60 protein-coding genes, 1 tRNA gene, 1 other RNA gene and 1 other annotated feature (2 of these 63 cut by a window edge) are annotated in these 57,671 nt (G+C 35.8%); of the genes, 55 read left to right on the top strand and 7 right to left on the bottom strand.

The genetic code is table 11. The features are described from left to right. From FD688_RS03940 to mprF, 15 genes are all read left to right on the top strand, one after another. On the top strand, positions 1-236 hold the final stretch of the coding sequence (locus FD688_RS03940; protein WP_138741872.1) for a PIN/TRAM domain-containing protein. The gene continues 850 nt to the left of window position 1, outside the view; 236 of the gene's 1,086 nt are visible here — the last part of the coding sequence; its start codon lies off the left edge, out of view; the stop codon is at positions 234-236. 109 nt (positions 237-345) lie between these two features. After that, positions 346-1,836, top strand: coding sequence for a glutamate--tRNA ligase (gltX, locus tag FD688_RS03935; protein WP_138741871.1), 1,491 nt, complete (start codon positions 346-348; stop codon positions 1,834-1,836). Positions 1,837-1,956: 120 nt separating this feature from the next. Beyond that, a complete protein-coding gene (gene cysS / locus FD688_RS03930; protein ID WP_138741870.1) occupies positions 1,957-3,363 on the top strand; it encodes a cysteine--tRNA ligase in 1,407 nt (468 codons plus the stop codon). Continuing rightward, positions 3,364-3,786, top strand: a complete 423-nt coding sequence (locus FD688_RS03925) for a Mini-ribonuclease 3 (protein WP_138741869.1) — start codon at positions 3,364-3,366, stop codon at positions 3,784-3,786. Next, positions 3,776-4,531: a 23S rRNA (guanosine(2251)-2'-O)-methyltransferase RlmB gene (gene rlmB, locus FD688_RS03920; RefSeq protein WP_138741868.1), complete on the top strand. Its 756-nt coding sequence runs from the start codon at positions 3,776-3,778 to the stop codon at positions 4,529-4,531. Before FD688_RS03925 ends, rlmB begins: the two co-directional genes overlap by 11 nt. A 14-nt stretch (positions 4,532-4,545) precedes the next feature. Next, positions 4,546-5,070 carry an NYN domain-containing protein gene (locus tag FD688_RS03915; RefSeq protein ID WP_053791535.1) on the top strand — a complete coding sequence of 175 codons (525 nt, stop codon included), beginning with the start codon at positions 4,546-4,548 and terminating at the stop codon, positions 5,068-5,070. Between the two features lie 116 nt (positions 5,071-5,186). Next, complete coding sequence (locus FD688_RS03910; protein WP_138741867.1) at positions 5,187-5,807, top strand: sigma factor; 621 nt, start codon at positions 5,187-5,189, stop codon at positions 5,805-5,807. Between the two features lie 70 nt (positions 5,808-5,877). After that, positions 5,878-6,027, top strand: coding sequence for a 50S ribosomal protein L33 (gene rpmG, locus FD688_RS03905; RefSeq protein WP_034531899.1), 150 nt, complete (start codon positions 5,878-5,880; stop codon positions 6,025-6,027). 12 nt (positions 6,028-6,039) lie between these two features. Beyond that, a complete protein-coding gene (gene secE / locus FD688_RS03900; protein WP_034531900.1) occupies positions 6,040-6,213 on the top strand; it encodes a preprotein translocase subunit SecE in 174 nt (57 codons plus the stop codon). A gap of 111 nt (positions 6,214-6,324) precedes the next feature. Further along, a complete protein-coding gene (nusG, locus tag FD688_RS03895; protein ID WP_034531901.1) occupies positions 6,325-6,870 on the top strand; it encodes a transcription termination/antitermination protein NusG in 546 nt (181 codons plus the stop codon). A gap of 126 nt (positions 6,871-6,996) precedes the next feature. After that, positions 6,997-7,422, top strand: a complete 426-nt coding sequence (gene rplK / locus FD688_RS03890) for a 50S ribosomal protein L11 (RefSeq protein ID WP_034531902.1) — start codon at positions 6,997-6,999, stop codon at positions 7,420-7,422. A gap of 102 nt (positions 7,423-7,524) precedes the next feature. Beyond that, positions 7,525-8,217 (top strand): 50S ribosomal protein L1, encoded by a 693-nt coding sequence (gene rplA / locus FD688_RS03885; RefSeq protein WP_034531903.1) that lies wholly within the window; start codon positions 7,525-7,527, stop codon positions 8,215-8,217. Between the two features lie 72 nt (positions 8,218-8,289). Then, positions 8,290-8,405, top strand: a sequence feature (ribosomal protein L10 leader region). Positions 8,406-8,429: 24 nt separating this feature from the next. Further along, complete coding sequence (gene rplJ, locus FD688_RS03880) at positions 8,430-8,936, top strand: 50S ribosomal protein L10 (RefSeq protein ID WP_053795195.1); 507 nt, start codon at positions 8,430-8,432, stop codon at positions 8,934-8,936. Positions 8,937-8,981: 45 nt separating this feature from the next. After that, on the top strand, positions 8,982-9,344 hold the full coding sequence (gene rplL, locus FD688_RS03875) for a 50S ribosomal protein L7/L12 (RefSeq protein WP_034534701.1): 363 nt from the start codon (positions 8,982-8,984) through the stop codon (positions 9,342-9,344). Positions 9,345-9,470: 126 nt separating this feature from the next. Beyond that, the gene (gene mprF / locus FD688_RS03870; RefSeq protein ID WP_190242901.1) at positions 9,471-12,068 is read left to right on the top strand and encodes a bifunctional lysylphosphatidylglycerol flippase/synthetase MprF; all 2,598 of its coding nucleotides are present in this window, start codon (positions 9,471-9,473) and stop codon (positions 12,066-12,068) included. Positions 12,069-12,203: 135 nt separating this feature from the next. Here mprF and nrdF read toward each other — a convergent pair whose 3' ends face one another. The 3 genes from nrdF to FD688_RS03855 form a co-directional block, all read right to left on the bottom strand. Continuing rightward, positions 12,204-13,178 (bottom strand): class 1b ribonucleoside-diphosphate reductase subunit beta, encoded by a 975-nt coding sequence (gene nrdF / locus FD688_RS03865; RefSeq protein ID WP_034534700.1) that lies wholly within the window; start codon positions 13,176-13,178, stop codon positions 12,204-12,206. 21 nt (positions 13,179-13,199) lie between these two features. After that, positions 13,200-15,365 carry a class 1b ribonucleoside-diphosphate reductase subunit alpha gene (gene nrdE / locus FD688_RS03860; RefSeq protein ID WP_138741866.1) on the bottom strand — a complete coding sequence of 722 codons (2,166 nt, stop codon included), beginning with the start codon at positions 15,363-15,365 and terminating at the stop codon, positions 13,200-13,202. A gap of 115 nt (positions 15,366-15,480) precedes the next feature. Then, on the bottom strand, positions 15,481-15,708 hold the full coding sequence (locus FD688_RS03855) for a redoxin NrdH (RefSeq protein WP_138741865.1): 228 nt from the start codon (positions 15,706-15,708) through the stop codon (positions 15,481-15,483). 186 nt (positions 15,709-15,894) lie between these two features. Between FD688_RS03855 and FD688_RS03850 the strand changes: the two genes are divergently transcribed. The 16 genes from FD688_RS03850 to tsaD all read left to right on the top strand — a co-directional run bounded on the left by FD688_RS03850 (position 15,895) and on the right by tsaD (position 26,865). Continuing rightward, on the top strand, positions 15,895-16,500 hold the full coding sequence (locus tag FD688_RS03850) for a class I SAM-dependent methyltransferase (protein WP_138741864.1): 606 nt from the start codon (positions 15,895-15,897) through the stop codon (positions 16,498-16,500). Next, positions 16,493-16,990 carry a tRNA adenosine(34) deaminase TadA gene (gene tadA / locus FD688_RS03845; protein WP_054449744.1) on the top strand — a complete coding sequence of 166 codons (498 nt, stop codon included), beginning with the start codon at positions 16,493-16,495 and terminating at the stop codon, positions 16,988-16,990. Before FD688_RS03850 ends, tadA begins: the two co-directional genes overlap by 8 nt. 27 nt (positions 16,991-17,017) lie before the next feature. After that, positions 17,018-17,114: signal recognition particle sRNA small type (gene ffs / locus FD688_RS03840), an RNA gene on the top strand. Between the two features lie 124 nt (positions 17,115-17,238). Then, positions 17,239-19,050 (top strand): DNA polymerase III subunit gamma/tau, encoded by a 1,812-nt coding sequence (gene dnaX, locus FD688_RS03835; protein WP_138741863.1) that lies wholly within the window; start codon positions 17,239-17,241, stop codon positions 19,048-19,050. Positions 19,051-19,065: 15 nt separating this feature from the next. Then, positions 19,066-19,383 (top strand): YbaB/EbfC family nucleoid-associated protein, encoded by a 318-nt coding sequence (locus FD688_RS03830; protein ID WP_034531912.1) that lies wholly within the window; start codon positions 19,066-19,068, stop codon positions 19,381-19,383. 22 nt (positions 19,384-19,405) lie between these two features. Next, positions 19,406-20,005 (top strand): recombination mediator RecR, encoded by a 600-nt coding sequence (recR, locus tag FD688_RS03825; RefSeq protein WP_034531913.1) that lies wholly within the window; start codon positions 19,406-19,408, stop codon positions 20,003-20,005. A gap of 12 nt (positions 20,006-20,017) precedes the next feature. Then, positions 20,018-20,266, top strand: a complete 249-nt coding sequence (locus FD688_RS03820; RefSeq protein ID WP_034531914.1) for a YaaL family protein — start codon at positions 20,018-20,020, stop codon at positions 20,264-20,266. A gap of 108 nt (positions 20,267-20,374) precedes the next feature. Then, positions 20,375-21,019: a dTMP kinase gene (gene tmk, locus FD688_RS03815; protein WP_138741862.1), complete on the top strand. Its 645-nt coding sequence runs from the start codon at positions 20,375-20,377 to the stop codon at positions 21,017-21,019. Positions 21,020-21,033: 14 nt separating this feature from the next. Then, a complete protein-coding gene (locus tag FD688_RS03810) occupies positions 21,034-21,360 on the top strand; it encodes a cyclic-di-AMP receptor (protein WP_138741861.1) in 327 nt (108 codons plus the stop codon). Positions 21,361-21,372: 12 nt separating this feature from the next. Continuing rightward, a complete protein-coding gene (gene holB, locus FD688_RS03805) occupies positions 21,373-22,383 on the top strand; it encodes a DNA polymerase III subunit delta' (protein WP_138741860.1) in 1,011 nt (336 codons plus the stop codon). A gap of 15 nt (positions 22,384-22,398) precedes the next feature. Then, a complete protein-coding gene (locus FD688_RS03800) occupies positions 22,399-22,734 on the top strand; it encodes a DNA replication initiation control protein YabA (RefSeq protein ID WP_138741859.1) in 336 nt (111 codons plus the stop codon). 15 nt (positions 22,735-22,749) lie between these two features. Next, a complete protein-coding gene (gene rsmI, locus FD688_RS03795; protein ID WP_138741858.1) occupies positions 22,750-23,628 on the top strand; it encodes a 16S rRNA (cytidine(1402)-2'-O)-methyltransferase in 879 nt (292 codons plus the stop codon). A 12-nt stretch (positions 23,629-23,640) separates the two neighbouring features. Further along, the gene (locus FD688_RS03790) at positions 23,641-24,399 is read left to right on the top strand and encodes an acyl-[acyl-carrier-protein] thioesterase (protein WP_138741857.1); all 759 of its coding nucleotides are present in this window, start codon (positions 23,641-23,643) and stop codon (positions 24,397-24,399) included. Positions 24,400-24,510: 111 nt separating this feature from the next. Beyond that, positions 24,511-25,239, top strand: coding sequence for a tRNA (adenosine(37)-N6)-threonylcarbamoyltransferase complex dimerization subunit type 1 TsaB (tsaB, locus tag FD688_RS03785; RefSeq protein WP_138741856.1), 729 nt, complete (start codon positions 24,511-24,513; stop codon positions 25,237-25,239). After that, complete coding sequence (gene rimI / locus FD688_RS03780; protein ID WP_138741855.1) at positions 25,220-25,819, top strand: ribosomal protein S18-alanine N-acetyltransferase; 600 nt, start codon at positions 25,220-25,222, stop codon at positions 25,817-25,819. The genes tsaB and rimI overlap by 20 nt, the downstream gene beginning before the upstream one ends. Continuing rightward, positions 25,819-26,865 (top strand): tRNA (adenosine(37)-N6)-threonylcarbamoyltransferase complex transferase subunit TsaD, encoded by a 1,047-nt coding sequence (tsaD, locus tag FD688_RS03775; protein WP_138741854.1) that lies wholly within the window; start codon positions 25,819-25,821, stop codon positions 26,863-26,865. The genes rimI and tsaD overlap by 1 nt, the downstream gene beginning before the upstream one ends. Before the next feature lie 34 nt (positions 26,866-26,899). Here tsaD and FD688_RS03770 read toward each other — a convergent pair whose 3' ends face one another. Further along, complete coding sequence (locus FD688_RS03770; RefSeq protein WP_138741853.1) at positions 26,900-28,846, bottom strand: ABC-F family ATP-binding cassette domain-containing protein; 1,947 nt, start codon at positions 28,844-28,846, stop codon at positions 26,900-26,902. 166 nt (positions 28,847-29,012) lie between these two features. Here FD688_RS03770 and FD688_RS03765 point away from each other — a divergent pair, with 166 nt between their 5' ends. The 4 genes from FD688_RS03765 (at position 29,013) to FD688_RS03750 (ending at position 32,955) form a co-directional block, all read left to right on the top strand. Further along, positions 29,013-29,648: a redox-sensing transcriptional repressor Rex gene (locus FD688_RS03765; RefSeq protein ID WP_034532012.1), complete on the top strand. Its 636-nt coding sequence runs from the start codon at positions 29,013-29,015 to the stop codon at positions 29,646-29,648. A 171-nt stretch (positions 29,649-29,819) separates the two neighbouring features. Then, a complete protein-coding gene (groES, locus tag FD688_RS03760; RefSeq protein ID WP_138741852.1) occupies positions 29,820-30,104 on the top strand; it encodes a co-chaperone GroES in 285 nt (94 codons plus the stop codon). Between the two features lie 33 nt (positions 30,105-30,137). After that, entirely contained in the window at positions 30,138-31,751 is a 1,614-nt protein-coding gene (groL, locus tag FD688_RS03755) for a chaperonin GroEL (protein WP_138741851.1), read from the top strand. Positions 31,752-31,857: 106 nt separating this feature from the next. After that, on the top strand, positions 31,858-32,955 hold the full coding sequence (locus FD688_RS03750; protein ID WP_225426100.1) for a glycosyltransferase family 4 protein: 1,098 nt from the start codon (positions 31,858-31,860) through the stop codon (positions 32,953-32,955). Between the two features lie 18 nt (positions 32,956-32,973). Here FD688_RS03750 and FD688_RS03745 read toward each other — a convergent pair whose 3' ends face one another. Beyond that, positions 32,974-33,624: a YigZ family protein gene (locus FD688_RS03745; RefSeq protein WP_138741850.1), complete on the bottom strand. Its 651-nt coding sequence runs from the start codon at positions 33,622-33,624 to the stop codon at positions 32,974-32,976. A 58-nt stretch (positions 33,625-33,682) separates the two neighbouring features. Here FD688_RS03745 and FD688_RS03740 point away from each other — a divergent pair, with 58 nt between their 5' ends. From FD688_RS03740 to whiA, 16 genes are all read left to right on the top strand, one after another. Beyond that, positions 33,683-35,014 carry a DEAD/DEAH box helicase gene (locus FD688_RS03740; protein ID WP_138741849.1) on the top strand — a complete coding sequence of 444 codons (1,332 nt, stop codon included), beginning with the start codon at positions 33,683-33,685 and terminating at the stop codon, positions 35,012-35,014. A gap of 259 nt (positions 35,015-35,273) precedes the next feature. Beyond that, on the top strand, positions 35,274-35,684 hold the full coding sequence (locus FD688_RS07360; protein WP_190242900.1) for a ComF family protein: 411 nt from the start codon (positions 35,274-35,276) through the stop codon (positions 35,682-35,684). Positions 35,685-35,834: 150 nt separating this feature from the next. Next, entirely contained in the window at positions 35,835-38,198 is a 2,364-nt protein-coding gene (secA, locus tag FD688_RS03730) for a preprotein translocase subunit SecA (protein WP_138741847.1), read from the top strand. A gap of 56 nt (positions 38,199-38,254) precedes the next feature. Further along, positions 38,255-39,371 (top strand): peptide chain release factor 2 gene (prfB, locus tag FD688_RS03725; protein ID WP_138741846.1). Its coding sequence is split into 2 segments (ribosomal slippage): positions 38,255-38,326 and positions 38,328-39,371, totalling 1,116 coding nucleotides; the frame shifts between segments, so codons are not numbered across the junction. A gap of 10 nt (positions 39,372-39,381) precedes the next feature. Then, positions 39,382-40,536, top strand: coding sequence for a PDZ domain-containing protein (locus tag FD688_RS03720; protein ID WP_138741845.1), 1,155 nt, complete (start codon positions 39,382-39,384; stop codon positions 40,534-40,536). 54 nt (positions 40,537-40,590) lie between these two features. Beyond that, positions 40,591-40,863, top strand: a complete 273-nt coding sequence (locus FD688_RS03715) for a PspC domain-containing protein (protein WP_138741844.1) — start codon at positions 40,591-40,593, stop codon at positions 40,861-40,863. An 11-nt stretch (positions 40,864-40,874) separates the two neighbouring features. Next, positions 40,875-41,210 carry a phage holin family protein gene (locus tag FD688_RS03710; protein ID WP_138741843.1) on the top strand — a complete coding sequence of 112 codons (336 nt, stop codon included), beginning with the start codon at positions 40,875-40,877 and terminating at the stop codon, positions 41,208-41,210. Positions 41,211-41,274: 64 nt separating this feature from the next. Next, the gene (gene hprK / locus FD688_RS03705) at positions 41,275-42,213 is read left to right on the top strand and encodes an HPr(Ser) kinase/phosphatase (protein WP_138741842.1); all 939 of its coding nucleotides are present in this window, start codon (positions 41,275-41,277) and stop codon (positions 42,211-42,213) included. A 15-nt stretch (positions 42,214-42,228) separates the two neighbouring features. Then, positions 42,229-43,059, top strand: coding sequence for a prolipoprotein diacylglyceryl transferase (gene lgt / locus FD688_RS03700; RefSeq protein ID WP_412174674.1), 831 nt, complete (start codon positions 42,229-42,231; stop codon positions 43,057-43,059). 21 nt (positions 43,060-43,080) lie between these two features. Next, positions 43,081-44,097 carry an NAD(P)H-dependent glycerol-3-phosphate dehydrogenase gene (locus FD688_RS03695; protein ID WP_138741840.1) on the top strand — a complete coding sequence of 339 codons (1,017 nt, stop codon included), beginning with the start codon at positions 43,081-43,083 and terminating at the stop codon, positions 44,095-44,097. Positions 44,098-44,140: 43 nt separating this feature from the next. After that, positions 44,141-45,016, top strand: coding sequence for a UTP--glucose-1-phosphate uridylyltransferase GalU (gene galU / locus FD688_RS03690; RefSeq protein WP_138741839.1), 876 nt, complete (start codon positions 44,141-44,143; stop codon positions 45,014-45,016). 84 nt (positions 45,017-45,100) lie between these two features. Beyond that, positions 45,101-46,024 carry a thioredoxin-disulfide reductase gene (gene trxB / locus FD688_RS03685; RefSeq protein WP_190242902.1) on the top strand — a complete coding sequence of 308 codons (924 nt, stop codon included), beginning with the start codon at positions 45,101-45,103 and terminating at the stop codon, positions 46,022-46,024. Positions 46,025-46,183: 159 nt separating this feature from the next. Beyond that, complete coding sequence (uvrB, locus tag FD688_RS03680) at positions 46,184-48,190, top strand: excinuclease ABC subunit UvrB (RefSeq protein ID WP_318530873.1); 2,007 nt, start codon at positions 46,184-46,186, stop codon at positions 48,188-48,190. Positions 48,191-48,204: 14 nt separating this feature from the next. Further along, entirely contained in the window at positions 48,205-51,060 is a 2,856-nt protein-coding gene (gene uvrA / locus FD688_RS03675) for an excinuclease ABC subunit UvrA (protein WP_138741836.1), read from the top strand. A 105-nt stretch (positions 51,061-51,165) separates the two neighbouring features. Continuing rightward, on the top strand, positions 51,166-52,152 hold the full coding sequence (locus tag FD688_RS03670) for a gluconeogenesis factor YvcK family protein (protein WP_138741888.1): 987 nt from the start codon (positions 51,166-51,168) through the stop codon (positions 52,150-52,152). A gap of 11 nt (positions 52,153-52,163) precedes the next feature. Next, positions 52,164-53,102 (top strand): DNA-binding protein WhiA, encoded by a 939-nt coding sequence (gene whiA / locus FD688_RS03665; protein WP_138741835.1) that lies wholly within the window; start codon positions 52,164-52,166, stop codon positions 53,100-53,102. A 52-nt stretch (positions 53,103-53,154) separates the two neighbouring features. Here whiA and clpP read toward each other — a convergent pair whose 3' ends face one another. Both clpP and FD688_RS03655 read right to left on the bottom strand, forming a co-directional pair. Next, positions 53,155-53,748, bottom strand: a complete 594-nt coding sequence (clpP, locus tag FD688_RS03660; RefSeq protein WP_034531950.1) for an ATP-dependent Clp endopeptidase proteolytic subunit ClpP — start codon at positions 53,746-53,748, stop codon at positions 53,155-53,157. A gap of 98 nt (positions 53,749-53,846) precedes the next feature. Further along, positions 53,847-53,918, bottom strand: a tRNA-Arg gene (locus FD688_RS03655). A 254-nt stretch (positions 53,919-54,172) separates the two neighbouring features. Between FD688_RS03655 and gap the strand changes: the two genes are divergently transcribed. The 4 genes from gap to eno all read left to right on the top strand — a co-directional run. After that, positions 54,173-55,186 (top strand): type I glyceraldehyde-3-phosphate dehydrogenase, encoded by a 1,014-nt coding sequence (gene gap, locus FD688_RS03650; protein ID WP_054604631.1) that lies wholly within the window; start codon positions 54,173-54,175, stop codon positions 55,184-55,186. 163 nt (positions 55,187-55,349) lie between these two features. Continuing rightward, complete coding sequence (locus tag FD688_RS03645; RefSeq protein ID WP_138741834.1) at positions 55,350-56,564, top strand: phosphoglycerate kinase; 1,215 nt, start codon at positions 55,350-55,352, stop codon at positions 56,562-56,564. 173 nt (positions 56,565-56,737) lie between these two features. Next, positions 56,738-57,499: a triose-phosphate isomerase gene (gene tpiA / locus FD688_RS03640; protein WP_138741833.1), complete on the top strand. Its 762-nt coding sequence runs from the start codon at positions 56,738-56,740 to the stop codon at positions 57,497-57,499. Positions 57,500-57,597: 98 nt separating this feature from the next. Next, positions 57,598-57,671: the beginning of a phosphopyruvate hydratase gene (gene eno / locus FD688_RS03635; protein ID WP_034531957.1), read on the top strand. 1,246 nt of this gene lie beyond the right edge of the window; the window shows 74 of its 1,320 coding nt (coding positions 1-74); its start codon is at positions 57,598-57,600; its stop codon lies beyond the right edge, outside the window.

Here is a 57,671-nt window from a genome sequence, read left to right as displayed (position 1 = left end):
TTAACGAATTGGCTAACTCACTAAAACCAAGATTTGTTCCAGGTGAACATCTTGAAGTTATGATTTTGAAAAAAGGAACTGAACGAAGCCAGGGAGTAGCCTTTCTGGATGACGGAACTATGGTGGTTGTAGAGGATGGTAAGAATCATCTAAATGAACGCCTATCCGTTGAGGTAACCAGTTCTATTCAAACAGATGCAGGTAAAATGATTTTCGCTAGAATTGATGATAAATAAAAGGTTATAGATGCCTTTAGATTTTTACAGAGCACTTTATTTTTATCGATAATAATTGTAAAATTAGTATGTTATTCTAAGAATTTATAAAAAAGAGGAGAAAATATCATTGGCTAATAAGAAAATTCGTGTTAGATATGCACCAAGTCCAACCGGACATTTACACATTGGTAATGCTAGAACAGCAATTTTTAATTACCTATTTGCTAGACATAATAAAGGTAAGTTTATTATCCGTATCGAAGATACTGATACTAAGCGAAACGTAGCTGATGGTGAGAAAAGTCAGTTAGATAACTTAAAATGGCTTGGCTTAGATTGGGACGAAGGTCCAGACAAACCTGGTAAGTTTGGACCATACAGACAATCAGAAAGACGTTCAATTTATGATCCATTAATCCAACAACTATTGGATGAAGACAAAGCTTACTACTCATACAGAACTGAAGAAGAACTAGAAGCTGATCGTGAAGAACAACGTGCAAAGGGCATCATGCCTCATTACGAATATGAATACGCTGGTATGTCAGAAGAAGAAATTAAAAAATCAATGGCTGAATCAGAAGCTAAAGGTTTGAAACCGGTTATTCGTTTCAGAGTACCAAAAAACAAAACTTACGCATGGGATGATGTTGTTAAGGGTCATGTTGAATTTAACTCTGATACTATTGGTGGGGACTTCGTTATCGTAAAACGTGACGGAATGCCTACTTACAACTTCGCGGTTATTATTGATGACCATGAAATGCAAATTTCACACGTATTTAGAGGTGACGATCACGTTGCTAATACACCAAAACAATTGATGATGTACGAAGCATTTGGTTGGGAAGCACCTGTATTCGGTCACATGAGTTTAATTACTAGTGCTGATACTGGGAAGAAACTAAGTAAACGTGATGAATCAATCATTCAATTTATCGAACAATATAGAGATTTAGGCTACCTACCAGAAGCAATGTTTAACTTCATTACTCTATTAGGTTGGTCTCCAAAGGGTGAAGATGAAATCTTCTCACAACGTGATTTCATCAAGATGTACGATGAACATCGTCTAAGCAAGTCACCAGCTAACTTCGATAATAAGAAACTTGAATGGATTAACAACCAATATGTTAAAGCTGCTGATGAAGACGTTGTTATGGACCTAGCATTACGTCAATTAATCGCTAAGGGTAACATTGACGAAAATCCGGATGCTTTAACTATTGAATGGGCTCGTAAGTTAATCAATACTTATAAGCAACAAATGAGTTACATGGCCCAAATTAATTCAATGGCTGATGTATTCTTTAATGAACCAGCTAAGGTTTCTGGCGAAGCACTTGAAGAAATTCAAAATGAAACCGCACCAGTTGTTCTAAAGGCCTTTGCTGAAAAGATTAAGGATGTTCCAGTTTTCGATAAGGTTGAAATCTTAAAGACAATTAAGGAAATTCAAAAAGAAACTAAAATCAAGGGACGTCAACTATGGATGCCAATCAGAATTGCCGTTACTCATGAAAGTCACGGTCCTGAACTACCTGAATCAATCGAATTGATTGGTAGAGAAAAGGCTCTAAAACACATTGATGAAACTTTAAAGCAAATCAATCAATAATAAATAAGGCTCGCTAAAGCATGCTTTGGCGGGCTTTTTTATTTGAATTTATCCTAATATAGTAGCTATTATTATGATAGAATGAAGTAAGTATAAAAAATAGGAATAGGGGTGCCATTAATGCTAAGGATCTATAATACATTAACTCAAGAAAAAGACGTATTTAAGCCAATAAAGTCAAGAACAGTTGGTATGTATGTCTGTGGTCCAACAGTATATAACTATATTCATATTGGGAACGCTCGTAGTATTGTTGCTTTCGATACTATTCGTCGTTACTTTGAATATTGTGGTTACCAAGTGAATTACATTTCTAATTTTACGGATGTTGATGACAAATTAATTAATGAAGCTAAAGAAGAAAACAGTACAGTAATGGACATTGCTAACAAGTATATTGAAGCTTACAAAGAAGATGTAGCTGCATTGAATGTCGAACCAGCAACTGTTAATCCAAGAGCTACTGATAATATTGATGGAATTATCCAATTCGTAAAAGAATTGGTTGATGACGGTTACGCATATGCTGTTGATGGTGATGTTTACTATAGAGCAAGAAAGTTCAATGATTACGGTCATTTATCACACCAAAGTGTAGATGATTTGGAATCAGGGGCTAGCCAACATGTTTCAAAAGAAGAGCTTTCCAAGAAGGAAGATCCAATTGACTTTGTTTTATGGAAGGCTGCTAAGCCAGGCGAAATTTCATGGGATTCACCATGGGGTAAAGGACGTCCAGGCTGGCACATTGAATGTTCAGTAATGTCTACCAAATACTTAGGTAACACAATCGATATCCATGGTGGTGGGGAAGACTTGAAGTTCCCTCATCATGAAAACGAACGTGCGCAAAGCGAAGCAAAGACAGGTGAACATTTCGTTAACTATTGGATGCACAATGGTTTCGTTACTGTCGGGGATGAAAACGAGAAGATGAGTAAGTCACTTGGTAACTTTGTGACTGTTCACGACATTGTTAAAAAGGTAGATCCTCAAGTAGTTAGATTCTTGATGTCAACTACCCAATACCGTCGGCCAATTCAGTACAACGAGGCTAATTTACAGGCTGCAGAAAATAACCTAAACAAGTTAAGAAATGCATACAATAACTTAAAGTATCGTTTAAGCGATGCTACAGATATTATTGATATGAAACTAGAACAAGAAATTAGACAAATTCAGGCAGATTTTCAAGATGCGATGGATGATGATTTCAATGCACAAAACGGAATTGATTGTGTATACGAACTAGCTAAACTTGGTAACATGTATGCACAAAGACCTGAAGTAGGAAAAGATACTGTTACCCTAATTATTGATAAGCTAGAAAAGATGGCTTCTATTTTTGGTGTTGTTTTCAAGGAAGAAACACTAGATGACGATTCAGTTCAAACGTTGATTGATGAACGTAATGAAGCTAGAAAGAATAAGAACTTCGCAAGAAGTGATGAAATTAGAGATCAATTACGAGACCAAGGTATTATTTTAGAAGATACTGCTCAAGGTACTCGTTTCAGAAGGGAATAAATGATGGAAAACCAGAACGTTGATTATAAACAGTTAAATGGGATTGCATTAGCATATCTTGGCGATTCTGTTTACGAAGTGTTTGTAAGAAAGCACTTGTTGAACTTAGGAATTACTAAACCTAATCGTCTACAAAAGACAGCTAGAAAGTATGTGTCAGCAAAGGCTCAAGCAGCATTAATTGATTTGATGATTGAAGACGGCATTCTAACAGATGAAGAGGATACAGTATTTAAAAGGGGTCGTAATGCTAAGAGTTATACACATGCTAAGAATACAAGCGTTTTGACTTATCGCCATTCAACAGGTTTTGAAGCCATGATGGGGTATCTTTCATTAAGCAAACAAGATGACCGTTTAGAAGAACTATCTAATTGGTGTATTGAACAAGTCGATGCTGGGAGGCCAAAATATGAAGACTAATGACCAAAGCGAATTTATAATCGGACGCCATCCGGTTATTTCCGCATTGAGAGGAAAGCAAGAAATCAACAAGGTTTTCCTACAAAACGGAATCAAAAAAGATGAAAAAAGTGTTGAAGAAATCATCAAGTTAGCTAAGCAAAAGCACTTAGTAATCTCAACTGTGCCAAAGCAGAAACTAGATTTACTTTCAGATAATCAAAATCATCAAGGGGTGATTTTATCAATTTCACCATACAAATATGCAACTATTGATGAATTATTTGAAAACTCAGAGAAACAAGATGTACCGCCATTCTTTTTAATTCTTGATAACATTGAGGATCCTCACAATTTGGGGTCAATCATAAGAACTGCCGATGCTGCCGGTGTTACTGGTGTGATTATTCCAAAACATCGTGCTGTTGGTTTAACATCAACAGTTGCTAAGACCTCTGCTGGTGCAATTGAAAGAATTCCAGTTGCTAGAGTAACTAATCTAGTTAACACTGTTAACGATTTAAAGCAACAAGGAGTATGGGTATTTGGAACTGACGTTAAAGGTTCTGATTACCGTCGTTGGGATGCTAAAGGACCTGTTGCAGTAATTATTGGAAATGAGGGTAAAGGCATTTCGCCATTACTTAAGAAGAACGTTGATGAAATGCTAACCATTCCAATGGTTGGGCAACTACAAAGTTTAAATGCCAGTGTTGCTGCTAGTTTATTAATGTATCAAGCTTATAATTCAAGAAATCCACTATAAGAAGGTTTAAGCCGATGAAAAAACAACTATTATTAATCGATGGATACAACGTCATCGGAAATTGGCCTGAATTGAATAAGCTAAAGCTGGATAATCGTTTGGCAGATGCTAGAGATGAATTAATTAATATCATTTCTGAATATAAAAAGTATCGAGACTTAGATATGAAAATCATCTTTGATGCGATGTACGTTCCTGGCCTATCAAAGAAGGATAAGAAGCATAACTTAGACATTGTTTGGACTAACAAAGATGAAACAGCAGATAGTTATATCGAAGCATATGCTAGGCAAAAGCAATCTAGATTTGTACAGGTGGTCGTAGTAACGTCTGACCAAGCAGAGCAATGGACTGTTTTTTCAGCAGGAGCTTTGAGAATATCAGCACGGGAATTGCTTCGTGATGTTGAACGTTCAAAACGTGAAATTAAGACGCAGGTTCGTAGTTATACTAATCAGTTAACTGGACGTCGAACACCTTGGTCTAATGATCAGTTATTGAGACTTGAAAAACTAAGAGATAATTTAACAAACGATTAAAACCTATATATATTTATAAAGATTTGGCCAAATATAAATGAACAAATATTCGCTTGTTTATGATTGTGTAACTATATAAATTATTTTATGTAATTATAATCAGAGGTGAATAGGTAATGAGATTTGACCAAAATAATATTGATTTAGATTTAATTCTTGATTTTAAAGAAAATGGTAATGAAGAATCACTGAAAAAGTTGTTTGATAAATATAAGCCATTGGTTAATAAAGTGTGGCGTAGTTATTACTTGCATGATATGGATATCGACGATTGGTATCAAGAATCAATGTTGGTAATGATAAAAAATATCCGTAATTATGATGCGAACCATAAAGCAACATTCGGAACGCTATATCAAATTAGTTTGAAGAATCACTTATACGACATCCTTCGAAAAAGAAAAGCGAAAAAACGAATGCCTGTTGATAAAATAGTTTCGTATAACTCTAACGAATTGTATTTTCAAAATAGCTTAAAAGATAGAATTTTTTTAACGCCTGATCAGTCAATGAATATCAAGATGTGTTATGAGGAATTGATTGCTAGACTATCACCATTGGAATCCGAAATAGCATTCTGTTATTTGGAAGATTTGATTAATGAAAATAATTTTTCAATCGATAGACTAAAGATGGCTTTAGCAAGGCATCCAGAGAACGCTACTAATATGGTTGATAATTGTATCGCTAGGGTAAAAAACAAGTTAAAGAAGATAGTAAAAAAGGTCTATGACTAGTCATCATCATAAATTGACTATCAAAAATATAAATGCTATTATGAATTTATTCAAAAGGGGGATGTGTACGATGTCACAGAATAAAGTTGCTTTACAATGTGAGGTATGTGGCTCTCGTAATTACACAACCTCAGTGGGTAATAACCATGAAGATCGATTAGAAGTAAAAAAATATTGTAAACATTGTGGCAAAGCTACGATGCATAAAGAAACACGTTAGTGGAGGAAGACTATGAAATTATTTAAGTTCTTTAAAAGTGTTGGTACTGAAATGAAATTAGTTGTTTGGCCTAATGGTCATCAAACTAGAATTGACACTACCATCGTAGTATCAATGTCAATTATTTTTGCAATCTTCTTTGCAATTGTTGACTGGGCAATTCAATCAGGATTACTATACCTATAATTTTACTGTTTTAAATTATAGTAAATAGTGATATTATAATAGGTAGTTTGAAACTTCGTGAGTGCGGAGTTTTTTTATTTTGCAAAAAAATCATAAAGGGAGCTAATTTTAATGGAATCAGCAGAAAAGCAATGGTATGTTATTCATACTTACTCAGGATACGAAAACAAAGTTAAGGCGAACCTTGATTCACGTAAAGAATCAATGGGTATGTCAAACTTTATCTTTAGAGTAGTTGTTCCAGAAACTGAAGAACACGAAGTTAAAGACGGTGTAGACAAGGCTAAGATGGAAAAAACTTTCCCTGGTTATGTGCTTGTAGAAATGGTTATGACTGACGAAGCATGGTACATTGTCAGAAATACTCCAGGTGTTACTGGTTTTATCGGTTCACATGGTCAAGGAAGTAAACCAACTCCATTGCTACCAGATGAAGTAGAACTAGTTCTAAGTCGTCTTGGCGTTTCTCAAGAAAAGCAAGAATTAGATGCTGAAGTGGGAGACACAATCACTATTATTGACGGTGCCTTTGCTGATCTTTCAGGTAAGGTTATCGAAAAAGATGATGAAAAAGGTAAATTGAAGGTTAATATTGATATGTTCGGTCGTGCAACTACTGCTGAACTTAACTTTAACCAAGTACAACCAATCAGATAAAAAATTTGGGTTGTTAAAAATATTTAAACGTGATATATTATTTGTTGTATGTTCACGCATACTTAAGTGGGAGGAGAAATCTCATCTCCAATTTTTACCACACACGGACTTAAGGAGGTATGTCTCGTGGCTAAAAAAGTAGCTAACGTAGTTAAATTGCAAATTCCTGCGGGTAAAGCAACACCTGCTCCTCCAGTTGGACCTGCATTGGGTCAAGCTGGTATTAACATTATGGGATTCACTAAGGAATTCAACGCTCGTACTGCTGATCAAGCAGGATACTTGATTCCAGTTGTGATTTCTGTATATGAAGATCGTTCATTCGATTTCATTACTAAGACACCACCTGCTTCAATTCTATTGAAGAAGGCTGCTGGTGTTGAACATGGTTCCGGTGAACCAAACACTAACAAGGTTGCTAGTGTAACTAAGGACCAAGTTAAGGAAATCGCCGAAACTAAGATGAAAGATCTAAACGCAGCTGATGTTGAAGCCGCAATGCGTATGATCGAAGGTACTGCACGTAGTATGGGATTCACTGTTGAAGGCTAATTCAACATTCGTTTCTATACTGTAGTACCATAACACCTATTATTTAGGTGTTATGTGGGAGGTTTATCCGTTACAACCACAATTGCAAGGAGGAAAACACAGATGGCTCAAAAAAGAGGTAAAAAGTATCAAGATGCTTTAAAACAAGTAGACCGTAACAAGGCTTACTCAGTTGAAGAAGCTGTTGATCTTGTAAAGAAAATTGATTTTGCTAAGTTCGATTCAACTGTTGAAGTTGTATTTAACTTAAATGTTGACACTAAACAAGCTGATCAACAATTACGTGGTGCTGTTGTCTTACCAAACGGTACAGGTAAAGACCAAAAAGTTGTTGTATTTGCTAAGGGTGACAAGGCTAAGGAAGCTGAAGAAGCCGGCGCTGACTTTGTTGGTGAAGCAGACCTAGCTGAAAAAATCCAAAATGGTTGGTTAGACTTTGATGTTGCTATCGCAACACCAGACATGATGGCTCAAGTTGGTCGTCTAGGTCGTGTTCTTGGACCAAAGAACTTAATGCCAAACCCTAAGACTGGTACAGTTACTATGGATGTTAAGAAGGCCGTATCTGATTCTAAATCAGGTAAGGTTACTTACCGTACTGACCGTGACGGAAACGTTGCCGTTATCATCGGTAAGTCATCATTTGATGCTGACAAGCTAGTTGGTAACTTCAAGGCTATTGAAGACTTGATTGTTAAGAACCGTCCAGCTTCAGTTCGTGGTACTTACATCAGTAACCTATCAGTTTCAACAACCTTTGGACCTGGTGTAAAGGTTGATCTAGAATCATTCTAAAGTTAAGTAATTAATTTGGAATTTGAAAATCCCTATTGACCAAAGTTTATATATATAGTAAACTACTATTTGTTATAAAATTGATATCTACCTAAGACTTGGGTGGTACTTGTACCTTAATATCCCAACGAGGACACTTAAAACGGTTTCTCTATGTCTAGGTGGCATAGGGATTTTTTATTAAATCCCAAAAAATATTGGGAGGTGAAACAATGCCAAAGAAAGAAGTAATTGACGCTAAAGCTAAACGTGTAGAAGCTGTTACAGAACAGTTCAACAATGCTACTACTGCTATTGTTGTTAACTACCGTGGTTTAAACGTTGCTGAAGTAACTGACCTACGTAAGCAATTACGTGATGCAGGTGTTTCATTCAGTGTTATCAAGAATAACATTGCTGTACGTGCATCTAAGGAAGCAGGTTACGAAGAATTAGGTGACTTATTCAAGGGTCCTACTGCTGTAGCATTCTCTGATGAAGATCCTATCGCTCCAGCTAAGGTATTAAAGCATTTTGCTGATAACACTGAAGCTGTTGAAATCAAGGGTGGTATTCTTGAAAACAAGATTGCTACTCTACAAGAAATTGACGAATTCGCTTCATTACCAAGTCGCGACGAATCAATCTCAATCCTTGCAAGCATGTTACAATCACCTGTTCGCAAGTTTGCTATTGCTGTTAAAGCAGTTGCAGAAAAGGGCGATGGCGACGCAGCCTAAGCTCATAATATAAAATTATAACTATCCAAATTGGAGGAAATTAAAATGGCTTTTGATAAAGATAACATTATTGAACAAATTAAAGAAGCTTCAATCTCTGACCTAAACGACTTAGTTAAGGCAATTGAAGAAGAATTCGACGTAACTGCAGCAGCTGCTGTTGCTCCTGCTGCTGGTGGCGCTGATGGTGCTGCTAAGGACTCATTCACTGTAGAACTAACTTCTGCTGGTAGCCAAAAGGTTAAAGCAATCAAGGTTGTACGTGAAATCACTGGTCTTGGTCTAAAGGACTCAAAGGACTTAGTTGATGGTGCTCCTTCAGTAATTAAAGAAGATGCTAAAGAAGACGAAGCTAACGACATCAAGGCAAAACTTGAAGAAGTTGGTGCAGAAGTTACTCTTAAGTAATTTCACTTTAAAAGAACGTGTGATTTATCACACGTTCTTTTTTTGTACATATTTTGATATAAAGCCTTGTGCCGACAATTATTAATTGAGATAATAGTAGTAATAAGATTTATGGAGGAAACATAATTGAAAGCTTTATTTAAGAAATGTGGAGATTGGATCAACCGACATATGACTTTAGTAAAAGTCCTATTTGTGGTATTCGTTTTAGCTGTTGTTGTACACGTTATTTTTTCTGTTTCAAAAGAAATTAGTGGAAGACAAATGGCTGAAAGTTTTTCAAGATTATCACCAATGTCGATTGTTATCATGATAATTTTGGGATTTATCGCAGTTTCACCGATGCTGATATATGATTTTACTATCGTTGATTTTCTACCAGGTAAGTTTAAAAAGTCATATATTGTAAAGACGGGGTGGATTACCAATACATTGACTAACATCGCAGGTTTTGGTGGTGTATTAGGTGCAAGCATGCGTTCTAGTTTTTACAGCGAAAATGCAACAAAAAAACAAATATTATATGCAATATCTAAAATCGTTATTTTCTTATTAGCTGGACTATCCACTTATTGTTGGGTAGCTATTATTATGATGTTTAGTTTCGGATTCGGAACAAACAGCCATGACTGGTGGTGGTGGATTGTACTAGTTCTTGGTGGACTATACTTCCCAATTTTGTTTATCATCACAAGATTAAATGATTCTGATTATTTTAAAGATTTAACCGCTAAACTAGAAATCCAATTGATTGTTGGATCATGCTTAGAATGGTTAGGTTGTGCTGGGTTATTTATGGCGATTGGTGCATTCATGCACCAACCAATTAACCTACTTGCTGTATTCCCAGTATTCGTTGTCGCAAACGTGGTAGGGGTTGCTTCATTAGTTCCCGGGGGACTTGGAAGTTTTGAAGGAACAATGCTTGTTGGATTAATGTTCATTGGTGTTAAACCAAGTGATGCAGCGGTTTGGTTAATTTTATACCGTGCTTTTTACTACATTTTCCCAGTATTATTGGGAATTATCTTCTTAGTAATTGATGTATTCCAACGTTTCAACAACTTTTTAGACGGGATTCCAAAGTTAATTTTACAAAGATTAGCCCATATGTTTATTACTATTTTCATGTACTTTTCAGGAATCATGATGCTATTACTAGCAGTTATTCCTAACTTAGTATTAGTTAATAGATTCTATATTTCACTAGAACCATATTCATTCTATTTCTTAGATCAACTAAGTACTGTTATCGTTGCATTTCTACTAATTGGTTTTGCGCGTGGATTTGGTTCCAAGGTGAAGAAGGCGTTTTGGCCAACTGCCGTTATATTAGTAATTGCCTTATGGAACACACTTTGGAAGGAAGACTTTCCAACCAATATGGTAGTTATGTCTGTAATTTTACTTTGTTGCTTATGGTTAAGTTACAAGGTATTGTACAGACAAAAATTCACATATTCATGGGGACATGCACTAATTGATTTACTAATATTCGTCAGTGCGTTTATCGTATACCTAATCATTGGATTACTTACAAACTTTAAGTTTGCTGTGTTCCACTGGACTAACTCATATCTATTACCATCGCCACAAGTATGGTTTGCGGGTCTATTAGGATTGATTTTAGCTTTACTAATCTTAGTTCTAACTTTCCGCTTCTTATCATACTCAAAGGTTGAATGGTTAAACCAACCATTTGATGGAGATAGAGTATCTAACGTTATTAATGAATTTGGTGGAAATGAAGTAAGTCACTTAGCTTACGTTCGTGACAAGAGCATCTACTTCTATCAAGAAGATGGTAAAGACCAACTATTTTTCATGTACAAATGTCGTGCTAACAAGATTATGATCATGGGAGAACCAATCGGTAACCTTGATAAACTTGAAAATGCGATTGATAAGTTCATTGAAGATAGTGACAATATTGGTTATTCACTTGTTTTCTATGAAATTGGTGAAGAACTAACAATGTTACTTCACGAAAAAGGATTTAGTTTCACTAAGGCAGGAGAAGAGGGTCACGTGGCATTAGATACATTCTCTATTGCTGGTAAGAAGCATCGTGGTGAAAGAGCTTTGATGAATAAATTTGATCGTGATGAATACAAATTTGAGATTATTCAACCACCGTTTTCAACTTCATTCATTGATGAATTAAGAGCAGTATCTGACAACTGGTTGAAGGGTAAACCTGAAAAGGGCTTCTCCCTAGGATATTTTGATAGTTATTACCTAAACCAAGCACCAATTGCTGTAATGAAGGATAAGGACAATAAGGTTGTTGCTTTTGCCAACATTATGCCAACTGGAGACCATGAAATGACGTCAATCGATTTGATGAGGTCAAGTGAAGATGCACCATCAGGAATCATGGATGGAATTTTTATCAATTTGTTTAACTATGTAAAGGATGAAGGGTATAAGTACTTTAACCTTGGAATGGCTCCATTATCCAATGTTGGTGAATCCAGATATAGTTTTATTGATGAAAAGATTTCTAACTTAATCTATAAATATGGAACTGCGTTCTACAGTTTCCAAGGATTAAGATCTTACAAGGAAAAATATGTTAGTGAATGGACACCTAAGTACATCTCATACCGTCGTGGGAACTCATTAGTATTCACAATGCTTCAATTATTGGTATTAGTAAATGAACACGTGGATGACACACCATGTGAAAAGAAATCGATTTGGAAAAAATTATTCAAAAAATAGGCCTTTTAGCCAACTTAAATTGAATAAATAGAAATACCCGATACAGATATTAACAATTCTGTATTGGGTATTTTTTTAGGTTTGATGGAATAAAAAAAGGGGGTGAAGTAATAAAACTTCATCCTCTTTTTGTGATTATTTATTATCTTTTGGATACCAAATCTTGTAATCGTCATCTTTCATAGCTTCAACTTCACCTAGACGGTAACCATTACCGACTTGTGAGAAAAAGTCATGGTTGGCTGTTGATGTTGATATACCATTCATAACGATTGGATCAACATCTTCTGCATTATCAGGGAATAGTGGATCTTGACCTAAGTTCATAAGTGCTTTGTTAGCATTGTATCTGATGAACTTCAATACGTCGTCAGTCCAACCAACTTGATCATATAGAATGTGAGTATACTTTTCTTCGTTTTCGTATAAGTCATACAAGAAGTTGTACATCCAGTCTTTTAGGTCTTGTTGTTCGTTTTCACCTAATTGGTTGAAACCAAGTTGGAACTTGTAACCAATGTAAGTTCCGTGGACAGATTCGTCACGAAGAATTAATTTAATAATTTCAGCAACATTGGGTAGTTTGTTGTGACCTAGGTACCATAGTGGGGTGTAGAAACCAGAGTAGAATAAGAAAGTTTCTAGGAACACACTTGAAATCTTTTTCTTCAATGGGTTGGAATCATCATGATATAAGTCGTAAATCTTTTTAGCTTTGTTTTGAAGGAATTCTTCCGAATCACTCCAATCAAAAATTTCTGAGATTTCGTCAGGAGTGTTTAAAGTAGAAAAGATTGATGAGTAACTCTTAGCATGGACAGATTCCATGAATTGAATATTGTTTAAAACAGCAGTTTCGTGTTGTGTTGCAACATCTTTTCTAAGTGCGGCCATACCGTCTTGTGATTGTAATGTATCAAGTAAAGTTAGACCACCAAAGACATGACCAACTAGCCATTTGTGATCGTCATCTAACGTTCTCCAATCAGCTAAATCGTTAGATAAAGGGATTCTAGTATCTAACCAGAATTGTTCGGTTAGTTTTTCCCATGTCGCTTTATCAATTTGGTCGCTTACAGCATTCCAGTTGATAGCTTTGTAATTATCCATTGTATAAATTCTCCTAACTAATTAGATTGAACAACTTTCACATTCGTTAACACCGACTTCTTGGTTATCATCAGTGAATGTTCTGACATAGTATAGTGACTTAATGCCTTTAGCGTGAGCGTAGTTACGTAGGATAGTTAAATCACGAGTAGTCATTTTATCGGTTCTACCGTCTTTCCATTCGTATAGACCTTCAGGAATTGTTGAACGCATGAATAGTGTAAGACTCATGCTTTGATCAACATGCTTTTGAGCAGCGGCATAAGTATCAATAACTCTTCTCATATCAATGTCATAAGCTGACTTGTAGTACTTAAGAGTTTCATTTGATAGGTATGGAGCTGGGTAGTAAATCTTACCAGTTTTTGATTCATATCTTTCTTCAATACGACTGATGATAGGGTGCAAACTAGCAGTTGAATCATTAATGTATGAGATTGAACCGTTTGGTGCAACAGCCATTCTGTTTTGGTGGTATAAACCATCTTTCATAACAGCTTGTTTTAGTTCTTCCCAATCACTTTGATTTGGAACAAAAATGCCATTGAATAGTTCTTTTACGCGGTCAGATTTTGGTCCCCAGTCTTCAGTAGTGTATCTATCGAAGTATGAACCATCAGCATATTTGCTCTTGTCAAAATTATGGAAAGTTTCATTTCTTTCAGCAGCAATTTTGTTTGATGAAACTAAAGTCCAGTAGTTTAATAGCATGAAGTAAACACCAGTGAATTCGATTGCTTCATCAGAACCGTATTCAATTTGGTTTTTAGCTAAGAAACTGTGAAGACCCATTCCACCAAGTCCAATACTGTGTGATAGGGCGTTACCACGTTGGATTGATGGAACAACATCGATGTCTGAATGATCAGTAACGAAAGTTAAGGCACGAACCATTGTGTCAACTGACTTACCAAAATCATGGCTAGCCATTAAGTTAACGATATTAGTTGAACCTAAGTTACATGATACATCTGTACCAAGTTTTTCGTAGTGTTGTTTGTTATCAACAGTAGATGGTTCTTGTACTTGCATGATTTCTGAACATAGGTTACTCATAACAATTTTACCGTCAATAGGGTTTTCCTTGTTAACAGTATCGATGTTAATGATGTAAGGATAACCTGATTCTTGTTGTAATTTACTAATTTCAGTTTCTAATTCACGAGCGTTAATCTTAGTCTTCTTGATTTCATCGTTTGCGACCATGTTGTCGTATTCTTTGGTGATATCAACGTATGAGAATGGAACGCCGTAAATTCTTTCAACATCGTATGGACTGAAAAGGTACATTTCATCATCATTTTGTGCAAGTTCATAGAATTTGTCAGGAACAGTAACGGCAAGTGAAAGTGTCTTAACACGAATCTTTTCATCTGCATTTTCCTTCTTAGCTGAAAGGAATGAAATGATATCTGGATGGAATACATTTAAGTATACTGCACCCGCACCTTGTCTTTGTCCTAGTTGGTTTGAGTATGAAAAACTGTCTTCTAGAAGTTTCATGACTGGAACAACACCAGAAGCAGCACCTTCGATATGTTTGATTGGATCACCAGCAGCACGTAGGTTAGAAAGGTTAATTCCAACACCACCACCAATACGTGATAGTTGTAGAGCTGAGTTAATAGTTCTACCAATTGTGTTCATATCGTCGGTAGGTTGAATTAAGAAACATGATACAAATTCACCACGACGTTTTCTTCCGGCATTTAGGAAAGAAGGGGTGGCTGGTTGGTATCTTTGGTGAACAATTTCATCTGCTAAGTTCATAGCAAGTTCTTCATCACCATCAGCAAAGTATAGTGCATTGATAGCAACACGATCAATGAATTGTTCTAGGTAGTAGTTACCATCATCAGTTTTTAGGGCATATTGAGCATAGAATTTATATGCAGCCATAAAAGATTTGAACTTAAAATTTTGACTTTCCAAGTAGTCGTAGATTTTTTCAATAAATGAAAAGTCATATTTGTTGATGAATTCTTCTTCAAGGTAGTCATTATCGATTAAAAAATCGAACTTTTCTTTTAGAGAACCAAATTTCTTTAAGTTAGGTTCAACGTTTTCTTTGATGAAGGCTTCAAGAGCTTCTTTATCTTTATTTAATTGAATCTTATCATCCTTAGGGATGTTAATTTCATTGTTTAGGTCGTAATATGTTACGTCCTTCAAATCTTTCAACGACATGCTTAAACCACTCTTTCGTTAGTAAAATTAAACTTGAGAAAAAATAAGGCGAGACCATTAGTGGTTTCGCCAAAAACAACTTTTTATATTATAATGAATAATACGTAATTTGAAATTAAGATAGTTGGCTTAATTGATCTGGTCTAAATCCGGAAATTGAGTCAATACCATCTGCTTCTACAACTGGTAGTGACATGAAACCTTTTGATTTTAGGTATGAAACATATTCGGGTTCTTCGTTAATGTTTCTTTCAATAAAATCAATATCGTGTTCGCTTAAAAAGCGCTTAGTCATCTTGCATTGCATGCAATTATTCTTTGAGTATACGGTTACTTGTGCCATGGTATTGCTCCCTTTCTTTTGACGAAATATGTAAGATATTTCCCTTTAATTTATATATAAAAGTTTACACCAGAACAGAAAAAAATCAAATAAAAAACACCATATTTAGTGGTCGAAATGTTCCTAATCTACTAGATACAGTGTCTTAGCGAATTTTAAAAATTTTTTACGAGGATCTGATTTGAAATGAACGAATTTTATTATACACCTAATCCACATGTTGTACACGAACTTCATACATGGAATTTTGATTTATTAAACAACACATTAACCTTTACCACTGATAACGGGGTTTTCTCAAAAAGAACTGTTGATTTTGGTTCAAAAACTTTAGTAGAAAATGTTAATTTTGATAAAATTCCTGATGGAAATGTCCTAGACCTAGGTTGTGGATATGGACCAATGGCAATCGCGTTAGCCAAGCATTATCATGATAGAACATTTGAAATGGTAGACGTTAATAATTTAGCACTAGAATTAGCTGTAAAGAATGCGGAACAAAATCATGTCTCAAATGTTTTGATTCATAATTCTAATGTTTATGAAAATGTCACAGATAAGTTTGCTGCAATTATTACCAACCCGCCAGTAAGAGCAGGAAAGGATATTGTTGATGGTATGATTTCAGGTGCTATTAATCATTTATTGCCAAATGGAACACTAACTGTGGTATTACAAAAGAAACAAGGTGCGCCATCTGCGAAGAAGTTAATGCAATCATTATTTGGTAATTGTGAAATTATCAAGAAGAACAAAGGTTACTATATATTGGAAAGTGTATTTAATGGATAAGACAAAAGAGTACTATATGAAAGAAGCTTTATTTGAAGCAAAGAAAGCATACATGATAAATGAGGTTCCGATTGGAGCAATTGTCGTTAAAGATGGTGATATTATTGGTAGAGGACATAATCTCCGTGAGTTAAGCAATAATGCATTAGATCATGCCGAAGTCGTTGCCATTGATGAAGCATGTCGTCGCTTGCATAGTTGGCGCTTGGAAGACTGTGACCTATATGTAACTATTGAGCCGTGTTTAATGTGTGCTGGAGCAATCATCAATTCTAGAATTAAGAATGTTTACTATGGTGCTAACGATATTAAGGCCGGTGCTGCCGAAAGCCTATATCATGTTTTAGAAGATAGTCGTTTAAATCATCAGGTTAATGTTTTAGGTGGTTTGTTGGCTGATAATGCTAGGAAATTAATGAAGTCTTTTTTTAAAGAAGCACGCAAAAGAAGTAAAGAAGCTAAGAAAAAGAGAAATAAGCTTGAAAAATAATCCTGAATAAGTTAATATAATTATTGCCGTAAGGCCTTGAAGCAAAGTTGTGTTTACGAACCGTGTCAGATCCGAGAGGAAGCAGCACTAAGTATTCTACGCTTGTGCTTCTTGTTTTTTATACAAACAAACTCCTAGTCAAATGCTGGCTAGGAGATTTTTTTATCTATGATGCAAAAACGATAATGGAATAATTATTGAATAGAATATATAATGTAGTTAACTAGTTTTTTGAAAGGAAGTTTTCCATGAGTTACCAAGCTTTATACCGTGTATGGAGACCGCAACGTTTTGACGATGTGATTGGTCAAGATGTTATTACCACCACATTGAAAAATGCGATTGTCACCAATCAATTGAGTCATGCTTATTTATTTGCAGGTCCTAGGGGAACTGGAAAAACTTCCGCTGCGAAAATTTTGGCAAAGGCAATTAACTGTCCAAACCAAAAAGATGGGGAACCTTGCAACGAATGTGAAATTTGTGAAAGTATTACAAACGGAACGCTAAATGATGTTATTGAAATTGATGCGGCCTCTAATAATGGAGTTGAAGAAATTAGAGATGTCAGAGATAAGGCCAAATATGCCCCTACTCAGGCAACTTATAAAGTGTACATTATTGATGAAGTTCATATGTTATCAACAGGAGCTTTCAATGCATTACTGAAGACATTAGAAGAACCACCCGCACATGTTATTTTTATTTTAGCAACAACGGAACCACAAAAAATTCCGGCTACAATCATTTCACGTGTTCAACGTTTTGATTTTAAACGTATCACCGCAAATGATATCTTAGGCAGAATGGAATTCATTTTAAATGATAAAAAAATTGATTATGATGACAAGGCACTAAAGGTAATCGCCAAAGCCGCAGAAGGTGGAATGCGTGATGCCTTAAGTATCTTAGATCAAGTATTGTCATTTGGATTTGATAAGGTAACTTACGAAAATGCATTGCAAGTAACTGGTAGTGTAACCAAGTCATTACTATCAAAGTACCTAACCAATGTTGTGAACCATGATGTTAAGGATGCATTATCGGATGTCAGACAAATGCTAGAATCTGGTAAAGATGCGGCAAGATTTGTCGAAGACCTAATCAAGTACTGCCAAGACATCTTGTTATACCAACAATCACCTGAAATGGTTGAAGAATCAGAACTAGGTGTGATTGATGAGGAGTTCAAGCAACTAACATCAATTGTGGATGCTCAAAGAGTCTATCGTATGATTGTTGATTTAAACGACATTCAAAATCAAATGAGATACACAATGCATCCAGACGTTTATCTAGATGTATTGACCGTTAAGTTATCTACTGATAACCAACAAGTAGCTAGTCCAGCGCCAGCACAATCACAACCAGATTTGCAACCTTCAAGTGCTTCAAACGTTGATAACCAAATGGTTCAACAATTGAAGGATAAAGTTGCTAGTTTACAAAAACAAGTCGAAGAACTAATCAAGAATGGTGTCGCTACTAACAACGGCGGTAATGCTGCTAGTGAGCCAGCTAGAAGACCAGCTGCTAAAAAACCATCAGGTAGTTCAAGCAACGCTAGGGTTAACCTAACCAAGATTTATCCGGTCTTGGACAACGCCACTCGTCAAGATTTGACCAATATTCAAAATATTTGGGATGAACTATTGAGCGGACTAGACGTCACCAAGCGTGCATTGATGAATGTTTCTAAACCAGTTGCTGCCAGTCATGATGGTGTGGTTGTTTCATTCGAATATCCATTCCTATTCCAAAAGGCAAGTACTGATGAAGAACTACAAGACGCCTTGGGTAATGGATTGGACCGTATTTTGAGCTACGTTCCAGACTTTGTCTTTATCCCGGCTGAACAATGGCCTGAAATAAGAAAGGGTTACATCGTTGCCCAAAAGAATAGTGGTAAAGACGTTAGAGAAGAATCTGAAAATTCAAGTGTTGAAAATTCAGACCAAAACGATGATAATAATAATGAAAAACAAGACAATGAACCCAAAATAGTTAAACAAGCAACACAACTTTTTGGTGAAGATATAATAGATGTAAAAGATGATTAAGGAGCTGTTATAGTTATGATGAACGGAATGAACATGGGAAAGATGATGAAACAAGTTAAGCAACTACAAAAACAAATGGGTGCTGAACAAGAACAAATCAACAACACTGAATTTGTTGGAAAAGCCCCTGAAGATATGGTAGTTGTTACTTTCTCAGGTGACCGCAAGATGAAAGACATGAAGATTAAACCAGAAGCATTGGATCCAGAAGACCCAGATATGACTTCAGATTTAGTAATCAGTGCCGTAAACGATGCGCTTGCACAAATTGAAAAGACTACACAAGATTCAATGGGTAAGTACACTAAAGGAATGGGAATTCCAGGAATGTAATTTAAATTAAAGAAGGTTAATTATGCAATATCCTGAACCAATTGCCAAGCTGATTGACAGTTTTATGCGTCTACCAGGAATCGGCCATAAGACAGCTATTAGACTTGCATATTTCGTTGTTGACATGAACAAAGATGACGTCGCAAAGTTCTCTTCAGCATTGAAGGAAACCAAGGACAAGTTGATGTATTGTTCAATTTGCGGAAATTTAACTGATGAAGATCCATGTGTTATTTGTCGAGACAAGACAAGGGATCAATCAACTGTTTTGGTTGTTGAACAGCCAAGAGACATCATGGTAATGGAAAAAATGAAAGATTATCATGGCTTATATCATGTATTAAATGGTGTCTTATCTCCAATTGAGGGAAAGGGACCAGAAGATTTAAATATTAAAAGCCTAATTAAACGTTTGCAAAGTGACGAAGCAATTAAAGAAATTATTATTGCAACGAACGCTACTCCTGAAGGGGAAGCAACAGCAATGTATTTATCACGTTTAGTTAAGCCAGCCGGAATTAAAGTAACTAGATTAGCACATGGCTTATCAGTTGGTAGTGATATCGAATATGCTGATGAAATGACGCTTTCTAGAGCTGTTTCTGGTCGAACTGAAATGTAGGAGTGAATACTGATGTTAGGATTTTCAAGATTTTCACACAACGTAGGAAAACAATATGATGAATTTCTATTGGATTCTATCGATCGTGCTAAATACCAATGGGATCAGGCTACTGAAACCCAAGAAGCAATTTATGAAGTTGATGGTGAAATTGTTGCCCAAACTCGTTTAGCTCGTGAAAAATATTTATTTTTATATCGAGAAGCAAGAGAAAGAAAAGTTTCCAACAACCGTATTCAATCTTCTGTTATTGATTACTAAAGGTGTCTTTATTCTTTGGAATAAGACACTTTTTCTTTGTTGTTCATTTGTTGAAACTAATAAATTAAAGTACAATGAGATAGAAAGATGAAAGTAGGGGTATAGTATATGGCTGGAAAATTTATCACATTTGAAGGTACGGATGGAGCTGGTAAAACAACCATTCTGAACATGGTATTAGATTATTTAAAGGAAGAAATGGGCGACAAATTAGTTACCAGTAGAGAACCTGGTGGTAATCCAATTGCCGAAAGTATCCGTGAAGTAATTCTAGACCGTAAAAATGTTGATATGGATAAGCGAACCGAAGCATTATTATATGCTGCGGCTCGTCGCCAAAATATTGAACAAACAGTGAAGCCAGCGATTGCTGATAATAAGTTAGTTATCTGTGATCGTTACCTTGATAGCTCGATTGCATATCAAGGAGGGGGTAGAGAAATTGGAGAAGATAAAATTAATGAAATGAACCAATTCGCTACAGAAGGCTTTCTACCAGACCTTACTATCTATTTTAATCTTCCAGTAGAAGAAGGATTAAAGCGTATTGCTAAGAATAGGGCAGATGAAGAGGTCGACAGATTGGATGTTGAAACAATTGACTTCCATAACCGAGTTCATGCAGCTTATCAACGTTTAGCAAAGGCTAATCCAAAACGTATCAAATCAGTTGATGCTACACAATCAATTGATGCTGTATACAAAAATGTTTTAGAAATTTTGCAACCATATTTAAAGGAATTTAAAAAATAGGGACGTGATTTTGAATGAAACTTTTAATTGTAATTGTGCAAAATAAAGATACTAACAAGCTACAAAATGCTTTTGCTAAGAATAATGTTCATCAAACTAAACTATCAACTACCGGTGGTTTTCTAAAGTCAGGAAATACTACTTTTATGATTGGGATTGAAGATGACCGTGTTAATGATGTTTTAGATATCATTAAGAAGGTTTCAAGTAAGCGTGAACAATATATGACACCTCCAGTTAATTTGGATGGTGGAGTTTCAGATTCATCATATCCGGTTAAAATTGAAGTAGGTGGCGCTACCGTAATGGAAATGCCAATGGATAATTTTTATCGATTCTAATGGGGGAAGAAAATGACCGAAAACCAAGTGATTGCAGAGACTGAGAAAAAGCAAAAGCCACTGATGAACAAATTTTTACAAGTGGTGAACAATCACGAATTATCCCATTCTTACCTATTTAACGGTGAAGAGGGTGTCGGAAAGTTATCATTAGCATTATTTATAACAATGAGAATGTTTTGTAAAAATGTTTCCGAAGATTCAATGCCTTGTGGACATTGTAATGAATGTCGTAGAATCGCAGAACAACAACATCCTGATGTTGTAATCATTAAACCAGATGGATTGAGTATCAAGGTTGATCAAATAAGATACCTAAAATCTGAATTTTCTAAAAGTGGTTTGGAAGGTAATCAGAAATTCTTCATCGTTTGTGATGCTGAAAAGATGACTACTGGAGCAGCCAATAGTTTATTAAAGTTTATTGAAGAACCTGGTGCTAATATAGTTTCGTTTCTACTAACTACCAATAAGAATTTAATATTACCGACCATTATCTCTAGAACCCAGGTGGTCGATTTAAATCCGTTAAATACTAATGATTTTAATGATGAATTGGCCAAACTAGGAGTAATTCCCAGTCAGTTTAAAATCATTAAAAGATTGACTAACCAAATGTCGACTGTCAAAGAATGGCAGGAGGATGAATGGTTAACCAAGATTATTTCTGCAATTAGTCAGTGGTTTAGTATGCTGGTACAAAGAGATAAAACATCATTTGTTTTGATACAAAGTAATATCATGCCGTTAGTTAGTGATAATAGTAAACGCCAAGTAGTAATTGATATGTTGCTATCAATATTTGAAGATGTTTTAGATGCAAAGTATACTGGAAGTAAGAATTATAATTTTCCAAAACAGGCCCAAAATGTTGAACAGCTGAGCGAAAGTATCAATGAGGCCAAGCTAATTCAAATTATGGAAGTAATCTTAAACTGTAACAACCAAATGGCAGTAAATGTTAGTTTCCAAAATATATTAGAGGCTACTACATTAAAAATTATGAAAATAATAAATAGTTAAACGGGGTGAAATTGTTTGGAGAAACGTGAATTGTATGATGGAATCAAGGATTTAGAATCACAAACTGAATTAATGTTAAGCCAATTTTCTGAAGTTCGAAAAGCATTAACAGAAGTAATGGAAGAAAATGCAGAACTAAGAATTGAAAACCAACATTTACATGATTTCATCAATGAACAAAAAGAAAATGTGGAAAACGATAACAAGAAGAACAGACCACGTTCTTCTAAATCTCGTGAAAACTTGGAACACTTATTTAACGAAGGGTTCCATGTCTGCATCGAGTTTTACGGATCTCATCGTGAAAACGATGAAAGCTGTATTTTCTGTAATGAAATCTTAAATCGTTAATCTGGAGGAGTCCAAGTGCAAGAACAACATAGCTTTACCACTAATCAAGATAAAGGAATATTATATCTAGTTCCCACACCAATTGGTAACCTAGATGACATGACGTTTCGAGCAATTAAGACACTTAAAGAAGTGGACTTAATTGCCGCTGAAAACCCAAGTCATACTCAACAATTGTTAAATCATTTTGAAATTGATACTAAGAAAATCAGTTTTAGAGAAGATAACAAAGACTACCGTATTGATGAATTGGTACAATATTTAAATGATGGTCAAAATGTTGCCCAAGTCAGTGACGCTGGGATGCCGTCAATTAGTGATCCGGGTCAAGAACTAGTGAAAGCGTGTGTTGATAATAGTATTAATGTTGTTCCACTTCCTGGAGCAAATGCGGGATTAACAGCGCTAATTGCTTCTGGCTTAACTCCGCAACCATTTTATTTCTTTGGATTTTTAAATCGAAAAAATAGTGACCAAATTAACGAACTAGAGGAACTTAACCAACATAGTGAAACTTTGATTTTCTATGAAGCTCCTCATCGTTTAAACAAGACTCTTAAGAATATGCAAAAGGTATTCGGTGCCGACCGTCAGGCGGTATTGTGCAGGGAGCTAACCAAAAAGTTTGAAGAATTCGATCGTGGTAGTATTTCTGAATTAATCGAATGGACCGAATCAAATCAAGTTCGTGGTGAATTCGTGGTGATTGTTGATGGTAATAAAAACGCCACTCAAGAAAGTCAGGAACAAGATGAGTTGGCTGGATTATCCATTCAAGAGCAAGTTGACTTGTTTATTGGAAAGGGAATGAAGACCAATGCAGCAATCAAAGAGGTTGCCAAGTTACACAAAGTAAAAAAGCAAGAGATATATAATATCTATCACGAAATCTAGGAGTGAATAATAATGGAAAACCAACCAACTGTTTTTAGTGAAAAACATAGAGTTACCTACTATGAAGCTGATTTTACCCGTCGTATGACCATTGCGATGATGCTAGATGTAATTATATTAGCATCAGAAGATCATAGTGATAAACTTGGTGTTGGAGCTGAATTTGTCCGTCAGTTCGGAGTTACTTGGGTTGTTATTCAATACGATGTGCATATTAACCGCATGCCAGTGGTTGATGAAAATATCACTATTAATACCAAGTCAAAGTCATACAACAAGTATTTTGCTTACCGTGAATTCACTATCGAAAGTGAATCTGGTGAAGTATTAATGCACATGACTGGTTTATGGGCAGCAATGAACTACAAGGAAAGAAAGATTGCTTCTATTCCAAAGGAAACAGTGGAACCGTTTGGTGCTGAAAAGGTTAACCAAGTTCCTAAAATGCCTAAACCACAAAAGGTTCAATATGACGAAGAAACTAAACAAAGTTTCCGTGTAAGATATACAGATATTGATTCAAACCAACATGTAAACAATGCTCATTATATGGATTGGATGGTTAACGTCTTACCTGCCGACTTCCTAACCAACCATACACCAACTCATTTCTTATTGAGATACGAAAATGAAGTTAAATATGGATCAACCGTAGAAAGTTATTACGACATGGAAGAACAAGAAGATGGTTCAATTCTAACTAAGCATGAAATTATGAGTAACGACAGTCACTCTGCAATTGCCAACATTACTTGGCGCAAAAATGATTAAATATTTTTAGGTGTGTTCATTTTTATTATGGAGACACCTATTTTTTTGTTATAATTTGGTTTAGAATTATTACGTATATTAATAAAGTTATTAGGGAGACGGAAAAACAGGATGAAAGTATTGTCTTTAGATACATCCAATCGACAACTAACTGTTGCTATTTTGGATGATGATCAAATATTAGCGACAGAAACAACTACTGTTCATCAAAAGCATGCGGAATATTTACTTCCAATTATTGATGAATTGATGACAAAGGTGGATTTAACACCATCTGATTTACAGAGAGTTGTTGTGGCTGACGGTCCAGGTTCATACACTGGAATTAGAATCGCGACTGCCACAGCTAAAACCTTGGCATACACCTTAGGAATTGAATTAGTGGGTGTATCAAGTCTGCAGACATTAGCACTAAACATTAAGCAAGAGGGCACACTTGTAATGCCAATTTTTGATGCTAGAAACAATAACGTCTTTTCTGGACTTTATGAAATTAAAAATGGTGTTCCAGAAAATGTGTTGAAAGACTGTCATACTGACTTTGATAAATGGTTAGATAGAATTGATAACGAAGATAAGACAGTATATGCAGTTGGTACTGACGCATCACATTTTGAAGATGCATTGAAAAATAAGTTTGGTGACAAAATTATTTTTACTGATAATTTTGATAACCTGCCTCAAGCAGCTAGGTTAGGTTTATATGGACAGACCTTATCACCTGTTGAAGACATTCATACATTTGTACCAAGATATTTACGTTTAACTAAAGCTGAAGCAGATTGGAAACAAAATCATCCCGGGGAAGAAGTTACTTCATATGTTGAAAAAGTTAATTAATTGGTATCAGAAAAAATTTGTTAATACCGAGCACCTAATGAAAAAGGAACACTTAAATATCAAAAACCACATCGTAAAGATTAACGGCGACAAATTTTATTTGGCGAAGGCAATGGTTACTGATATTCCAGAAATGGTTAATCTTGAACGTGACGTCTATGATGGTAAGGCACCATGGACTGATGAAGCGTTCTTACCTGAACTAAAACCACGATTGGATCGCTTTTATTTACTATTACGTCAAAAAGATGAGTTAGTAGCTTTTATTGGTAGTTCTTTAAATGATAAGGAAGGTGACTGCCATATCTCAAATGTTGCTGTAAAACCTGAATACCAAGAACGTGGCTTAGGTTACTTTTTAATCGCTAAGATTATCAAGAAGGCCCGTCAGCTGAAATATAAGACGGTTTCTTTGGAAGTTAGAATCAGTAACATGAAAGCTCAAAGATTATATTCAGACTTAGGATTCAAACAAGTCGGTGTGAAAAAGGGATACTACGACGGTGACCATGAGGATGCCGTTGATATGGTTTTAGATTTAAGTCTATACGAAACTATTCCAAATAACTTTGGAATTTAATGAAACGAGGTTTTTTTGTGCAACCACATATAATTATGTCTTTCGAATCTAGTTGTGATGAAACTAGTGTGGCCATTATCGAAGATGGTGAAAAAATATTATCAAACGTTGTTGCAACTCAAATCAATAGTCACAAGCGATTTGGTGGGGTTGTTCCAGAGGTCGCAAGTAGACATCATATTGAACAAATCACGATTTGTGTTGAAGATGCAATGAAACAGGCCAATGTTTCATACGATGACATTGACGCAATTGCTGTGACCTATGGTCCCGGGCTAGTTGGGGCACTATTAATTGGAGTTACTGCTGCTAAGACAATTGCATGGGCTCATAACATCCCATTAATTCCGGTTAACCATATTGCAGGACACATCTTAGCTAGTCGTTTTGTTGCCAAGATTAACTATCCGGCATTAGCATTGGTTGTTTCCGGTGGTCATACTGAATTGGTCCTAATGAAAGAAGAGGGCGACTTCAAGATTATCGGTGAAACTAGGGATGACGCTGCCGGTGAAGCATACGACAAGGTTGGTCGAGTATTGGGAATTAACTACCCAGCTGGACCTAAGGTTGATGCAATGGCTGCTGAAGGTAAAGATACCTTTAACTTCCCACGTGCGATGGAAAAAGAAGATAACTTCGACTTTTCATTTAGTGGATTAAAGAGCGCGTTTCTAAACACCACTCACCATGCAGATCAAATTCATGAAGAATTGGATAAGAACGATTTAGCAGCTAGTTTCCAAAGCGCAGTCGTTGATGTTTTAGTTGATAAGACCACTAGAGCATTACAAGAATATCCAGTTTCTCAATTGATTTTGGCTGGTGGAGTTGCTGCTAATAAGGGTCTTCGTAGTGCTTTAGAAGAAAAAATTGATAAGATTGATACAACTGAATTAATTAAGGTGCCAAACAAACTTTGTGGTGATAACGCCGCAATGATTGGTGCAGCCGGATATGTGATGGCAAAGAAGAATGTCTTTGCTGGCGTTGATTTAAATGCTGACCCAAGTTTGGAGTTTGACCTTTTAGAAGATGAAGAATAAAAAAGATGAATCCTTTTGGATTCATCTTTTTTGTTTATTCAAGTTCCATCATTGCGTTTTCCCAATCGGTTTCAATCTTTTCAATCTTAGAGTTGATATCGGTTAGTTTAGCTTGCAAATTATTCAACTTTTCAATGTCATTTAAGTTTTCTGGTTTAACCATTTCTGCTTCAATGGCTAATTTATCTTTTTGGGAAGCATCTAGTTGTTCTTCTAAATCTTCAACTTGACGTTTAAGTTTTCTTTGCTTCTTTTGTAACTCTTTGTTAGCAATGAACTCTTTTTGATTTTGTGACTTTGGCTTGGAGTCTTCAACCTCTTCGGCCTTAGCTTGTTCTTCTTTTTTGTGTTCCTCAATGGCCGCTTGTTCTTCCTTCTTTTCAACGTAGTAGTTATAGTTACCAAGGAATAATTCACTACCATCAGGGGATAGTTCGACAATTTGAGTAGCCAACTTATTTATGAAGTATCTATCATGAGATACAAACAAAATGGTTCCATCGAAATTGATCAATGCGTTTTCTAGCACTTCTCTACTATCGATATCCAAATGGTTTGTAGGTTCATCTAGGATTAAGAAGTTATCGTGATTCATGGACAGCTTAGTCAAAACCAGGCGGGCCTTTTCACCACCGGAAAGGTTACCAACCACTTTTTCAACGTCTTCACCAGAGAACAAGAAGCTACCTAAAATCGAACGAATGCGTTGTTCAGGATAAGTAGGGTAGTCGTCCCAGATTTCATTTAAGACAGTCTTGTCAGGATGTAGGTTATCTTGGTGTTGGTCGTAGTAACCGATTTGGACGCCGGTACCACGTTCGATTTCACCAGATTGTAATGGTAATTGTTTCATGATGGTCTTTAGCAATGTTGATTTACCGATTCCGTTTGGTCCAATCAATGCGACAGCTTGATTACGTTTAACATCAATGTTGATGTTTTTAGATAGAAGTTGATTATCATATCCAATTGCTGCATCACGAACGTTTAAAACGATGTTTCCACTTTGTTTTTCAGGAGTAAATGAAAGACGGGCGGATTTATCGTCACGAGTTGGTGCCGCAATTTTTTCCATCTTTTCCAATTGAGTTCTTCTTGATTGAGCTCGCTTGGTAGTTGATGCACGAACAATGTTTTTATCAACGAACTCCTGCATCTCTTTGATTTTCTTTTGCTGTTTTTCATATTCTTTTAATTGATGTTGGTAATTAATTTTCTTTTGCTCAACATAGCTAGAATAGTTTCCAACATAATGGGTCATGTGACCTTGTGAAAGATCGTAAACTTGATCAACAATCTTATCCATGAAGAAACGATCATGGGAAATGATTAGAAGGGCACCATGATATCCCTTTAGATAATCTTCCAACCAACTGATTGTCTTGACATCAATATGGTTAGTAGGTTCGTCCAGAATTAATAGATCTTTTTTTTGTAGCAAAAGTTTAGCCATTGCTAGTTGGGTTTGCTGACCACCAGACAGTTCACTAATCTTGTGATCGTACATATCCTCGCCGAATCCAAATCCGTTTAGAACGGCTTTGATTTCTGCTTGATAAGAAAAACCGTTTTTAGAGGTAAATTCAGCTTGAAGTTGATCGTAAGTTTGTGAAACTTCGGCTAGTTTTTCAGGATCCGAATTGACGTTTGGATCAGCCATTTTGTTCTCGTATTCGTGAATTTTATTTTCTAAAGCGATTAAATCAGCAAAGACGTTAGTCATTTCTTCAATGATGGTGGCATCAGAAGTTAGACCAGTATTTTGGGCTAAGTATCCAATTGTGATACCTTTTTTGGTGGTGACTTCACCTTCGTCGATCGGTTCATCACCCAAAATCATTTTTACTAAGGTTGACTTACCAGCACCGTTTCTACCAACTAATGCCACCTTGCTGTTTTCTTCGATACTCAAATTAACGCTTGTGAAAAGATCTTGCCCACCAAATCGTTTAGTCATTTTATTTGCTTGTAAAATAATCATAAAATTCACCTCCTAATTTTCTTGTTTTATCAATAATAATGACTATTTTAGCATATTATGCCCAATAAATTAAAATGTTCAATTCTTTTTAGTAGATGATAATATTTTCACAAACTTTATTTTTATGATAGAATACATAAATGTTATGAAAGATTCGGGAGGGAACATTTTGGATATTAAAATTCCTAGGGCAACGGCTAAAAGATTGCCTATGTATTATCGATATCTTAGCGGTTTACACGATGCAAAAATAAAAAGAATATCTTCTAGTACTTTTGCTGAAGCTGTTCAAGTTGATTCAGCAACCATTAGAAGAGATTTATCTTATTTTGGAGCTCTTGGAAAACGTGGATATGGATACGAAGTTGATAATTTATTAGACTTCTTCAAGAAGATTTTAAATCAAGATCACTTAACAAATGTTGCATTAGTCGGTTTAGGTAATTTAGGTCAAGCCTTACTACACTTTAATTTTCACAAAGATAGTAACGTAAGAATCTCGGCTGCCTTTGATATTCATGACGACATGATTAACACTGTTCAAAGTGGTGTACCAGTATATGATGTTAAGGACTTGCAAGAACAATTAAGAGATCAACAAATTGAAGTAGTTATTTTTACTGTTCCAGCAACGGTAGTCCAAGACCTATGTGACGAAGCTGTAAAGGGTGGAGCTAAGGGTATCATGAACTTTACTTCAAAACGTTTATCAGTTCCCAAAAATGTTAGAGTACAAAACGTTGATTTAACTAACGAATTACAAACTTTAATTTACTTCATTGAACACTATGAAGGAGAATAAGCAAGATGAGCCATTGGCCCATCTTTTTTTGTAGAATTATATCGTTTACCAAAGTTAAATTCTTGCATATAAAACTAAAAAATAATATATTATTTATAGTGATTAGCACTTATAATAAATGACTGCTAATACTGATAAAAGAGATTAAAAAACAAAGTGAGGTCAAGCAAAATGTTAAAACCATTAGGTGATCGTGTAATTATTGAAGCACAAGAAGCTAAAGAAGAAACAGTTGGAGGCATTGTGTTAGCTAATAATGCTAAAGAAAAGCCACAAACTGGTAAAGTTGTTGCCGTAGGAAACGGTAGAGTTTTAGACAATGGCCAAACTGTTGCACCAGAAGTTAAAAAGGGTGACGAAGTTGTTTACGACAAGTACGCAGGTACTTCAGTAGATTACGATGGCCAAAAATATTTAGTGCTAAAAGAAAGCGATATTTTAGCAGTAGTTGAATAATAGAAAAAATGAATTTATTAATGAGGTGAAAAAATGGCTAAGGAAGTTAAATTCTCAGAAGACGCAAGACGTTCAATGCTAAGAGGTGTTGATAAACTTGCAAATACTGTAAAAACTACATTAGGACCAAAGGGTAGAAATGTTGTTGTTGAACAATCAACAGGAACACCAAACATTACTAATGATGGTGTTACAATTGCTAAGTCAATTGAACTACCAAATCATTTTGAAAACATGGGTGCCAAGTTAGTATCAGAAGTTGCATCAAAGACTGATGATATTGCTGGTGATGGTACCACTACTGCAACTGTATTAACTCAAGCAATTGTAAATGAAGGAATGAAGAATGTTACTGCCGGTGCTAACCCTGTTGGGGTTCGCCGTGGTATCGAAAAGGCGACTGAAGTAGCTGTTGAAAAGCTACACAAGATGTCAAAAGAAATTAAGAGCAAGAACGACATTGCTCAAATTGCTTCAATTTCAGCTGCTAACCCAGAAGTTGGAGAATTAATTGCTGACGCAATGGAAAAGGTTGGAAACGATGGTGTTATTACTGTTGAAGATTCACGTGGTGTCAATACAACTATGGACGTTGTAGAAGGTATGCAATTTGATCGTGGTTACATGTCACAATACATGGTTACTGATAATGACAAGATGCAAGCAGATTTAGACAATCCATACATTTTAGTTACTGATAAGAAGATCAACAATATTCAAGAAATTTTACCAGTGCTACAATCAGTTGTTGAACAAGGTCGTTCACTTCTAATCATCGCTGATGATATTGGTGGTGAAGCATTACCAACATTGGTATTAAACAAGATGCGTGGTACTTTCAATGTTGTCGCTGTTAAGGCTCCTGGATTTGGTGACCGTCGTAAGGCTCAACTACAAGATATTTCAGTTCTTACAGGAGCTACTTTAGTTACTGATGACTTAGGATTAAACCTAAAGGACGTAACCATTGATCAATTAGGTCAAGCTAACAAGGTTAACGTTACCAAGGACGATACTACAATCGTTCAAGGTGCTGGTGACAAGGATCAACTTGCTGCACGTGTTGCAGAAATCAAGAACCAACTAGAAACTACTACATCTGAATTCGACAAAGAAAAACTACGTGAACGTTTAGCTAAGTTAGCCGGTGGTGTTGCTGTTATCCGTGTTGGTGCAGCTACTGAAACTGAACTAAAAGAACGTAAATACAGAATTGAAGATGCATTGAATTCAACTAGAGCCGCTGTTGAGGAAGGTTTTGTTCCAGGTGGTGGAACTGCATTCATCAACATCTTAAAGGATTTAGAAGAAATTCCTGCTGAAGGTGATGAAAAGACCGGTGTAAACATTGTTTTACGTGCTCTAGAAGCTCCAGTTAGACAAATTGCCCACAATGCCGGAATCGATGGTTCAATCGTTGTTGAACATCTAAAGGGTAAGGAAATGGGTATTGGTTTCAATGCCGCTACTGGTGAATACGAAGATATGGTTAAAGCTGGGGTTGTTGACCCAACCAAGGTATCAAGATCGGCTCTTCAAAACGCCGCTTCTGTTTCTGCATTATTATTAACGACTGAAGCTGTGGTTGCTAACTTACCAGAAGAAAAGAAAGATCCAATGAACCCTTCAATGGGACCAATGATGTAATAAAAAAAGGATTTCTTTGGGAATCCTTTTTTTGTTTAACCTTGTTTTTAATCTGTTACATTTGTATAATTTATTAATAGTATTATAAAACGAAAGGATAACGATTATGCTAAAATTCGAAATTATCGTTTCTCTTTTCGCGACAATGTTAATTTCTGCTGTTGTAACGCCGTTTATTAGAAAGTTAGCATTTCGCTGGGGAGCTATCGATAGTCCAAATAAGCGAAGAATGAATAAAATTCCAATGCCAACATTAGGAGGATTGGCAATCTTTGTGTCATACACAATTGCCACAATGTTTTTATTAAGGTCACAAATGCCAACACATCAACTTTATGGTATGTTTGCAGGACAAGTGGTTATCATTATTACAGGGGTAATCGATGACATCATTGTATTAAAACCTCGTCAAAAGGTATTTGGGATTAGTTTAGCAGCAATCATTGTCTTTTTCTTCGGTAATATTCAAATGAGTAATGTATCCTTACCGTTTATTGGAACATTTAGTTTAGGATGGTTAAGTTTGCCGATTACTCTAATTTGGATTTTAGCAATAACCAATGCCGTTAACTTAATTGACGGTTTGGATGGATTAGCAACTGGTGTCGCAGTTATTGCTTTGACCACCATGGGAATTACCGGGTTCTTTTTCCTAAACGTTGGAAACGTCTATGTTTCAATTATGATTTTTGCATTAGTTGCAGCTTGTTTAGGATTTTTACCTTACAACTTCTTCCCAGCTAGAATCTATTTAGGTGATACTGGTTCGTTGTTCATCGGATTCATGATTTCAATTTTCTCATTGAACGGATTGAAAAATGCAACATTTATTACGGTAATTATTCCAGTAATTATCTTGGGTGTGCCAATCACCGATACAATTTACGCAATCCTACGTAGGATGTTGAATAAACAACCAATTATGCATGCGGACAAACGACATTTACATCATCGTTTGATGCAAATTGGTTTGACTCATCGTCAAACCGTATTGGTAATTTATGGAATTGCTTTGATTTTCTCATTCATTTCATTGCTATATCCAATTTCAACTATTTGGGGGTCCATTTTACTAACGATTGCAACGCTAATAGGTTTAGAGCTATTTGTTGAATCAATTGGTTTAGCGGGTAAGGATAGACAACCATTACTAAACGCAATTAAAAAAGTCGTTAAAGAAAACACAAGTAAAGATAATCATTAAAAAAGAATGACCATTTGGTCATTCTTTTTTGTATGGATCATAATCAACTTCAAAGTATTTTTCATCGCCATCGTGCATTTCAACGCGACCATTTAGTAAATCAATCACGTTTTGCTTAAATGATTCAACCTTTGGATTATCAATGGCAACAATTACTGATACCTTGTCAGTATATTGAGTATCGATGATGTTAATGCCGTTTTCCTCTAGATGATAATTTAATTGATCAAATAGGTTATAGGCAACTTCGATGGTTATTTCTGTTTGTAAAATCTTTTTGACGATTCCAACATGTTCGATTGCTTTGGTGGTAGCATTGCTATATGCACGAATCAAGCCACCAGCACCCAATTTAATTCCACCAAAGTATCTAGTGACAACAGCAGCAGTGTTGTGGACTCCGATGTTTTTTAATGCCTCTAGAATTGGCACACCGGCAGTTCCAGATGGCTCACCATTATCGCTAGCCCGCTGAATGGAGTCGTCTTGGCCAATTAAATAGGCATGGCAGTTATGAGTGGCTTTTTTATGTTCTTCTTTAACACTATTAACAAAAGCAATCGCTTCTTCTTCGTTAGATACTCTAGCAATTGAACAAATAAATTGTGATTTTTTGATATCAATCTCGTTGACACCATTTTCTTTAATTGTGAGATAATCTTTTTCCATTTAGATGTTTTCACCTCAGAATTTAGCTTTTTTTGCGTACTTAATTATGGTGATAATTATGATTAAAGATGTTTCTGAATTATATGGTAGACAAATCAATGCCACGATGGTTGATAAGAGTCTCCTAAATAAATCAATGGTTCATAAATACGTTCCAATTAAGGTTAACAATAACATTATCTATTGTAAACGATGTGGACAAAAAACGCCCGTAAACTGTTGTAATCTTCCTAATAATAACTATTATTGTCCAGTCTGCATTAATTTAGATAGAGTAACCAAAAGCATTCCGTTGGTTTATGCTGACGAACCCAACAATTTTGAAATAAAACATCCTGTTTTAACCTGGCATGGCCAGCTTACTGATGAACAGAAAAAATGTTCAAAAGATATTATCAATGTTTTTGAGAAAAATAAGACACATTTGCTGTGGGCGGTTACCGGGGCGGGGAAGACAGAGATGTTATTTCAGGGAATCGCAAAAGCTATAACAGAAGGGAAACGAGTGTGCATTTCATCTCCACGTGTGGATGTATGTGTTGAACTATATCCACGAATTAAGGAGGCATTTGCCAATACGTCGATAATTCTCCTACACGGACGAAATCCGCAGCCGTATTATTATGCACAACTGACGATTTGCACTGCCCATCAGCTACTACGGTTTTATCATGCCTTTGATGTATTGATTATTGATGAGGTGGATTCTTTTCCATTTGTGAATAATCAAGGACTGCACTTTGCTGTCGAAAATGCGACGAAGAAAAATAGCGCCAAATTATTTTTAACGGCAACACCGACCAATGAAATGACTAAAAAAATTAAGACAAACAAACTATCCGTCAGTTACTTGCCGATTCGTTTTCATCGTCACCTATTACCGGAGATTAAATTAAAGTACGCAAAAAAATGGCGAAATAACTTAAAAAAACGAAAGTTGCCTAGATTACTTCTACATAAAATTGACGAAAAAATTAAATCTAACCAACGTTTTTTATTGTTTGTTCCACGTGTTGCCGATTTAAAACCAATTAGCGATATTTTGTCTAAGCATTTTGATAATAGTAAATGGGAGACCGTTTTTTCTAGTGATGACAGGAGAATGGAAAAGGTTTCCGATATGCGTGAACGACGTAAACAATTCCTAATAACGACTACTATTTTGGAAAGAGGGGTTACATTTCCAGGAATCGACGTAATTGTGTTTGGTGCTGAAGATGAGGTATTCTCGACTTCATCATTAGTGCAGATAGCTGGAAGAGTGGGGAGAAAAATTGATCGACCGACTGGCGAAGTATTGTTTTTAGCAGAAGAAAACACACTGGCCATTCAAAGTGCTATTAATCAAATCAAGTATATGAACAAGAAGGCGAAAAAACTAAATGGATAGCTGCCTATTATGCAAAAAAGTGATTACGTATGACATATCACTTTCTTTTTTATTGAGCTTTAAAAGATTACCTAAAAAATACGTTTGTGCTGAATGTATGAATCAGTTTGTACGCATTGACGAAACAAGGATATGTAAATCTTGTGGTCGTCAAATGGATAATCTTGGAATGTGTATTGATTGTCAAAAATGGTGTAGATTAGGTGATGAATTCGAGAATAGATCAATCTTTCAATATAACGAAGCGATGAAAAATTTTATGCATCGCTATAAGTTTGTTGGTGACTATCAATTACGGATGATTTTTCAAAAAGAGATTAGAAAAAAGATTAGAAAAGATTTCGTAGTGGTACCAATCCCGATTAGTGCAGAAACTAAAATTAATCGTGGATTCAATCAAGTTATCGGACTCCTAGGAGACATTAAATACGTAGAAGCATTAAAGGTGAAGGAAAGGCGCAAGGTGAGACAGTCTGCGTTAAACCGTCAACAACGAATTCACAACAAACAGGTTTTCACAATCAACTACGAATCAGTACCCAAAATAGTTAATCAAAAAGTATTGTTGTTAGATGATATTTATACCACTGGAACAACGATTAGACATGCTGCGGAAGTTTTGAAGAAAAACGGTGCGATGCAAGTTTTAGGACTGACGTTATGTCGATAAGGGATATTTTATATATACAAAGGATATTTTTTCAGAAGAATTAGATAATCTGTTTTTAAAAATGATAATTAAATGTTAGAATAAGAAAGATAGAATTTATATAAAGCGAATAAAACATTAAAAACTAATTCACGGAAGGAAAATAAACAAATGGCTAACATTTTAAGAAAATGGGTCGAAAGCGACAAGCGTGAAGTTAAAAGACTTAGCAAGCTAGCTGATAAGGTTGAATCTTATGCCGATGAAATCAGCAAACTAAGTGATGACGAACTAAAAGCTAAAACCCCAGAATTTCAACAACGTTATCAAGATGGGGAAACTCTTGATGACTTACTACCAGAAGCATTTGCAGTTGCCAGAGAGGGTGCTACTCGTGTATTAGGGTTGACTCCTTTCCATGTCCAAATCATGGGTGGAATTGTGCTACATGAAGGTAACATTTCAGAAATGAAGACTGGTGAAGGTAAGACTTTGACTGCGACAATGCCAGTTTACCTAAATGCATTAGCTGGTAAAGGTGTTCATGTTATTACTGTTAACGAATACCTATCTCAACGTGATGCTGAACAAATGGGTGAACTATACAACTGGTTAGGATTATCAGTAGGTGTTAACTTAACTGAAAAGAGTCCAGAAGAAAAACGTGAAGCATACAATGCTGATATTACTTACTCAACTAATAGTGAAATCGGTTTTGATTACTTACGTGATAACATGGTTGTCTACAAAGAAGATATGGTTCAAAGACCATTGAACTTTGCCATTGTCGATGAAGTTGACTCCATCTTGATTGATGAAGCCAGAACTCCATTGATTATTTCAGGACAAGCCAAAGGTTCTTCAGAACTATACATGCAAGCTGATCAATTTGCTAAGACATTGAAGGAAAAAGACGATTTTAAGATTGACCTAGAATCAAAGACTGTTTCTTTAAATGACCAAGGTATTGAAAAAGCTGAAAAGTACTTCAACTTAAAGAATTTGTATGACACTGATAATACTGCATTGACTCACCATATTGATGAAGCATTGCGTGCCAACTTTATTATGATTAAGGATAAGGATTACGTTGTTTCTGATGACGAAGTACTTATCGTTGATTCATTTACTGGTCGTATTATGGATGGACGTCGTTTCTCTGATGGATTACACCAAGCTATTGAGGCTAAAGAAGGAGTAACCATTCAAGAAGAAAGTAAGACAATGGCCAACATTACTTACCAAAACTTATTCAGAATGTACAGTAAACTTGCCGGAATGACAGGTACAGCTAAGACTGAAGCTGATGAATTTAGAGAAATTTATAACATGGATGTTATTTCCATTCCAACCAACAGACCGGTTGCCAGAGTTGATGAACCTGACTTGTTGTACCCAACTCTACAATCAAAATTCGATGCTGTAGTTGATGAAATTAAAGAATTACACGCCAATGGCCAACCAATCCTAATTGGTACTGTTGCCGTTGAAACTTCAGAATACATTTCAAAACGCTTAGATGATGCTGGTATTAACCACGAAGTGCTAAATGCTAAGAACCATGCTAAAGAAGCTGAAATCGTTGCAAATGCTGGTCAAAAAGGTGCGGTAACTATCGCTACTAACATGGCTGGTCGTGGTACTGATATTAAATTGGGACCGGGTGTTGTTGAATTAGGTGGACTTGCTGTTATTGGTACTGAAAGACACGAATCAAGACGTATCGATAACCAATTACGTGGACGTTCAGGACGTCAAGGTGATCCAGGTCTATCACAATTCTACTTATCACTAGAGGATGACTTAATGCGTCGTTTTGGCTCTGATAAGATTAAGAACTTCTTGGAAAGAATGAAGGTTGATGGTGACTCTGCTGTTATCAAGAGTCGTTTAATCACCAAGCAAGTTGAATCAGCACAAAAACGTGTTGAAGGTAATAACTACGATTCAAGAAAACAAGTTCTACAATACGATGACGTTATGAGACAACAACGTAGCGTTATCTACAATGAAAGATACCAAGTAATCACCGAAGATAAATCATTAGATTGGGTTATGAAACCAATGATTAAGAGAACAATCAACCGTATTGTTAACTTACACACTCAAGGTGACAAGAAAGATTGGGATCTAAGTACAATCCTAGACTTTGCTATTAGTGCACTTGTTAGTCCTGATATGATTAGCCTATCTGACTTAGAGGATAAGTCGGCTGATGAAATCAAGAACTTCTTGGTTGAATTATCTGAAAAAGTTTACAAGGAAAAAGAAGAACAACTATATGACCCAGAACAAATGCTAGAATTTGAAAAGGTTGTTTTATTAAGAGTTGTAGATTCTCACTGGACTGATCATATTGATGAAATGGACCAATTAAGACAATCAATTGGTTTAAGAGGTTATGGTCAATTGAACCCATTAGTTGAATACCAACGTGAAGGTTATCAAATGTTTGAAGAGATGGTCTCAGATATTGATTATGATGCCACAAGATTGTTCATGAAAGCTGAAATCAGACAAAACATCGAAAGATAATAATAAAGCGAAGATGAACATAAGTTCACTTCGCTTTTTTGGTAAGGAGAGTAAAAATGGAACTAGCTGATGCTAAAAATGAAATAAGTCAAATCAAAAAAGCCATCCAGGGCTTTAGGGGGTCTCTTTGACTTAGATTCCCTTCAAGAAAGCATTGAAATTAATGAAGCCAAAATGGCCGAACCTGGATTCTGGGATAATCCCGAAACAGCACAAAGCTTTATAAATGAAAATAATCGTTTAAAGAAAAAATACGATAATTTTAATGAACTAAATGAAGAAGTTGAGGACCTAGAAGTTAACCTAGAATTAATTGAAGAAGAAAACGATGATTCGATGATGGAAGAATTTGAGGAATCTTTGGCACAAACAAAGTCACATCTTGAAAAGTACAGATTAGGGATGTTGCTAAATGGTAAATATGATGTCAACAATGCAATTCTAGAAATTCACCCAGGAGCTGGTGGAACCGAATCACACGATTGGGGCATGATGCTATTTAGAATGTATACTAGATGGGCTGATCAAAATGGTTTCAAGCTAGAAACATTGAACTACCAAGCTGGTGAAGTGGCTGGTATTGATACAGCTACCATTATGGTTAGTGGTGAAAATGCTTACGGATACCTAAAATCCGAAAAGGGTGTTCACCGATTAGTTAGAATCTCACCATTTGATTCTGCAGGACGTCGTCACACATCTTTTGCTTCTGTCGATGTAATGCCAGAACTAGATGACACTGTCGATATCGAGATTAATCCTGCTGACTTACGAATTGACGTTTATCGTGCAAGTGGTGCCGGTGGACAACACGTTAACAAGACATCTTCAGCAGTTCGTATTACGCATGAACCTACTGGGATTGTTGTTGCTAGTCAAGCTCAACGTTCACAACTACAAAATAGAGAAACGGCCATGAACATGTTGAAGTCCAAACTTTATGAATTAGAAGAAGAAAAGAAGGAACAACAAAAGGCACAACTAGAAGGTGAACAAAAAGAGATTGGTTGGGGTTCGCAAATTAGATCTTATGTTTTCCATCCATACTCAATGGTTAAAGATCATCGAACAAATTATGAAACTGCGAAGGCACAAGACGTGATGGATGGGGATCTTAATCCATTCATCAATGCTTACTTACAATGGAAACTAAGCAAAAGAAATCCAGAATAGGGGAATTTAAATGAATAATTTATGGATGACATTATTAATATTTATTCAGCCAGTATTATGGTTGGGAATATTAAGAAATTACATTATCTACCGTAGACGTATTAAACGTGAAAGAAACGACTTTAACACTTCCATTTCACCAAATGATTTTGAAATGAAACATTTTTGGCTAAGTTTTATTATTCTTGGAATTGTGGGAAGCATTATTTCAATGATTTTAGGAATTTATCTATCACTTCCTTGGATCATTATCTATGAAGTATTGTTACTAATTAACTTAATCATTATCCCAGGTCAATTTTTTACGGTGTTAAACCTGGTAATTGCGACTGCATTAACGTTTGTAATATATAAGTTTGACTTATTTACGTATGTTAACACGGGAGAAATCAATACTTCAGATACCTCATTGTCCAACGTATTGTTGCTATTAGTTATGGTATTCTTTGTTTCCGCATTGTATATGAAGATGTTCTTAGGAAACTATCAATCACCAAAGATTTTCAAAAACCAACGTGGTAACAAAGTTGCTGGTTACTTAAATAAGGAATTTTCAATTCTACCAATTGTAGTATTAGTACCAGGTGATCAAATTCACACATTGATTAGTTGGTGGCCAGTATTTTCAACGGGACATCATCAATTCACAATCTTTATTCTGCCAGTATTGATTGGAATTAGATTCACTATTTTTAAATCAATTCCAAAAGAATTTTTCAAAAAATTATCTAATGAATTGTTATGGTTAACGGTTTTAGGTATTATTCTAGTGGTTACAACTTATTTATTAAATGGTGTTAAAAACATTGAATTAATTTCAATGGCAGTGATGGCAGCTTTATATCTACTAGTTTTAATAAGAACTAAGCACAGAGATAGCAATAGGGATAAGTGGTTTTCAGATGCAGTTAATGGTCTTAGAGTAATTGCGGTTAGAGAGGACACACCAGCTGAAAAGATGGGTGTTGAACTAGGTGATTTAATCGTTGAGGTTAACAATATAAAAGTAAGCACCGAAGACGATTTTTACAAGGCCACTTTGACTTCACCAACATTTTGTCGATTGAAGGTATTGAATCGAAAAGATCGTATTAAAATTATGGAAAGTGCCATTTACAGTGACTCACCAAATGAATTAGGTGTAGTTGTTATTAAAGAAAAGTAACTTAAGATTGATTTAATAAACATTATTTAAAATGTCATTTAACGAGGAGGTTTTATGATGACTAAAATTTACCGTTCTCAATCAGATCGATTATTAACAGGATTATTAGGTGGAATTGCCGAATATTTCCATATTAACTCTCAACTTTTAAGAATTATTTTCGTAGTTCTAACTATTGTTCCGGGCCATCTAATTGGCGGAATATTGCTTTATGTAATTTGTTTAGTAATTGTTCCGGCTAACCCCAACGTTTATGGCGGTGGACATACCAATGATAAGAAAAATCGACGCAATTTAACTGACGTTGATGAATTTAATGATAAATAAGAGGTGACACCATGAGAGTGTTAGGCAGAATATTGATTAACACATTGCTATTTATTGCGATTGCCGGTTTCTTTCAAGGAAGTTTTTACGTTGCTTCATTTGAAACAGCAATTGTTGCAGCGATTGTTTTAGCGATTTTAAATGCATTAGTGAAACCAGTATTGTTTATATTATCCTTACCAATCAACTTGGTAACTTTAGGTCTATTCAGTATTATTCTAAATGGTATTATGCTGGAATTAACATCTTTCGTGGTAGGCAATACTTTTCATTTTGCTTCATTTGGAATGGCAGTGATTGTTGCATTGATTATGTCAATTTGTAACGTTATATTGTCAGACTACTAAAAAAATTTTAAAAACATCTAATAACATGATAAACTTGTTTTATGATGAATTTGGAGGAAAGGCTATGGCATACAGTGTAACGGTCTCAGATCTTGTTGAAAATACCCACCTAGATATTTTCTATGGTGAGGAGTATTTAGATCGACCAATTACCACGAGCGATATTTCACGCCCTGGTTTGGAATTAACAGGATACTTTAACTATTATCCATCAAAGAGAATTCAATTGCTTGGTATTACAGAAACATCTTATGCTAAGGGCATGGATAGCAACGAACTTTTTGATGTAATGAAGAAAATGTGTTTACCAGAAACACCAGCATTTGTTATTTCAACACAACTAGATCCACCTGACGAATTAATTCGTGCTGCTAAGAACCAACATATTCCAGTGTTGGGTTCTAAGCTAACGACTTCTCGAGTACTAAGTAACATGACTAACTACCTGGAAGGTAAATTAGCTGAAAGAAAATCAATTCATGGTGTGCTAATTGACGTATATGGGTTAGGGGTACTAATGACAGGGGACTCTGGAATTGGTAAGAGTGAAACTGCCCTTGAACTTGTTAAACGTGGCCATAGATTAATTGCCGACGATCGTGTTGAAGTATATCAACAAGATGAACAAACTTTAATTGGTCAAGCTCCAATGATTCTAAGACACTTACTAGAGATTAGAGGTATTGGGATTATCGATGTAATGAACTTATTCGGTGCCGGTGCTGTTCGTTCACAAACTAAGGTTGACCTGATTGTTCATTTAGAAAACTGGTCGGATGATACTCCATATGATAGATTAGGTAATGGCGATGAAACTCGCCGTATCTTTGACGTTGATGTGCAAAGAGTAAGCATTCCAGTTAAGACGGGTCGTAACTTAGCTATTATTATTGAAGCGGCAGCTATGAACTACCGTGCTAAGAAGATGGGCTATGATGCTACAAAGGTATTTGATGATAATCTAAATAGTTTAATTAAAGAAAATTCAGGTAACAAAAAATAATCCTCTTTTTGGGAAGTGAATACAATGTCAATTGCGTTAAATCCAATTGCGTTTAAATTGGGACCTATCTTAGTTCACTGGTACGGTATTTTTATTGCTACAGCAGTATTAATTGCCGTTTATTTGTCAGTTAAGGAAGGAACAAAACGTGGGATTCAACCAGATAATATTTACGATATGATTCTATGGGCTTTGCCAGTAGCAATTATTTGTGCCCGTATTTATTATGTTGTATTTCAATGGTCATACTATAGCCAACATTTAAATGAGATTATTAAAATCTGGGATGGAGGCATTGCCATTTATGGTGCATTGATTGGTGCATTTGTAGTGGTATTCTTATATTGCAGAAGTAAGTTAATCTCAGTATGGGCAATGCTTGATGTAATTGCACCAACTGTGATTATGGGTCAAGGAATTGGTAGATGGGGGAACTTTATGAACCAAGAAGCTTTTGGTAAGATTACCAGCTTAGCATTCTTGAAGTCATTACACTTACCAAATTTCATTATCAATCAAATGTATATTCAGGGATTTTATCGCCAACCAACATTCTTGTACGAATCACTATGGGACTTGTTAGGATTTGTTCTATTGATGAATATTCGTCAAATTCAGGGATTCTTCAAACGTGGTGAAGTGGTATTATCCTACGTTATTTGGTACTCATTCGGTAGATTCTTCGTAGAAGGAATGAGAACAGATAGCTTAATGTTATTTGGTGGAATTAGAGTTTCACAATTATTATCGATTATTTTATTCGTAGGAGCAATCGGATTAATGATCTATCGTCGCAAAAAAGATTCTGATTTACCTTACTACCTGGATGGTAGCAAGTTACAATAATTTTAAGGAGCTATATTTATTATGGTAGAAAAAATCGCAGTATTGGGAGCAGGCTCATGGGGCAGTATGCTTGCTAATATTTTAGTTGAAAATGGTAATGAAGTGCGTTTATGGTCATATAAACAATCACAAGTTGATGAACTAAACAATAAACACACAAACGAAAAATATATCAAAGATTTTACATATCCAAAAGAACTAGTTGCCTACGCTGATATGAAGGAAGCAATTAGAGGCGTTGATGATATTTTATTCGTTGTTCCAGCACAAGTCACCAGAAGTACTGCAAAACAAGTGAACGAAATCCTAGATGAACTAGACATGAAAGTAAATATTATTCATGGTAGTAAAGGAATTGAACAAAAGACTTACAAACGTATGTCAGAAGTTTTAGCTGATGAAATCGATGAAAGTCACCGTAAGTCAATTTCAGTTATTTCAGGTCCTAGTCAAGCAGAATCAGTTGCTAAACACGATATTACTTTGGTAACTACTGCTTCCGAAAACATAAAGGATGCCGAACATATTCAATCATTATTTATTAATGATTACTTTAGAGTTTATACTAATGACGACATCATCGGTGTTGAAATTGGTGCAGCTCTAAAGAACATTATTGCTATTGGTGCCGGTGCACTTTATGGTTTAGGATATGCTGACAATGCTAAGGCAGCATTGATGACACGTGGACTTGCTGAAATTTCTCGTTTGGGAACATCATTTGGTGCTAATCCATTAACATTTACAGGTCTATCAGGATTTGGTGATGTGATTGTTACTGCAACAAGTAGTGATTCACGTAACTGGCGTGCAGGATATCAACTAGGTAAGGGAGAAACTTTAGATGATATCGTTAAGAATATGGGGATGGTTATTGAAGGTATCGCAACTGCAGAAGCTGCATATGAACTAGCCAATCAACGTGGTATTGACATGCCAATTACTTCAGCAATCTACAAGGTACTACACAAGGAAATTACAATTGATGATGCAATTTCTCAATTAATGCACCGTAAGGGTAGAGCTGAATTAGATTAATATTTAAGAAATAGTAAAAATGATAAAATAGGAGTTTATATTCATGAAGAAAATCAGAAAAGCAATTATCCCAGCAGCAGGTTTAGGAACTAGATTCTTACCAGAAACTAAGGCAATGCCAAAAGAAATGCTACCAGTAGTTGACAAGCCAGCTATTCAATTAATCGTTGAAGAAGCGATTGCATCAGGAATTACTGACATTTTAATTATTATTGGTAAGGGTAAACGTGCTATTGAAGATCATTTTGATTCAAACACTGAACTTGAATTTAACCTTGAATCAAAAGGTAAAGATGCAATGCTAAAGGCTGTTAGAGAAACCAATGGTTTGAACATTTATTTCAAACGTCAAGAACATCCTAATGGTCTAGGTGATGCTGTTCATACTGCCAAGAGTTTCGTTGGTGAAGATCCATTTGTTATCATGCTAGGTGATGATTTGATGACAGACAAAACACCATTAACTAAGCAATTAATTGATAGTTATGAAGAAACAGGTTCATCAACACTTGCTGTTATGAAGGTTCCTCATGAAGATACATCAAAATATGGTGTTATCAATCCATCTAAAGAGGTTAGAGATGGTCTATACGATGTTACTAATTTTGTTGAAAAGCCAAAACCTGAAGATGCCCCAAGTGATTTAGCAATTATCGGTCGTTACCTATTAACTGCTGACATTTTTGACATTCTAGAAAACACCAAGCCTGGTAAAGGTAACGAAATTCAATTGACAGATGCCATCGATACTTTAAACAAAAAGGGTAAAGTATATGCTCATGAATTCAAGGGTGACAGATACGACACTGGTAACAAGTTCGGTTGGTTACAAACTAACATCGAATTTGGTCTAAAACACCCTGAAGTTTCTGATGAATTAAAACAATACATTAAGGACTTAGCTAAGAAGTTAGATTAAAATTAGTTTGTGTGCAAATTAATGGACAAATGTTTTATATGATAGTAAAGTATCATATATTAATTCAATGAAAGGGGGAGCTTAATTATGGAAAAGTATGACGTAATTATTATTGGTGCAGGACCTGGTGGAATGACATCTGCACTATATGCTTCTCGTGCAAATTTATCAGTAATGATGATTGACCGTGGTATCTATGGTGGTCAAATGAACAACACTGCTGAAATCGAAAACTACCCAGGATTCAAGTCAATCTTAGGTCCAGATTTAGCAAAAGAAATGTATGAGAGTTCCACAAACTTTGGTGCCAAGTATGAATATGGAACAGTTGAATCAATCGAAGATAAAGGTGATTCAAAGATTGTTAATACTGACCAAGGTAGTTATGAAGCATCTGCCGTTATTATTGGTACAGGTTCACAATATAGAAAGCTGGGAGTTCCTGGCGAAGACGAATATGGTGGAAGAGGTGTCTCATACTGTGCCGTATGTGATGGGGCATTTTTCAAGAACCGTGAAGTGGTAGTTGTTGGTGGTGGAGATTCAGCTATTTCTGAAGCACTATATCTTGCGGGATTAGCTTCAAAAGTTACTGTCATTCACCGTCGTGATCAATTACGTGCACAAAAGGTTATTCAAGATCGTGCATTTGCTAATGATAAGATTGAATTTATTTGGGACACTAACGTAACTGAAATTGTTGGAGACAATATGAAGGTTACTGGTGTTAAGACTATCAACAACAAGACTAATGAAGAAGGCGAAATTGCTGCTTCAGGTGTCTTCATTTATGTTGGTAACAACCCAATGACTGAACCTTTCAGTAACTTAAACATTACTGACGAAAAAGGTTGGATCAAGACAAATGAACGTATGGAAACTTCAGTAAAGGGTATCTTTGCTATTGGTGACGTGCGTGAAAAAGAATTAAGACAAGTAACTACTGCTGTTGGTGACGGTGGTATTGCTGGTCAAAATGCATTCGAATACGTATCTTCATTACACTAAAAAGTGTGATAAAAAAGACTGGTCAAATGACCAGTCTTTTTTGTGCCTATAAGGAGAACATTAGTTTTAGAAAGTTTGTTCGTATGTTAGAATATTATTAAACTACAGTGAATGAGCATAGAGCTCCGAGTTAAAAACAAAGGAGGACTTTGTTTGGAAATAAAACGTGAAGAGAATAATAAATTTGATTTAGTTTCAAAATACAAACCTACGGGAGACCAACCTGAAGCAATTAGTAAATTAACTAAGGGTATTTTAGATGGTCAAAAGAACCAAATCTTATTAGGTGCTACTGGGACTGGTAAGACTTTTACAATTTCTAATGTGATTAAAAATGTTAATAAACCCACATTGATTTTATCTCATAATAAGACACTTGCTGGCCAGCTATACAGTGAGTTTAAGGAATTCTTCCCTAACAACGCGGTTGAATACTTCGTCAGTTATTATGATTACTATCAACCTGAGGCTTATGTTCCATCAAGCGATACTTACATTGAAAAAGATTCTTCTATCAATGATGAAATTGATAAGCTTCGACATGCGGCTACTAATTCTTTGCTTACCAGAAATGATGTGATTATCGTTGCCTCAGTTTCATCAATCTTCGGACTAGGTAGTCCTAAGGAATACTATAAACACACGATTCCATTGAGTGTTGGACAACAAATTGAAAGAGATGAATTACTAAGAAAGTTAGTCGAAATTCAGTTTGATAGAAATGATATTGATTTCCAACGTGGTCGTTTTAGAGTTCATGGAGATGTTGTCGATATTTTCCCTGCTTCTGGGGATCAACATGCATATCGAGTAGAGTTTTTTGGTGACGAAATTGATTCAATCAAAGAAATCGATACATTAACTGGCGAATTTATCGGCAAAAAAGACGACATCATCATTTTTCCAGCGACCCACTTCTTGACCGATGATCAAAACATGGATCACGCTTTGAAGGGCATAAAGGAAGAAATGAAGGAACAAGTTGCCGAATTTGAAAAAGAAGGTAAGTTACTAGAAGCACAACGTTTGAAGCAACGTACTACTTACGATATCGAAATGATGGCCGAAATGGGATATACAAACGGGATTGAAAATTATTCTAGATACATGGATAACAGAAAACCTGGTGAGGCTCCATACACATTACTGGACTTCTTCCCCGACGATTACTTGTTAGTGGTCGACGAATCTCACCAAACATTGCCACAAGTAGGTGGGATGTACAACGGTGATAAGGCCAGAAAAGAGCGTTTGATTGAATATGGATTCAGATTGCCAAGTGCATTGGATAATCGTCCATTGAAGATGCCTGAGTTCAAAGAACGTGTTAATCAAGCAATCTACATGTCAGCAACTCCAGGTCCACGTGAATTAGAAGAAACTGCTGAAAAGAACATTGTTCAACAAATTATTCGTCCAACTGGACTATTGGATCCAACTGTGGAAGTACGTCCAATCATGGGGCAAATGGATGATTTGGTTGGTGAAATTAACGAAAGAATTTCTAAGAATGAAAGAACGTTTGTAACTACCTTGACCAAGAAAATGTCTGAAGATTTAACCGATTATCTAAAGGATCTTGGAATAAAGGTGGCATACTTACACTCTGATGTTAAGACCTTGGAACGTACTAAGATTATTCGTGACCTTCGTTTAGGAAAATACGATGTATTGGTAGGTATTAACCTTCTAAGAGAAGGAATCGACGTTCCTGAAGTATCATTGGTTGCTATCTTAGATGCTGACAAGGAAGGTTTCCTAAGAAATGAACGTTCCTTAATTCAAACAATTGGTCGTGCCGCTAGAAATGAAAATGGTGCGGTTATTATGTATGCAGATAACAGGACTGATTCAATGCAAAAAGCGATTGATGAAACTGCTAGAAGAAGAAGTATTCAAAAGAAATACAACGAAGATCATGGTATTACACCACATACCATCAAGAAGCCAATTAGAGACCTTATTAGTTACGATAATAATAAGAACGACGATTCTTCAGAAAATCAATCATTTGTTGAATCAGACTTCCAAAAGCTATCTAAGAAGGATCAAAAACAAATGATTGAAACATTGACCAAGGAAATGAAACATGCAGCTGCTAAACTTGATTTCGAAAAGGCAGCAGCTTTGCGTGACACTGTCATGGAATTAAAGGGTCAAATGTAAGGGGGGGCAAAAACTTGCAAAACGATAAAATTGTCATTAAAGGTGCAAGAGCACATAACTTAAAAGACATCAGTGTTGAAATTCCTAAGAATAAATTGACTGTTATGACTGGTTTATCAGGTTCAGGAAAGAGTTCATTGGCATTCGATACACTATATGCTGAAGGGCAACGTCGATACGTAGAAAGTTTGTCTTCATACGCACGTCAATTCTTGGGGCAAATGGATAAGCCAGATGTTGATTCAATCGAAGGATTAAGTCCAGCAATTGCGATTGACCAAAAAACTACTTCCAAGAATCCACGATCAACAGTTGGAACTGTTACTGAAATTAACGACTATTTTAGATTGCTGTGGGCACGTGTTGGGACTCCTATTTGTCCAAACGACGGAACTAAGATTACTAGACAATCAATCGATCAAATGATTGATGAAGTACTTGCTCTTCCAGAAAGAACAAAACTTCAAATCTTATCACCAGTGGTTAGACAACAACGTGGTCAACATAAGAAAATTATTGATAAGATTAAACGAGAAGGTTTCGTTAGATATCGTGTTGACGGTGAAGTCCACGAAATCGAAGATGACGTTCAACTAGACAAGAATAAATATCATGACATCGAAATCGTGGTCGATAGAATTATCGTTAAAGATGGAATTAAGTCACGATTATCGGACTCGCTTGAAACCGCTTTGAGATTAAGCGAAGGCTATGCCGTTGCTGATTTAATGGGGAAAGGTGACAACTTAATTTTCTCTGAACACTACGCATGTCCACTTTGTGGATTCACAGTTAGTGAATTGGAACCACGTTTATTCTCATTTAACTCACCAATTGGGGCTTGTCCAAGCTGTGATGGGCTAGGGATGAAACTAGAAGTGGATGAAAGTTTAGTTGTTCCTGATAAAGATAAAACATTAAACGAAGGAGCAATCGAGCCCTGGAATCCAATTAGTTCTAAATTCTACCCAAGTTTACTAGAACAAGCCTGTGAAGCATTTGGTATCGATATGGATACTCCATTTAAAAAACTTCCTAAGAAGCAACGAGACCTAATTTTATACGGTTCAAACGGTAAAGAATTCCACTTCCACTTCAATAGTAACTTTGGTGGCATTAGAGACACCGATGCACCTTTTGAAGGGGTTATTAATAACATTGACCGTCGTTACAAGGAAACTAACAGTGACTTCACCAGAGACCAAATGCGTCTATATATGACAGAATTAACATGTCAAACCTGTCACGGTTTCCGTTTAAACAAGGAAGCACTAAGTGTGAAGGTCGACGGACTAAACATCAGTGAAGCTACCGACCTAGACGTTGTTAAAGAACTAAATTTCTTCTCTCAATTGAAGTTCGGTGAAAAGGATAGCGTTGTGGCCAAACCAATTCTAAAAGAGATTATCGATAGATTAACTTTCTTGAAGAATGTTGGATTGGATTACTTAACTCTATCTAGAACTGCTGGAACATTATCTGGTGGTGAATCACAAAGAATTAGATTAGCTACTCAAATTGGTTCAAATCTATCAGGGGTGCTCTATGTATTAGATGAACCATCAATTGGGTTACATCAACGTGATAACGATCGTTTAATTTCTTCACTAAAATCAATGCGTGACTTGGGTAATACCTTAGTTGTTGTAGAACATGGTGAAGACACTCAACGTTCGGCTGATTACATCGTTGATATTGGACCTGGCGCTGGAACTAACGGTGGTGAAGTGATGGCTGTTGGAACTCCCGACGAAGTAGCTCAAAACGACAAATCACTAACTGGACAATACTTATCAGGTAAGAAATTTGTTCCGGTTCCTTTGAAGCGTCGTAAGGGTAATGGTAAGAAAATTAAGGTTACTGGAGCTGCTGAAAATAACTTAAAGAACGTAACAGCCGAAATTCCATTAGGTGAATTTAATGTAGTGACCGGGGTTTCAGGTTCCGGTAAATCAACTTTGATTAATCGTATCGTTAAGCGTTCAATCGCACAAAAAATAAATCATAACTCAGAAAAACCAGGTAAATATAAATCAATTTCTGGTTACAAGAACATTGATAAGCTAATTAATATTGATCAAAGTCCAATTGGAAGGACTCCTCGTAGTAATCCGGCAACTTATACTGGGGTTTTCGATGACATTAGAACATTGTTTGCTGAGACTAATGAAGCTAAACTTCGTGGTTACCAAAAAGGTCGTTTCAGTTTTAATGTTAAAGGTGGTCGTTGTGAGACTTGTCATGGAGACGGAATTCTAAAAATTGAAATGAATTTCCTACCAGATGTTTATGTACCTTGTGAAGTTTGCCATGGTAAACGCTATAACGCCGAAACACTAGAAGTTGAATACAAGGGCAAGAATATTTCTGATGTCTTGGATATGACAGTTGATCAAGCATTAGATTTCTTCTCATCGATTCCAAAGATTACTAGGAAATTAGAAACTATTGATGAAGTCGGATTGGGCTATGTTCAATTAGGTCAATCAGCAACAACTTTGTCTGGTGGGGAAGCACAAAGAATGAAGTTAGCTTCTGAATTATACAAGAAATCTGCCGGAAATAATTTGTATATCTTAGACGAACCAACCATTGGGTTACACACCGATGATATTAACCGCTTGCTAGTGGTTTTACATGAATTGGTAGAACAAGGCAATACTGTATTAATTATCGAACATAATTTGGACGTAATTAAAACAGCTGACCACATTATCGACTTAGGACCAGAAGGAGGAGATGGCGGTGGTGAAATCATTGCTACCGGGACTCCTGAGGAAATTGTAAAGGTCGAAGAAAGTTATACCGGACAATATCTAAAGCCAGTATTAGAACGTGATACAAAACGAACAAAAGAAGCTAGAAAATAAAAAAAGGCGTGTTATCACGCTTTTTTATTTTCTTTTGAAATGACACGCCCGGGTATGTGTGTTATACTTTCTTAGTTAAAAAAATTGAAAGGAGGAAACGATTTGATGAAAGACAATCAATCAAGAAAAAATGTTGTCGTAATCGGAGGCGGAACTGGTCTTCCAGTTATCTTAAATAATTTAAAAAGTAAAAATGTCAACATAAAAGCGATTGTTAACATATCAGATGATGGTGGATCATCAGGTCGTTTGCGCAATGAAATTAATATTGTTCCTCCTGGAGATATTAGAAATGTCTTAGTATCGTTGTCTAATTTGACAAAGGATAAACTAGATTTATTTCAATATCGATTTAAAAAAGGCGATCATTTCTTGTCTGAACATTCTTTGGGCAATTTAATTATTGCCGCAATGACAGAAATGAAGGGTGACGTGAATGTTGCCGTTGAAGCATTAAGTCAGATGATGGAAATCACTGGTAAAATTTATCCAGCAACTAATGAAAAGTTACAACTGTGTGCTGAATTTGATGATGGTTCTACAATGACTGGTGAATATGAAATCACTTATGCGAATAAAAAGATAAGTCGTGTTTGGGTAGAATCTAGTGATAACCCCAACGAAATACCGCATACCAATCAAAAGGTCATTGATGCTATTTTAACGGCTGACCAAATTATTTTAGGACCGGGAAGTCTATTTACCAGCATCTTGCCAAACCTAATGATTAAAAACCTAGGAGAGGCCGTTTTAGCGTCTGAAGCACAGGTTGTATACATTTGTAATATCATGACCCAAAAGGGAGAGACTGACCATTTTTCAGACGCTCAGCACGTCGAAGTTTTGAATCGTCATATGAAGTCGAACTTCATTGATGTCGTAATCGTAAACAAACAACCAGTTGATACTGATTTAATTAATCGAAAGGTGTTTAACGAGATTGAAAGTCCAGTTAAGCACGATCAAAAAGCAATTAAGGCAATGGGATGTAAATGCATTTATGATGACTTCTTAATGTTAAGTCATCAAGGTGCATTCCATGACGGAAAAAAAGTTGCTGACACATTATTCAAACTGGTTTCAAAAAGATAGGATGATTAAACATGTCGTATGCAAGTGACGTAAAAAAAGAGCTAACGACTTTAGAAGTTCATAAGGAAAACGCCAAAGCAGAACTAATGGCGTTGATTCGAATGAATGGATCGATTTCGTTAGCTAATCGTAAAATTATTTTAAATATTCAAACCGAAAATCCAGCCATTGCTCGTCGTATCTATAAGTTGATTTTAGAGTTTTATGAGGTGGAAAGTAAGCTTGTTGTTAGAAAGAAAATGAAGTTAAACAAGAACAATGTTTACGTCGTAAGGATTTCTAATCAGGCTCAAGAAATCTTAGATGATTTAGGGATTTTTGATAATTATCAAATCGTAGAAAGAGTGCCAATCGAATTATTAAAAGATGATTCTCAAGTGAGATCATATCTAAGAGGGGCCTTTTTAGCTGGTGGTTCCGTGAATAATCCAGAAACTTCCAGATATCATCTAGAAATTTATTCATTGTACGAAGAACATAATGATATGATTTCAGAAATGATGAATAAATATGAATTGAATTCAAGAACTACTGACCGAAGAAGTGGGTACATCACATACTTAAAGGAAGCCGAAAAGATTGCTAACTTTTTACAATTAATTGGTGCAACTAATGCGATGTTAAAATTCGAAGACGTTAGAATTATGCGTGATATGAGGAATTCTGTGAATAGATTGGTAAATTGCGAAAATGCTAATATGAACAAGGTTGCTAATGCTTCTACTAAACAAATTTCTAACATTCAGTTCATTGATGACACAGTTGGATTGGACAAGTTACCTGAAAAGTTATATGAAGTGGCTATCACAAGAATGAAGATGCCAGAGGTTAGTTTGAAGGAATTAAGTGAATCATTGCCAAGTGGAGCGATTTCTAAGTCTGGAATTAATCACCGTCTAAGAAAGATTAATGAATTTGCAGATAAAATTAGAGAAGAAGCCGTTTCATAAAATGGCACAAAAAAAGACGTTAACTTAAGTTAACGTCTTTTTTATTATCTGATTATTTTCTTTCAGAACTGTTAGTCATGATGCTATCAATTAATCCGTAGTCTACAGCTTCTTGAGCGCTTAAGTACTTATCACGTTCAGTGTCTAGGTTAACCTTTTCAATTGATTGACCTGAGTTTTGAGCTAAGATTTCGTTGATCATCTTTCTAGTCTTTAAGATTGATTCAGCAGCAATAGCAATTTCAGTTTGTTGACCTTGAGCACCACCAGAAGGTTGGTGAATCAATACTTCAGAGTGAGGTAGAGCAAAACGCTTACCCTTAGTACCTGAAGAAGCCAAGACACTGGCCATTGATGCAGCCATACCCATAACGATAGTTTGAACATCAGCTTTGATGAATTGCATAGTGTCGTAGATGGCCATACCGGCTGTTACAACACCACCAGGTGAGTTGATGTATAAGTAGATGTCTTTTTCAGAATCTTGTGCATCTAGGAATAATAATTGAGCAATGATGGTGTTTGCCATATTGTCTTCAATTGGACCAGATAACATAATAATTCTGTCTTTTAATAATCTTGAGTAAATGTCATATGCGCGTTCACCGTTTGATGATTGTTCAATGACAGTTGGGACTAAATTCATAATTTTATCCTCCCTTGCTTTCAATTCAATTTGAATTATATTAATTTTATCTCAATGGTCAATTAAGGTCAAATGATTTCACCTGACTTAATCACCAATGCATCTGGAGGGAATCGAACCCCCATTGAAAGAACCGGAATCTTTAGTGCTATCCATTACACTACAGATGCATTTCAACAGATTAAACTATAAATGAAAAAGGGGTTAAATTCAAGAAACACACTGAGGTAATTGATTTGCAAACTAAAATTAGCACTGATATACTTAGAGTGTAAGGATTTGATACAGAAAATAACTGTTACAAATTAGTACTGGTTATTTTTTTAAAATTACTGAGCATGTATTATAGACTGATCGGTAAAAAAGTAGTAGTATTTAATCCGTACGTAGTACTCAAATTTATTTCTCTAGGAGGAAAACAGTTATGACTGTAAAAATTGGTATTAACGGTTTTGGTCGTATTGGTCGTTTGGCTTTCAAACGTATCCACGAACTAAACTCAGACGAAATTGAAGTTGCTGCTATTAATGATTTAACAACTCCTTCAATGCTTGCATACTTATTAAAATATGATTCAACACATGGTAAATTCCCAGGTGAAGTTACTTCAACTGATAACGGAATCGTTGTTGACGGTAAGGAAGTTCCAGTTTACGCTGAACGCAATGCCGCTGACCTACCATGGGTTAAAAATGATGGTGTTGACTTTGTACTAGAATGTACTGGTTTCTACACTTCAGAAGAAAAATCACAAGCTCACTTAGACGCTGGTGCAAAGCGTGTTCTAATCTCTGCACCTGCTGGTCAAATTAAGACTGTTGTTCCTGGTGTTAACTTGGATACTCTAACTGCTGACGACAAGATTGTTTCAGCTGGTTCATGTACTACAAGTAGTATCGCTCCTACAGCATACTTCTTGAACAAAGACTTTGGTATCAAAGTTGGTACTATGACTACTATCCACGCATTCACTTCAACTCAAGCTATCCTAGATGGCCCTCGTGGTAAGAAGTTCAGAAACAACCGTACTGCTTCAACTAACACTATTCCTCACTCAACTGGTGCTGCTAAGGCCTTAGGTCTTGTTGTTCCAGAACTTGACGGTAAGTTAAACGGTGTGGCTCAACGTGTTGGTATCGTTGACGGTTCATTAACTGAATTAACTGCTATCGTTGACAAGAAGAACGTTACTGCTGACGAAGTTAACGCTAAGATGAAAGAACACACTGAAGGTAACGAAGCATTTGGTTACAATGACGAACCAATCGTTTCAAGTGATATCATTGGTGATACTCACGGATCAGTATTTGATGCTACTCAAACTGATGTTACTACTTTTGGTGATGACCAACTTGTTAAGGTATGGTCATGGTACGATAACGAATGGGGCTTCACTTGCAACATGGTTCGTACTTTACTACACTTCGCTCAACTATAATCTAAATTATAATTTAGCAAGGCATAAGGTGGAGGAGGCAATTGCCTCCTCCATTTTTTATAACAATTACTTTCTGCTTAAAAATTCTTTGAAATAAAGAAATAAATGAAGTATATTGAAATTGTTACATCAATTTTAAATAATTTTTGGGAGGTAATCTAGATTGGCTAAGACAGTTGTTTCTGATTTAGATTTAAAAGGCAAAAAAGTTTTAATGCGTGTCGACTTCAACGTTCCTATTAAAGACGGTGTTGTTGGTGACACAAGTCGTATCGTTGGTGCTATTCCAACTATCAAATACGTAATCGAACATGGTGGAAAGGCAGTTCTATTCTCTCACCTTGGTCGTATCAAGACTGAAGATGACAAGAAAGAACTATCATTACGTCCAGTTGCTGCAAAGCTTTCTGAACTAATTGATAAACCAGTTACTTTCGTTCCAGAAACTGAAGGTACAAAACTTGAAGAAGCTATCAACAACATGAATGATGGTGATATTGTTGTTGTTGAAAACACTCGTTTTGAAGATGTTGTAAATGGTGAAAATGTAAAACGTGAATCTGGTAATGATCCTAAGTTAGGTCAATACTGGGCTTCACTAGGTGACTGCTTCGTAAATGATGCATTCGGTACTGCTCACCGTGAACATGCTTCAAATGTTGGTATTGCACGTGCAATGGAAGCAGAAAACAAGCCTGTTGCCGCTGGTTTCCTAATGGAAAAAGAAATTAAATTTATCGGTGGTGCCGTTAACAATCCTAAACGTCCATTTGTTGCCATCTTAGGTGGTGCAAAGGTTTCAGATAAGATTGGTGTTATCGATAACCTATTAGACAAGGCTGACCACATAATCATTGGTGGTGGAATGACTTACACATTCTACGCAGCTAAAGGCTTCACTATTGGTAACTCATTAGTTGAAAAGGACAAGATTGACACAGCTAAGGAAATCCTTGCAAAGGGTGGCGACAAGATCGTTCTACCTGTTGATTCAGTTGTTGCTCCAGAATTCAACAATGATGCACCTACTCAAGTAGTTGGTGAAAACATTCCTGATGGCCAAATGGCACTAGACATTGGTCCTAAGAGTATCGAACTATTCGAAAACGTTCTAAAAGACGCTAAGACTGTAGTTTGGAACGGACCTATGGGTGTATTTGAAATGAGTAACTTTGCTAAGGGTACTCTAGCTATTGGTAAGTTCTTAGGTGACTTAACTGACGCTACTACTGTTGTTGGTGGTGGTGACTCAACTGCCGCATGTAACGAACTAGGTGTAGCTGACAAGCTATCACACGTTTCAACCGGTGGTGGTGCTTCACTAGAATACATGGAAGGTAAGACTCTTCCAGGTATCGCCGCTATTACTGATAAATAAGAATAATATCTTTTTAAGATTCGATGTATAACATCGGGTCTTTTTTTTGTATAATAAAAGGAGTGAAATTTTTATTAAAACGGATGTGCAATTTGTTTATATTAATTATTTAGTGATATCATTGATATATAGCGATTTTTATTAATCTGTTTAAAAAGAATAGGAGGTAAAAAATGAGAACTCCTTTTATCGTTGGAAATTGGAAAATGAATTTAACATTACATGAAGTTGAAGAATTCTTAGATGCAGTTAAAGGAAAACTACCAGACCCTAAAGACGTCGAATGTGCGATCGCTGCATCATCAATTTACATGGATGTATTAACTAGATTTTGTAAAGAAGAAACAAATCTAAAAACTGCCGCTCAAAACTGTTTCTACAAAGACTCAGGTGCATATACCGGTGAAGTAAGTCCAATGGCTCTTGCTGATATGGGTGTTAAGTATGTTATGTTAGGTCATTCGGAACGTCGCAAATACTTTGGCGAAACCAATAAGATGATTAACAAAAAGGTAAAAGCCGTTTTAGCTAATAAAATGGTGCCAATTATTTGTTGTGACGAAACAATGGCTAAGAGAAAGACCTACGACGAAATGAACTGGGTTGTAAATCCTGTCATTGAAGCATTTAAGGGGATTTCAGAAGACGATGCTAAAAATGTTGTCATTGGTTATGAACCGAGTTGGGCAATTGGAACTGGGAAGTCAGCCAGTGGTGCTGAAATTCAAGAAGCATGTTTTCTAATTCGTGAAACACTGAAAGATTTATATGGTGATGACATCGCAAACCAGATTAGAATCGTTTACGGTGGAAGCGTTAATGCCAAAAATGTTTCAGAAATTATGCAACAAGATGATGTTGATGGAGTTTTGCCTGGAAAGAGTAGTTTGAAGGCCAAAGAATTCATCAAAATCGTTAATTACCAAAATAATTAACAGATTGAACAGTTTTTTATTGAAACTTAGTCTGTAAAATAATAAAATGAAAGTAGCCTTGATTCCGAGGTAACAACTTTCATTAAGGAGAGAATAAAATGTCAATTATTTCAGATATTTATGCTCGAGAAGTACTAGATTCTCGTGGAAATCCTACAGTTGAAGTAGAACT

It is taken from the genome of Apilactobacillus kunkeei, assembly GCF_005930975.1.
GTDB classification, from domain to species: domain Bacteria; phylum Bacillota; class Bacilli; order Lactobacillales; family Lactobacillaceae; genus Apilactobacillus; species Apilactobacillus kunkeei_E.
This window is presented reverse-complemented; position numbering and strand designations above follow the sequence as displayed.

What these genes read in the sequence shown, in the direction of transcription:
- cysS (WP_138741870.1), top strand. Translation starts at nt 1,957, where the DNA reads ATGCTAAGGATCTATAATACATTAACTCAAGAAAAAGACGTATTTAAG.
- FD688_RS03925 (WP_138741869.1), top strand. Translation starts at nt 3,364, where the DNA reads ATGATGGAAAACCAGAACGTTGATTATAAACAGTTAAATGGGATTGCA.
- rlmB (WP_138741868.1), top strand. Translation starts at nt 3,776, where the DNA reads ATGAAGACTAATGACCAAAGCGAATTTATAATCGGACGCCATCCGGTT.
- FD688_RS03915 (WP_053791535.1), top strand. Translation starts at nt 4,546, where the DNA reads ATGAAAAAACAACTATTATTAATCGATGGATACAACGTCATCGGAAAT.
- FD688_RS03910 (WP_138741867.1), top strand. Translation starts at nt 5,187, where the DNA reads ATGAGATTTGACCAAAATAATATTGATTTAGATTTAATTCTTGATTTT.
- rpmG (WP_034531899.1), top strand. Translation starts at nt 5,878, where the DNA reads ATGTCACAGAATAAAGTTGCTTTACAATGTGAGGTATGTGGCTCTCGT.
- secE (WP_034531900.1), top strand. Translation starts at nt 6,040, where the DNA reads ATGAAATTATTTAAGTTCTTTAAAAGTGTTGGTACTGAAATGAAATTA.
- nusG (WP_034531901.1), top strand. Translation starts at nt 6,325, where the DNA reads ATGGAATCAGCAGAAAAGCAATGGTATGTTATTCATACTTACTCAGGA.
- rplA (WP_034531903.1), top strand. Translation starts at nt 7,525, where the DNA reads ATGGCTCAAAAAAGAGGTAAAAAGTATCAAGATGCTTTAAAACAAGTA.
- rplJ (WP_053795195.1), top strand. Translation starts at nt 8,430, where the DNA reads ATGCCAAAGAAAGAAGTAATTGACGCTAAAGCTAAACGTGTAGAAGCT.
- rplL (WP_034534701.1), top strand. Translation starts at nt 8,982, where the DNA reads ATGGCTTTTGATAAAGATAACATTATTGAACAAATTAAAGAAGCTTCA.
- nrdF (WP_034534700.1), bottom strand. Translation starts at nt 13,178, where the DNA reads ATGGATAATTACAAAGCTATCAACTGGAATGCTGTAAGCGACCAAATT.
- nrdE (WP_138741866.1), bottom strand. Translation starts at nt 15,365, where the DNA reads ATGTCGTTGAAAGATTTGAAGGACGTAACATATTACGACCTAAACAAT.
- FD688_RS03855 (WP_138741865.1), bottom strand. Translation starts at nt 15,708, where the DNA reads ATGGCACAAGTAACCGTATACTCAAAGAATAATTGCATGCAATGCAAG.
- FD688_RS03850 (WP_138741864.1), top strand. Translation starts at nt 15,895, where the DNA reads ATGAACGAATTTTATTATACACCTAATCCACATGTTGTACACGAACTT.
- tadA (WP_054449744.1), top strand. Translation starts at nt 16,493, where the DNA reads ATGGATAAGACAAAAGAGTACTATATGAAAGAAGCTTTATTTGAAGCA.
- dnaX (WP_138741863.1), top strand. Translation starts at nt 17,239, where the DNA reads ATGAGTTACCAAGCTTTATACCGTGTATGGAGACCGCAACGTTTTGAC.
- FD688_RS03830 (WP_034531912.1), top strand. Translation starts at nt 19,066, where the DNA reads ATGATGAACGGAATGAACATGGGAAAGATGATGAAACAAGTTAAGCAA.
- recR (WP_034531913.1), top strand. Translation starts at nt 19,406, where the DNA reads ATGCAATATCCTGAACCAATTGCCAAGCTGATTGACAGTTTTATGCGT.
- FD688_RS03820 (WP_034531914.1), top strand. Translation starts at nt 20,018, where the DNA reads ATGTTAGGATTTTCAAGATTTTCACACAACGTAGGAAAACAATATGAT.
- tmk (WP_138741862.1), top strand. Translation starts at nt 20,375, where the DNA reads ATGGCTGGAAAATTTATCACATTTGAAGGTACGGATGGAGCTGGTAAA.
- FD688_RS03810 (WP_138741861.1), top strand. Translation starts at nt 21,034, where the DNA reads ATGAAACTTTTAATTGTAATTGTGCAAAATAAAGATACTAACAAGCTA.
- holB (WP_138741860.1), top strand. Translation starts at nt 21,373, where the DNA reads ATGACCGAAAACCAAGTGATTGCAGAGACTGAGAAAAAGCAAAAGCCA.
- FD688_RS03790 (WP_138741857.1), top strand. Translation starts at nt 23,641, where the DNA reads ATGGAAAACCAACCAACTGTTTTTAGTGAAAAACATAGAGTTACCTAC.
- tsaB (WP_138741856.1), top strand. Translation starts at nt 24,511, where the DNA reads ATGAAAGTATTGTCTTTAGATACATCCAATCGACAACTAACTGTTGCT.
- rimI (WP_138741855.1), top strand. Translation starts at nt 25,220, where the DNA reads ATGTTGAAAAAGTTAATTAATTGGTATCAGAAAAAATTTGTTAATACC.
- tsaD (WP_138741854.1), top strand. Translation starts at nt 25,819, where the DNA reads ATGAAACGAGGTTTTTTTGTGCAACCACATATAATTATGTCTTTCGAA.
- FD688_RS03770 (WP_138741853.1), bottom strand. Translation starts at nt 28,846, where the DNA reads ATGATTATTTTACAAGCAAATAAAATGACTAAACGATTTGGTGGGCAA.
- groES (WP_138741852.1), top strand. Translation starts at nt 29,820, where the DNA reads ATGTTAAAACCATTAGGTGATCGTGTAATTATTGAAGCACAAGAAGCT.
- groL (WP_138741851.1), top strand. Translation starts at nt 30,138, where the DNA reads ATGGCTAAGGAAGTTAAATTCTCAGAAGACGCAAGACGTTCAATGCTA.
- FD688_RS03750 (WP_225426100.1), top strand. Translation starts at nt 31,858, where the DNA reads ATGCTAAAATTCGAAATTATCGTTTCTCTTTTCGCGACAATGTTAATT.
- FD688_RS03745 (WP_138741850.1), bottom strand. Translation starts at nt 33,624, where the DNA reads ATGGAAAAAGATTATCTCACAATTAAAGAAAATGGTGTCAACGAGATT.
- FD688_RS03740 (WP_138741849.1), top strand. Translation starts at nt 33,683, where the DNA reads ATGATTAAAGATGTTTCTGAATTATATGGTAGACAAATCAATGCCACG.
- FD688_RS07360 (WP_190242900.1), top strand. Translation starts at nt 35,274, where the DNA reads ATGCATCGCTATAAGTTTGTTGGTGACTATCAATTACGGATGATTTTT.
- secA (WP_138741847.1), top strand. Translation starts at nt 35,835, where the DNA reads ATGGCTAACATTTTAAGAAAATGGGTCGAAAGCGACAAGCGTGAAGTT.
- FD688_RS03720 (WP_138741845.1), top strand. Translation starts at nt 39,382, where the DNA reads ATGAATAATTTATGGATGACATTATTAATATTTATTCAGCCAGTATTA.
- FD688_RS03715 (WP_138741844.1), top strand. Translation starts at nt 40,591, where the DNA reads ATGATGACTAAAATTTACCGTTCTCAATCAGATCGATTATTAACAGGA.
- FD688_RS03710 (WP_138741843.1), top strand. Translation starts at nt 40,875, where the DNA reads ATGAGAGTGTTAGGCAGAATATTGATTAACACATTGCTATTTATTGCG.
- hprK (WP_138741842.1), top strand. Translation starts at nt 41,275, where the DNA reads ATGGCATACAGTGTAACGGTCTCAGATCTTGTTGAAAATACCCACCTA.
- FD688_RS03695 (WP_138741840.1), top strand. Translation starts at nt 43,081, where the DNA reads ATGGTAGAAAAAATCGCAGTATTGGGAGCAGGCTCATGGGGCAGTATG.
- galU (WP_138741839.1), top strand. Translation starts at nt 44,141, where the DNA reads ATGAAGAAAATCAGAAAAGCAATTATCCCAGCAGCAGGTTTAGGAACT.
- FD688_RS03670 (WP_138741888.1), top strand. Translation starts at nt 51,166, where the DNA reads ATGAAAGACAATCAATCAAGAAAAAATGTTGTCGTAATCGGAGGCGGA.
- whiA (WP_138741835.1), top strand. Translation starts at nt 52,164, where the DNA reads ATGTCGTATGCAAGTGACGTAAAAAAAGAGCTAACGACTTTAGAAGTT.
- clpP (WP_034531950.1), bottom strand. Translation starts at nt 53,748, where the DNA reads ATGAATTTAGTCCCAACTGTCATTGAACAATCATCAAACGGTGAACGC.
- gap (WP_054604631.1), top strand. Translation starts at nt 54,173, where the DNA reads ATGACTGTAAAAATTGGTATTAACGGTTTTGGTCGTATTGGTCGTTTG.
- tpiA (WP_138741833.1), top strand. Translation starts at nt 56,738, where the DNA reads ATGAGAACTCCTTTTATCGTTGGAAATTGGAAAATGAATTTAACATTA.